The 57,671-nt window shown below is 33.3% G+C and carries 48 protein-coding genes and 1 other RNA gene (1 of these 49 cut by a window edge); 22 read left to right on the top strand and 27 right to left on the bottom strand.

Annotation, left to right across the window (positions count from 1 at the left end; genetic code table 11):
• Positions 1 to 147: 147 nt before the first annotated feature.
• The 3 genes from RC62_RS15245 to RC62_RS15235 form a co-directional block, all read right to left on the bottom strand.
• On the bottom strand, positions 148 to 2,823 hold the full coding sequence (locus tag RC62_RS15245) for a S9 family peptidase (protein ID WP_055096672.1): 2,676 nt from the start codon (positions 2,821 to 2,823) through the stop codon (positions 148 to 150).
• Between the two features lie 221 nt (positions 2,824 to 3,044).
• On the bottom strand, positions 3,045 to 4,418 hold the full coding sequence (locus tag RC62_RS15240) for a RagB/SusD family nutrient uptake outer membrane protein (RefSeq protein ID WP_055096670.1): 1,374 nt from the start codon (positions 4,416 to 4,418) through the stop codon (positions 3,045 to 3,047).
• A gap of 10 nt (positions 4,419 to 4,428) precedes the next feature.
• Positions 4,429 to 7,449, bottom strand: coding sequence for a SusC/RagA family TonB-linked outer membrane protein (locus tag RC62_RS15235; protein ID WP_055096668.1), 3,021 nt, complete (start codon positions 7,447 to 7,449; stop codon positions 4,429 to 4,431).
• Positions 7,450 to 7,973: 524 nt separating this feature from the next.
• On the opposite strand from RC62_RS15235, the gene RC62_RS15230 reads away from it, so the two are divergent.
• Complete coding sequence (locus RC62_RS15230) at positions 7,974 to 8,234, top strand: helix-turn-helix domain-containing protein (protein WP_055096666.1); 261 nt, start codon at positions 7,974 to 7,976, stop codon at positions 8,232 to 8,234.
• A 122-nt stretch (positions 8,235 to 8,356) separates the two neighbouring features.
• Here RC62_RS15230 and RC62_RS15225 read toward each other — a convergent pair whose 3' ends face one another.
• A complete protein-coding gene (locus tag RC62_RS15225) occupies positions 8,357 to 10,036 on the bottom strand; it encodes an AraC family transcriptional regulator (protein ID WP_055096664.1) in 1,680 nt (559 codons plus the stop codon).
• Between the two features lie 365 nt (positions 10,037 to 10,401).
• On the opposite strand from RC62_RS15225, the gene RC62_RS15220 reads away from it, so the two are divergent.
• The 3 genes from RC62_RS15220 (at position 10,402) to RC62_RS15210 (ending at position 13,376) form a co-directional block, all read left to right on the top strand.
• Positions 10,402 to 11,097 (top strand): hypothetical protein, encoded by a 696-nt coding sequence (locus tag RC62_RS15220; RefSeq protein WP_157472532.1) that lies wholly within the window; start codon positions 10,402 to 10,404, stop codon positions 11,095 to 11,097.
• A 169-nt stretch (positions 11,098 to 11,266) separates the two neighbouring features.
• Complete coding sequence (locus tag RC62_RS15215) at positions 11,267 to 12,142, top strand: helix-turn-helix domain-containing protein (RefSeq protein ID WP_055096660.1); 876 nt, start codon at positions 11,267 to 11,269, stop codon at positions 12,140 to 12,142.
• 163 nt (positions 12,143 to 12,305) lie between these two features.
• The gene (locus RC62_RS15210) at positions 12,306 to 13,376 is read left to right on the top strand and encodes a serine hydrolase domain-containing protein (protein WP_055096658.1); all 1,071 of its coding nucleotides are present in this window, start codon (positions 12,306 to 12,308) and stop codon (positions 13,374 to 13,376) included.
• Positions 13,377 to 13,393: 17 nt separating this feature from the next.
• On the opposite strand, the gene RC62_RS15205 is transcribed toward RC62_RS15210, so the two are convergent.
• The 4 genes from RC62_RS15205 to RC62_RS15190 all read right to left on the bottom strand — a co-directional run bounded on the left by RC62_RS15205 (position 13,394) and on the right by RC62_RS15190 (position 18,008).
• Complete coding sequence (locus RC62_RS15205; RefSeq protein WP_055096655.1) at positions 13,394 to 14,362, bottom strand: YheT family hydrolase; 969 nt, start codon at positions 14,360 to 14,362, stop codon at positions 13,394 to 13,396.
• A 229-nt stretch (positions 14,363 to 14,591) separates the two neighbouring features.
• The gene (locus RC62_RS15200) at positions 14,592 to 16,310 is read right to left on the bottom strand and encodes an FAD/NAD(P)-binding protein (protein WP_055096653.1); all 1,719 of its coding nucleotides are present in this window, start codon (positions 16,308 to 16,310) and stop codon (positions 14,592 to 14,594) included.
• Between the two features lie 307 nt (positions 16,311 to 16,617).
• Positions 16,618 to 17,307: an SIMPL domain-containing protein gene (locus RC62_RS15195; protein ID WP_055096650.1), complete on the bottom strand. Its 690-nt coding sequence runs from the start codon at positions 17,305 to 17,307 to the stop codon at positions 16,618 to 16,620.
• Positions 17,308 to 17,360: 53 nt separating this feature from the next.
• Entirely contained in the window at positions 17,361 to 18,008 is a 648-nt protein-coding gene (locus RC62_RS15190) for a rhomboid family intramembrane serine protease (protein ID WP_055096648.1), read from the bottom strand.
• Between the two features lie 112 nt (positions 18,009 to 18,120).
• Here RC62_RS15190 and RC62_RS15185 point away from each other — a divergent pair, with 112 nt between their 5' ends.
• Entirely contained in the window at positions 18,121 to 18,993 is an 873-nt protein-coding gene (locus RC62_RS15185) for a lysophospholipid acyltransferase family protein (protein ID WP_055096646.1), read from the top strand.
• A 75-nt stretch (positions 18,994 to 19,068) separates the two neighbouring features.
• Here the strand turns inward: RC62_RS15185 and glmM are convergent, their stop codons facing one another.
• Complete coding sequence (gene glmM, locus RC62_RS15180) at positions 19,069 to 20,457, bottom strand: phosphoglucosamine mutase (RefSeq protein WP_055096644.1); 1,389 nt, start codon at positions 20,455 to 20,457, stop codon at positions 19,069 to 19,071.
• A gap of 331 nt (positions 20,458 to 20,788) precedes the next feature.
• Here glmM and RC62_RS15175 point away from each other — a divergent pair, with 331 nt between their 5' ends.
• The 5 genes from RC62_RS15175 to uvrA all read left to right on the top strand — a co-directional run bounded on the left by RC62_RS15175 (position 20,789) and on the right by uvrA (position 28,915).
• Positions 20,789 to 21,373, top strand: coding sequence for an ACP phosphodiesterase (locus tag RC62_RS15175; RefSeq protein WP_055096642.1), 585 nt, complete (start codon positions 20,789 to 20,791; stop codon positions 21,371 to 21,373).
• 40 nt (positions 21,374 to 21,413) lie between these two features.
• Complete coding sequence (ggt, locus tag RC62_RS15170; protein WP_055096640.1) at positions 21,414 to 23,096, top strand: gamma-glutamyltransferase; 1,683 nt, start codon at positions 21,414 to 21,416, stop codon at positions 23,094 to 23,096.
• Between the two features lie 84 nt (positions 23,097 to 23,180).
• The gene (locus RC62_RS15165) at positions 23,181 to 24,965 is read left to right on the top strand and encodes a chloride channel protein (RefSeq protein ID WP_055096637.1); all 1,785 of its coding nucleotides are present in this window, start codon (positions 23,181 to 23,183) and stop codon (positions 24,963 to 24,965) included.
• Positions 24,966 to 25,028: 63 nt separating this feature from the next.
• Positions 25,029 to 25,982 carry a Fic family protein gene (locus RC62_RS15160; RefSeq protein ID WP_055096635.1) on the top strand — a complete coding sequence of 318 codons (954 nt, stop codon included), beginning with the start codon at positions 25,029 to 25,031 and terminating at the stop codon, positions 25,980 to 25,982.
• 101 nt (positions 25,983 to 26,083) lie between these two features.
• Positions 26,084 to 28,915, top strand: coding sequence for an excinuclease ABC subunit UvrA (uvrA, locus tag RC62_RS15155; protein ID WP_055096633.1), 2,832 nt, complete (start codon positions 26,084 to 26,086; stop codon positions 28,913 to 28,915).
• Positions 28,916 to 28,985: 70 nt separating this feature from the next.
• On the opposite strand, the gene RC62_RS15150 is transcribed toward uvrA, so the two are convergent.
• The 3 genes from RC62_RS15150 to RC62_RS15140 all read right to left on the bottom strand — a co-directional run bounded on the left by RC62_RS15150 (position 28,986) and on the right by RC62_RS15140 (position 30,630).
• Positions 28,986 to 29,648 (bottom strand): ABC transporter ATP-binding protein, encoded by a 663-nt coding sequence (locus RC62_RS15150; protein WP_055096631.1) that lies wholly within the window; start codon positions 29,646 to 29,648, stop codon positions 28,986 to 28,988.
• A 278-nt stretch (positions 29,649 to 29,926) separates the two neighbouring features.
• Complete coding sequence (locus RC62_RS15145; RefSeq protein WP_055096629.1) at positions 29,927 to 30,322, bottom strand: hypothetical protein; 396 nt, start codon at positions 30,320 to 30,322, stop codon at positions 29,927 to 29,929.
• Between the two features lie 68 nt (positions 30,323 to 30,390).
• Positions 30,391 to 30,630 carry a hypothetical protein gene (locus RC62_RS15140; protein WP_055096627.1) on the bottom strand — a complete coding sequence of 80 codons (240 nt, stop codon included), beginning with the start codon at positions 30,628 to 30,630 and terminating at the stop codon, positions 30,391 to 30,393.
• 191 nt (positions 30,631 to 30,821) lie between these two features.
• Here RC62_RS15140 and RC62_RS15135 point away from each other — a divergent pair, with 191 nt between their 5' ends.
• The 5 genes from RC62_RS15135 to RC62_RS15115 all read left to right on the top strand — a co-directional run bounded on the left by RC62_RS15135 (position 30,822) and on the right by RC62_RS15115 (position 38,378).
• Positions 30,822 to 31,157 (top strand): helix-turn-helix domain-containing protein, encoded by a 336-nt coding sequence (locus tag RC62_RS15135; protein WP_055096625.1) that lies wholly within the window; start codon positions 30,822 to 30,824, stop codon positions 31,155 to 31,157.
• A 249-nt stretch (positions 31,158 to 31,406) separates the two neighbouring features.
• Complete coding sequence (locus RC62_RS15130; RefSeq protein WP_055096622.1) at positions 31,407 to 31,766, top strand: cupin domain-containing protein; 360 nt, start codon at positions 31,407 to 31,409, stop codon at positions 31,764 to 31,766.
• A gap of 232 nt (positions 31,767 to 31,998) precedes the next feature.
• Positions 31,999 to 32,727 (top strand): TIGR00730 family Rossman fold protein, encoded by a 729-nt coding sequence (locus tag RC62_RS15125; protein WP_055096620.1) that lies wholly within the window; start codon positions 31,999 to 32,001, stop codon positions 32,725 to 32,727.
• 301 nt (positions 32,728 to 33,028) lie between these two features.
• Positions 33,029 to 35,779: a hypothetical protein gene (locus RC62_RS15120; protein ID WP_055096752.1), complete on the top strand. Its 2,751-nt coding sequence runs from the start codon at positions 33,029 to 33,031 to the stop codon at positions 35,777 to 35,779.
• A 187-nt stretch (positions 35,780 to 35,966) separates the two neighbouring features.
• The gene (locus tag RC62_RS15115; protein ID WP_055096617.1) at positions 35,967 to 38,378 is read left to right on the top strand and encodes a thiamine pyrophosphate-dependent enzyme; all 2,412 of its coding nucleotides are present in this window, start codon (positions 35,967 to 35,969) and stop codon (positions 38,376 to 38,378) included.
• 216 nt (positions 38,379 to 38,594) lie between these two features.
• On the opposite strand, the gene kdsB is transcribed toward RC62_RS15115, so the two are convergent.
• A complete protein-coding gene (gene kdsB / locus RC62_RS15110; protein WP_055096615.1) occupies positions 38,595 to 39,326 on the bottom strand; it encodes a 3-deoxy-manno-octulosonate cytidylyltransferase in 732 nt (243 codons plus the stop codon).
• Positions 39,327 to 39,622: 296 nt separating this feature from the next.
• Between kdsB and RC62_RS15105 the strand changes: the two genes are divergently transcribed.
• Positions 39,623 to 42,709, top strand: a complete 3,087-nt coding sequence (locus tag RC62_RS15105) for an amino acid adenylation domain-containing protein (protein ID WP_055096613.1) — start codon at positions 39,623 to 39,625, stop codon at positions 42,707 to 42,709.
• Positions 42,710 to 42,826: 117 nt separating this feature from the next.
• Here the strand turns inward: RC62_RS15105 and ygiD are convergent, their stop codons facing one another.
• Both ygiD and RC62_RS15095 read right to left on the bottom strand, forming a co-directional pair.
• Positions 42,827 to 43,657 carry a 4,5-DOPA dioxygenase extradiol gene (gene ygiD, locus RC62_RS15100; RefSeq protein ID WP_055096610.1) on the bottom strand — a complete coding sequence of 277 codons (831 nt, stop codon included), beginning with the start codon at positions 43,655 to 43,657 and terminating at the stop codon, positions 42,827 to 42,829.
• Between the two features lie 84 nt (positions 43,658 to 43,741).
• A complete protein-coding gene (locus RC62_RS15095) occupies positions 43,742 to 45,166 on the bottom strand; it encodes an ATP-dependent RecD-like DNA helicase (protein ID WP_055096607.1) in 1,425 nt (474 codons plus the stop codon).
• A gap of 395 nt (positions 45,167 to 45,561) precedes the next feature.
• Between RC62_RS15095 and RC62_RS15090 the strand changes: the two genes are divergently transcribed.
• The 3 genes from RC62_RS15090 (at position 45,562) to RC62_RS15080 (ending at position 47,361) form a co-directional block, all read left to right on the top strand.
• Positions 45,562 to 46,383, top strand: coding sequence for a DUF3822 family protein (locus RC62_RS15090; protein ID WP_055096605.1), 822 nt, complete (start codon positions 45,562 to 45,564; stop codon positions 46,381 to 46,383).
• Entirely contained in the window at positions 46,380 to 46,985 is a 606-nt protein-coding gene (locus RC62_RS15085; protein WP_055096603.1) for an RsmD family RNA methyltransferase, read from the top strand. Before RC62_RS15090 ends, RC62_RS15085 begins: the two co-directional genes overlap by 4 nt.
• A gap of 181 nt (positions 46,986 to 47,166) precedes the next feature.
• Positions 47,167 to 47,361 (top strand): hypothetical protein, encoded by a 195-nt coding sequence (locus RC62_RS15080; RefSeq protein WP_055096600.1) that lies wholly within the window; start codon positions 47,167 to 47,169, stop codon positions 47,359 to 47,361.
• Positions 47,362 to 47,364: 3 nt separating this feature from the next.
• Here the strand turns inward: RC62_RS15080 and RC62_RS15075 are convergent, their stop codons facing one another.
• From RC62_RS15075 to rnpB, 3 genes are all read right to left on the bottom strand, one after another.
• A complete protein-coding gene (locus RC62_RS15075) occupies positions 47,365 to 48,282 on the bottom strand; it encodes a ketopantoate reductase family protein (RefSeq protein WP_055096598.1) in 918 nt (305 codons plus the stop codon).
• A 178-nt stretch (positions 48,283 to 48,460) separates the two neighbouring features.
• Positions 48,461 to 49,711: a cation:dicarboxylate symporter family transporter gene (locus RC62_RS15070; protein ID WP_055096596.1), complete on the bottom strand. Its 1,251-nt coding sequence runs from the start codon at positions 49,709 to 49,711 to the stop codon at positions 48,461 to 48,463.
• A 31-nt stretch (positions 49,712 to 49,742) separates the two neighbouring features.
• Positions 49,743 to 50,060: RNase P RNA component class A (gene rnpB / locus RC62_RS15310), an RNA gene on the bottom strand.
• 123 nt (positions 50,061 to 50,183) lie between these two features.
• Between rnpB and RC62_RS15065 the strand changes: the two genes are divergently transcribed.
• A complete protein-coding gene (locus RC62_RS15065; protein WP_055096593.1) occupies positions 50,184 to 50,477 on the top strand; it encodes a hypothetical protein in 294 nt (97 codons plus the stop codon).
• Between the two features lie 164 nt (positions 50,478 to 50,641).
• Here RC62_RS15065 and RC62_RS15060 read toward each other — a convergent pair whose 3' ends face one another.
• From RC62_RS15060 to RC62_RS15050, 3 genes are all read right to left on the bottom strand, one after another.
• The gene (locus tag RC62_RS15060; protein ID WP_055096591.1) at positions 50,642 to 51,013 is read right to left on the bottom strand and encodes a LysM peptidoglycan-binding domain-containing protein; all 372 of its coding nucleotides are present in this window, start codon (positions 51,011 to 51,013) and stop codon (positions 50,642 to 50,644) included.
• Between the two features lie 7 nt (positions 51,014 to 51,020).
• A complete protein-coding gene (locus RC62_RS15055; protein WP_055096588.1) occupies positions 51,021 to 51,500 on the bottom strand; it encodes a BON domain-containing protein in 480 nt (159 codons plus the stop codon).
• A gap of 94 nt (positions 51,501 to 51,594) precedes the next feature.
• Positions 51,595 to 51,909: a hypothetical protein gene (locus RC62_RS15050; RefSeq protein WP_055096586.1), complete on the bottom strand. Its 315-nt coding sequence runs from the start codon at positions 51,907 to 51,909 to the stop codon at positions 51,595 to 51,597.
• Positions 51,910 to 52,169: 260 nt separating this feature from the next.
• Here RC62_RS15050 and dnaX point away from each other — a divergent pair, with 260 nt between their 5' ends.
• Positions 52,170 to 53,255: a DNA polymerase III subunit gamma/tau gene (gene dnaX, locus RC62_RS15045; protein WP_055096584.1), complete on the top strand. Its 1,086-nt coding sequence runs from the start codon at positions 52,170 to 52,172 to the stop codon at positions 53,253 to 53,255.
• Between the two features lie 52 nt (positions 53,256 to 53,307).
• Here dnaX and RC62_RS23015 read toward each other — a convergent pair whose 3' ends face one another.
• Positions 53,308 to 53,613 carry a hypothetical protein gene (locus RC62_RS23015; RefSeq protein ID WP_167343857.1) on the bottom strand — a complete coding sequence of 102 codons (306 nt, stop codon included), beginning with the start codon at positions 53,611 to 53,613 and terminating at the stop codon, positions 53,308 to 53,310.
• Here RC62_RS23015 and RC62_RS15040 point away from each other — a divergent pair.
• Entirely contained in the window at positions 53,612 to 53,899 is a 288-nt protein-coding gene (locus tag RC62_RS15040) for a DNA polymerase III (protein WP_245176834.1), read from the top strand. The two genes, RC62_RS23015 and RC62_RS15040, sit on opposite strands and share 2 nt — an antisense overlap.
• A gap of 24 nt (positions 53,900 to 53,923) precedes the next feature.
• Here RC62_RS15040 and RC62_RS15035 read toward each other — a convergent pair whose 3' ends face one another.
• From RC62_RS15035 to ppk1, 5 genes are all read right to left on the bottom strand, one after another.
• Positions 53,924 to 54,502 (bottom strand): NAD(P)H-dependent oxidoreductase, encoded by a 579-nt coding sequence (locus RC62_RS15035; protein WP_055096579.1) that lies wholly within the window; start codon positions 54,500 to 54,502, stop codon positions 53,924 to 53,926.
• Between the two features lie 56 nt (positions 54,503 to 54,558).
• Positions 54,559 to 55,119, bottom strand: coding sequence for a Crp/Fnr family transcriptional regulator (locus tag RC62_RS15030; protein ID WP_055096577.1), 561 nt, complete (start codon positions 55,117 to 55,119; stop codon positions 54,559 to 54,561).
• 58 nt (positions 55,120 to 55,177) lie between these two features.
• On the bottom strand, positions 55,178 to 55,759 hold the full coding sequence (locus RC62_RS15025) for a TMEM175 family protein (RefSeq protein ID WP_055096575.1): 582 nt from the start codon (positions 55,757 to 55,759) through the stop codon (positions 55,178 to 55,180).
• 85 nt (positions 55,760 to 55,844) lie between these two features.
• Positions 55,845 to 56,735 (bottom strand): Ppx/GppA phosphatase family protein, encoded by an 891-nt coding sequence (locus RC62_RS15020; protein ID WP_055096572.1) that lies wholly within the window; start codon positions 56,733 to 56,735, stop codon positions 55,845 to 55,847.
• 31 nt (positions 56,736 to 56,766) lie between these two features.
• Positions 56,767 to 57,671 carry the end of a polyphosphate kinase 1 gene (gene ppk1, locus RC62_RS15015; protein ID WP_055096570.1) on the bottom strand. It continues 1,177 nt past the right edge of the window, so only the last 905 of its 2,082 coding nucleotides appear in the window; its start codon lies beyond the right edge, outside the window; the stop codon is at positions 56,767 to 56,769.

Here is a 57,671-nt window from a genome sequence, read left to right as displayed (position 1 = left end):
CAAATCATGAAAATACTATACGTTTTTCGACGCTTATAATTAACTCAAGACATCTTGCATACTCATTTGTTAGAGTGTAAGTCATAAGAATGTAAAAAAAATGCCATTCTAATAGAATGGTATTTTTTTATTTGCACATTTCCGGAATTATTTAATTCCGTTGTTAATCCATTCAATGTTTTTTTCGTCTTTTAAAAAGTATCCAAACCATTCTAATACTCTCCGGGTCAAATCTTCCATATTTTTGGGTTTTGTAAGACCGTGTCCTTCCTGCGGATAAAGAAGCATTATTCCTTTTTTGCCCAGACGGCGCATTGCCAGATAATATTCAACACTTTGGTGCCAGTCAACCTGCAAATCTACTTTCCCACTCCATAGCAATAAAGGTATATTTAAGTTTGTTATGGAAGCCAGTGGAGAATTACGACTAAAATCTTCCGGATTTTCTAATGGCGTTTTTCCTTTCATTCTAAACTGTTCATTATAAAAACGCCACATATCAGGTCTGCCGGTTCCCCATCCTATAGTCAGGAAATAACTGGTGAGATCTGTTATAGCGCCGCTGGCAATCGCGGTTTTAAATAATTTTGTATGATTGATTATAAAAGCAGTTTCATATCCTCCAAATGAATGTCCCATTAATCCTATTTTATCCCGATCAATGATTCCCATTGAAATCACTTTTTCGATTCCGGCAGAAACACAGTCCAAAGAAGATGGACCTACATTCTCATCTTCGTTTAAAATATCCGGCAAAAAAACAAAATATCCCTGTAAAGTAAAAACCGCAGGATTAAAACCAGTCTCGTTATACATAGAAGGAAATATATAATCATGAAGTGTTTCTGACTGTACTTCATAAATATTAACAATCATTGGGTATTTCTTTTGTGAATCATAAACCGCAGGATAATATAATACTCCCTTTAGTTTTTGATGTTTTGAATTTTCAAAATGAATCAATTCACTTTTACCCCAATGATAATTTTGATGCTGTGGATTGCTTTGCAGGAAAACATTTTCTTTACCTCTTTCTTCTTTGAAAACAAACTGTGGGGGAAGATCAAACTTTTGTCTGCGATAAATTATTTTCTTTTTATCGGCAGTATAATGCAGCTGATCAACATAGGAATCCTCAAAAACTATTTTTTTTTCAATCCTGTTTTTATTCCATATAAAATAACCCGACTTTCCTTCATCGCTTTTTGCATTTAAAATAAGCTGTTTCTCTAAATCATACCTAAATGCTGTGAGGCCATCGTATATAAAATACAACCTATTGTCATCTGGGGTATCCCCAATTCTATATCTTATTTGATCTTCACGTCCGCGGGTTAATCTTCTTGCAGCACTGCCATCAGGTTTCACAGCCCATATGTCATATTGGTCATAAAGCAATATTTCTTTGTTATCAGCACTCCATCCCGGGTTTCCAAATGCCGAGCTGCCTACTAAAACCCTCAATTTTCCTGTAAATGAAGTATTTATCTTGTCTGTAATATTGGTATGTTTATCTTGTTCAATGTCATAAGTCCACCAATCGTTGTTTTTAAAATAGACAATATAACGCCCGTCTGGTGAAGGAATAATATAATTAAGAGAAAAGGAAGCTTTGCTAAAAATTTTCCTTTTATCCATTGTAGTGAGATTTAAAAGATAATAATCACTTGGACCTTCATAATTGAACTGCGGTTCATATTCAAGCAAATTAGATAAAAGCGCATATTGCTGGTTTCCTGAGAGTGTAATTCTGGGGAGATCCTGAGTTGTTATTTGTGAAAATCCTCCTGTAACAGGTCGCCACATTACTACTTTTTCAGGCTCTTCCTGCATACCCTCACTATTTTTTAAAGGATAAACCAATTTATCATTCGTATTCCATATTTCAGGAGAAGAAGAAGAAGAAGCTGGAGGTGAATTTATTGTATTTTTCCTGATACGAAAAAAAACACGCTGCAAATCATCCGAAATTATAATTTTATCTGATAATCTGGCAATTGCTGAATTTTCAGGAAAACCAGACTGCAAAGCGGGATTAAATTCAAAGAGTTTATCGAGATCAGCTCTATAGTAAAAAAGTGGTTCAGTGCTGTTGTTTTTTGATATCGAGAAAAAGGTAGCTGCTTTACTGTCTTTGCTCCAAACAAACCGGGTTGGTTGGTTTGCATTGGAAGATATAACCCATTTTTCAAAATTTATTTTTTTAAGATCTATGAGTAATAATCCGTATTTTCCGTTTGTAAGGACACAGCACAACAGCAGTTCTTCATTAGGACTAAGCGAATATTGCACTGCATTGTCTATTGATTTTAAAATTTTTCCTGAAGGAGATTGAATCTGAAGCGTTTTATTGTTTGGCGAAGCCCGATTAAGATATATCAGTAAATTTTGTTTGTTTGAATATTGATAATCAGCAGCACCAGAAATAGTTTGTTTTTTTCCGTTTTTTAGATTTATGCATTCAAGATCCTTCCCATTCTGACAATAAAAAAAATTATCTCGTGTAAAAATCGAGTTTCGACCAGATGGGATATAATACTTTTTACCATTAAATGTACTTCGTACAAATAAAGTATCTCCTCCACTCTCAGGTATATTTATATAACTTGCCCAGCGTCCATCAGGAGAAAATTTATCCATTCTGGTATTTCCCCATAGATGATAATCCGCTTCTGTCAGATCTTTTTTTTGCCTTACCTGTCCCCAAAGGGGACAGGCTACTAATGGCAAAATAAATAATAAAAATAAAACTAAAAATAAAAATTGGTATTTGCTTTTAAAGTTTCCACCTAAAGCAGTGGGACTTATATTTTTTTTTGACATGATTGTTTTATTTAATACCCCCTGGCCTGTGGAAGTAAGTGGAATTTGTATTGATTTCTGTAGAATTGTAAATGCTTTTTAAAATTTTATCTTTTTTTGCCTGCCTGTCCCAAAAGAGGGACAGGTTTCCAAAAAGGCAAAAAACAATTAAAATAGGTATTGATTCTAAGACTTGCATCTAAAACTATGTGACTAATAAAGTTTTTTCAGCAGGACTTTTATTAATATCCCGGATTCTGTGGTAACAGATTAGGATTTGCATTTAATTCGTTCTGTGGAATCGGAAAAATTCTGTCTTCACTATTCCATCCTGGTTTCACGGCTGACAATATATTGTCCAGTTGTCCAAAACGTTTCAGGTCGAAAAAACGGTGTCCCGGTTCACTAAAAAGTTCCCATCTTCTTTCCTGCAGGATAGCATTTAAAATTTCGGTCTGGCTTTGTGCGGTTGTCTGGCCAAGTCCGGAGCGTTCTCTTATTTTGTTGAGATCTTCTCTCGCTCCGCCAAGATTACCCAAATGGGCACGGGCTTCAGCGCGAATCAGGTATTGTTCTGCTAATCGAAACTGAACTGAATATTCTACTGAAGCAGGAGTATTACTGCGTTCTTTATATTTGAATGCATGATACCAGATTGTGCTGTCATCTGTAACAGAATTAATCCAATTTGATTTTCGAAGATCTGCTGCTGAAAATGAATTCACAAAATTTTCAGTTAGAGCCAGAACCGGAGGACCTGATACAAAAATAAATATGCTGCCTTCTACCGTATTTTCTCCAGCGTTTGCTGATTGCAATTGCCAGATTGTTTCTCTTGAATTTATTAGAAATACCTGATCAAGATCTGGTTCAAGTGAAAATAATCCTGTCTGGTTCAACACAGCAGAAGCTTCATTAGCTGCTTCGGTAAATTGGTTGTTGTACAGATATACGCGAGCCAGAAGAGCACGGGCGGTAAACTTATTAGGACGCACTCTTTGAGCAGGACTGTAAGTTTCAGGCAGCATCGAGGACGCATTTTGCAGGTCAGCAATCAGGTTATTGTATATATTTTGAGTACTTGTTCTTGGGATTTTACTGTTATTTCTGTAATCTGTTTCAATCACATACGGAATATCCCCGAAAAGATTTACCAGATAAAAATGAATAAGTGCCCGAATAAACAATGCTTCTCCCTGCAATTGCTTTTTATTTTGTTCTGAGAGATTTTTGCTGTTTTGTACTCCTTCGATAAGAGAATTGGCAGCATAGATCTGATTATAAGCCACATTCCACCAATCCTGAATTGTTGGAGAAGACGGAAGCAGCCTGTTTTGATAAAAAGCTTCAGAAGGACTGGAGGGACTCTGAAAAGAATCGGTTTCATCAGTATAACTTCCCAGCTGTACAGGTATACCATTTCCATTCAGCATTCCGTTATCTCTAATTTTAGAATAAATATCCGTTAGAGCAGCAGTAGCTGTTGCATAATCTTCAAATACGGCTTCATTGTTCAGCTGTGATTTAGGGAGATCCGTTTCTACAAAAGAATCACAGGAAATTAGCAATAGCAAAAAGCCAGCTAAATATAACAGTTTTGTTATTAGATTTTTCATTTTTATAGCTTTAAAACGTTAATTGTACTCCCGCAGTGATCACTTTAAGAGGAGGTAAAAAACCAGGAATAGATTCAGGATCCCCATCTTCGTATTTGGTAAAAGTCACCAGATTTTGCCCCTCTATTATTATTTTACAGTTTGTCTCCTTAAGTAGTAATGGAAGATTATAAGAAAAGGCTATATTTTTAAGACGGATAAAAGAACCATCAGTAACCGTTGCGCTGCTGGTTGAGTAATAATAATCAGCCAGAACAGCATCAAAGTTGTAGCCGGTAGTAAAAATTTGATAAGGTGCATTATCTCCGGGCTGCATCCACGAATCATTAATTTTTCGATACTGGTTTGACATTACTCCTGCCAGACCCAGCGGATAGGTTCTTTTTTTCTGTTTTGTAAATTGAAAAAGAAAATCAAGGCTGCATCTTTTATACGTAAGCTGATTCTGCAAACCGCCGTAGAATTTTGGATTAAGATTAGCCAGAACTTTAGCATCGTCAGCAATGGTTAGGTTTCCATCGTTATTGTAATCTTCAAATTCATAAACACCAGTCTGAGGATTAACACCTTTATATTGATAAAGAATATTGATGTTCAACGGCTGTCCAATACGATATTGCTGGCTATAAGTAGAGCCTTCTAAACCGGGAAAACGCAACAGTTTGTTTCGGGCAAAACTGATGTTAAAATTCGTGGACCACTTAAAATCTGTATTATTAAAATTGACCGTTCTAAGAGTCAGTTCGAGTCCTTTGTTTTCAACCTCAGCATCCAGATTGGACTGTATAGAAGAAAAACCTGTTGTTCCCGGCAATGGTATTCCTACAAGCTGATTAGAAGATCTGTTTTGATACCAGGAAGCTGTTGTAAAGATGCGGTCTTGTAAAAAGCCCAATTCGAGTGCAAATTCCAGTTTTTTATTGATTTCCCATCCAAAATCCGGATTAAAAAGTCTTGAAGGCTGAATTCCTACCGTTCCGCCATAGTTAACCCCCGTGGTGCTATACGTATTCAGGTATTGATAGTCCCCAATCTGATCATTACCCGTTGTACCGTAACTAGCTCGAATTTTTCCAAAACTTAGCCATTGGCTTTCTTGCAAATAACTCTCACGGGAGAAAACCCAGGCAGCCCCCACTGCCCCAAATGTCGCAAATTGATTACCAGGCCCAAAACGGCTGGATCCGTCTCGTCTGGCCGTAAGGTTCAAAATGTAACGCTGCTGCCAGTTGTAGTTTGCCCTGGCAAAAAATGCCTGATACTTGTATTGTGTTTCATCATTATTGGTGACCAGAACAGATTTTGCTGCTGACAAATTGTATATCAAACTATTAGATATAAATCCGGCCCCTAACTGATAAAGTGTGCTTGTGACCTGGTTCTGGAAAGTCCCGCCAAGGAGGACATCAAGTTTACCTTTGCCAAGTGTTCTTTCGTAATTTATTTGAGGTTCGATGATCCACGAAGATCTGTCTGTATTATTTTGATAAATTACAGAACGATCGCTTGATACATTAAAGATAGGATTGTAGATTGTCGAAGGTACAGTTCTGGTTTCAATAGTGTGCAGATCTGTAAATCCAAAACTGCCTTTTACAGTAAGATTGTCTAGAATTTCATAAGACAAAACTGTGTTTGCAATAAGATCATTGGTTTTAGACCGATATTCGGCATTGAGATTTCGCAGCGGATTTTGCCATGTGCCATTTTCCCAATTAAGGCTTCCATCAGCATTGTAGAGCGCAGGACCATTGGGAGGAATAAATCGTACAACTGAACTCAGATCAAAAGATGGCAGCTTATTGTTCTGGCTGTCATAACCTCCAGAGAAGGCAAAGCGGAACTTGTTGTCTTCAGATACGTGGTTTACATTGAGCTGTGCGCCTCCTTTTTTATATCTAAAATCTCCCGGATAAATCGTGGATTCCTGATGGTAGTTTCCTCCCAGCCTGAATTGGGTTTTCTCAGATCCTCCTGATGCACTCCCCTGTACATCATTTATTTGAGAAGTTCCCCCCAGGATTTCCCTTTGCCAGTCTGTATATCGATTTTGATCCCAGGTACCATTTATGTCGTAATCACGCAGTCCATATTGTGTGAGACCGTCATTAATGAAAGCTTGTCTGCGCATGGCAAGATAATCCTGCGTATTCATTAATTTAAGAAAAGTGGTCGCTTTTCCTACTCCTGTAGAACTTGAAATGCTAAAAGATGTTTTGCCTTTTTTTCCTTTTTTTGTAGTAATCAGCACTACTCCATTGGCTCCTCTTGATCCATATATAGAAGTTGCATCGGCATCTTTGAGTACTTCAATGCTTTCGATATTATCAGGATTAATGCCGTTAAGCGGACTTGAAAAGGAAGGATAAGGTGTTGAAGTTTGACTGGATCCTATGGGATCTGAAGAATAAGGTACTCCATCAATAACGTAGAGTGGTGAATTTGCATCGCTGCGGAGGCTGTTTTGTCCTCTTATTTTGATATCAAAGCCTCCTCCCGGAGTTCCTGTTTGTTGAGTAATATCGACTCCCGCCATTCGGCCCTGCATGGCGGCCAGAACATTTGTCACAGGCTGTATTTCGATATCTTTAGATGTAACCCTGGAAATACTCCCGGTACGTTCGCTTTCTTTTACTGTATAATATCCTGCGTTTACCCTGACTTCCTGCAGCGCCATTACATCATACTGTAATACTACGTTTATAGTTTGCCTGTTATTTACAGGAACCAGAGCGGTTTTAAAACCAATAAAAGCAAGAACAAGAGTGTCAGAATTGGCGGCGATCATACTATATTGTCCTGTATGATCAGAAATAGTTGCTGAGTTGGCTTTGCCTTTTATAGCAATGGTTACACCAGGTAACGGATTGGTACCATCTGTGATGCTACCCTGAACAAGTTTTTGAGATAAATTCGGCTGCTGTTGCCGCAGCGAATTACTAGCTAGAACAAAGGAGGAAGATAAGAAACATCCTAAAAAAAATAGGCAATAAAAAGCCTTACAACCTTTGTAAAATGAAAAATTATTCATAATATTGGTTAGTTAAGTGAAACATTAGTTTGTTAGCTATGGTCCTCTATACTAGTTTGGCGACGAATTAGAGGACCATTTTTTTATGTAGTAAATTAAATGGTTATGGTATCAACTACCATTTCTGTTGAATCATAGGCATTAATTTTTTTTTGTTATTGGATTAATATTACTGCAAGCCTAAAAACAATGAAGATTGAATGCTAACAATAAAGCTGAAGAGCTTAGCCAAAAATGGTGCTTAATTCAGCTTAAACTCTATGTGGGTAATAAGAATACCGAGGAATAATGAGTGAGTTCACGTCCCCGCAAGACGTGAGCACAATTACTTATCATCTCAAGGTTTATTAAACCCAGTTTTCGATAACAAGATCCAAAGCGAATCTTTCAATGTTCATATAAGAATAACAAAGACGCTAATTACACAATGAATTAGCACAAATATAAAAAAAAAATATTCATGGTGATATATCACCATAAATATTTTTATTAAAAGTTAAAAATTGTACCATCAAATTAAGAATATGGCTAAAGAAGAACTACTGAAGGATTATAGAAAAAGATTTGGTGAAAATTTAAAAAAAATCAGGGAGGAAAAGATAAAAACCCTAAGTGCCGTGGATAGTCTAACCCGATTTGATGCCAGCAATTATAATAAATATGAGACAGGAGAAGGCAACCCGACACTTGAAACTATTGCTAGAATTGCGACGGGTTTAGGCGTTCATCCAAAAGATTTGCTGAATTTTGATTTTGAATTAAAATTTGATGATTTACACAAATGAAAATTATTTGAATACTAATACATAATAAACATCACCAGCATTTTTAACTTATCGAATACTTATACTTTTATGATATAAACATTTACATCTTTTTTTTACTAATTTAAATTATAGAATCATTATTACAATTGCTGGCGCTCCAACTCTCTGATAAAGAAAGTAGGCGAAATTTCAACTCTTGAATAAAAGGCATTTGTAAAACGCTGCGTCGTACTAAAACCCGCTTCTTCGGCCAATGCCTTATTGGTATAATTCCGGAGCATTCTATTTGTTTTCATAAGTTCAATCAAGTAATCAATTTTAAGATCATTTATATAATCAGCAAATTTTTTACCTCTGTGAAAGTAAATTACTTTCGAGAGGTATTTGGTATTGGAATTAAAAGAGGCAGCCAATTTTACAAGTGTCCAGTCCATTTCCAGAAATTTTTTATCGCGTTCAAATTTTTCCAACTGTTTCAGCAGGATAATTACAGCATCAGGATTAACATCCAATTCTTCCATCGGAATCTTTTTTAGCTTTGCTGAGTCTTTTACCTTTTCGTTTTTACTCATTAGCTCAGCAAATTTTTTTCTGTAATTTCTTCGGTTTCTAAGATTTCTATAGACCAGATAGCAGGATGTGCAAACCAATAAATTGATAATAATTATAAAGATTAGTTCCCTGTATTTTTTTCGATTCAGGGCAATCTCTATTTTTTTCTTTTCTGTTCGCAATTTTTTGGTATCATAATCTTTGACGACCTTTCCGTATAAATATTTATAAGTAGCGTTAGAAATACTATCTGCTTTTAATAGTCTGTTAATGTAATACAGCCCTACTTCAGATTTTTTCTTTGTAATATAATAATCAATTAACAACTCGTACATTTCCTGAAGCTCGGGACGCACGTATTGTCTTTCGTCAAGCATTCTATCGGCTTTATCAAAATAATGCAATGCTTGTTGTTTTCTATTTAATGCCCAATAGCTTTTACCAATATACAAGTCTCCCAATGTTTCATTTGCAAAATCCTTATTGGCACGAATACATGATAAGGTACTTTTTATGATTTTTATAGACAGGGCATAATTTTGTTTAGAATATTGATTAATGCCTTCAGAATGCATAAAATAGCATTCCATTTCTCTGTTATTGAGCTGTCTTCCTGCTAATAATCCTATTTTATTTGTTTCACTGCAAAGACCATAATTACCCAATTTATTGTAGGTAAGTCCCAGGGAATGCAAGGAATTGAGATATGCTCTGTCATTGGTGTTTTTAAAATGATTTACGCAATCTTTAAACAACGCAAGAGATTCATCATACAAACCCAGATAATATTTTATAAGCGCCATATTGTATTTTACCTTATAAATCAGGTATTCATCTTTTGTCTTAGAAATAAAATCATTTGCTATAATGTAATTATCCAGTGCGTCGGCATATTTTTTTTGCGAATAATAAACGATTCCTTTAGAGAGATATGCGGAACCAATGAGGGCATTATTTTGAGATTTTCTAGCAGCATATACCATGCTATCCGTATAAATCAGTTTTGATTTATCATCACTTTGCAGTAAAAGGTAATTTTTGTAGCCATTTACAATTTCGAGGGAATTTTTTTCTGATTTTGCTTTTAATAAATAATAAACAACATAAGGTTCTGCTTTAGAAGGGTCTCTTTTAAAAATATCAATTCGTTCGTCGAGATATTCATAATTTTTAGATTTTAATGAGTCAGAAATAGTGTAGGTTTTTTGCTGCGAAATAACAAATTGTGTTATCGACAACAGGGATAGAATGGGGTAAGAAATAGCCATAGTATGTAGATTTGGAGGAAAGTTTCATAATATTTAACAGCTAAAATATTTTTAAAGTATTACACCTTCAAAAGTAACATAAAGTATTAACAAACAAAGGATTATTAAAAAAAAAAAACTATTATGACTTTTCACGAAATCAATACTATAATTCGTGGAATTCAATATATAATGATTTGTGAGAAATCATTTCTAATTCTAGTTTTGTTTAGAATTCACAATAGCTAAAGTTTGGTATCGTACCAAATAAAAATTCTGCTTACCTGGTAAAATGAATTGAGCCTGAAAAGCTCTTTAATTTCTAAAAACACCATGAAAACATGAAAAAAAAAACGCTAATAGGGATTATAATATTCCCGCTCTTTTTGATTTCCTGCACTTCTCAAGACAGTGCAGAAGTCCTAACCACTACTAACAAAACCAGTTTTCAAAAACCCGGTATAAATTTATCGGGTTTATCAGGCCCTGAAAATAACACGAATCCCTATGATAGTGTGGGAAGGCTTCACAATGAAGTACTTGAAATTTATCTGTCACATACCTTCGATAATGCATTATCGACTAACACATTGACAGAAGATATTATGAACGAAATTCAGTCGATTACCAGCTCCAATACCATCAATATTGTTGAAGATTGCCGTTCTCCCTTTGCCTACAACACGATTAATGCTCTTGTCACTAATCCGCAAAATAGTGCCTTTGATATTATTCAAAATTCAGTATTGACTTCTTCGGGCAAAACCAGCCTTACAACATTTATTGATTCTGTAACCGGGATCAACTCTGAGTCTTATCAGGATGTCTACGACTTTATTAAATCATATGAATCTGAAATTCTCTCCAGTACTGACCTGACTAATCAGGACAAGAGAATTATATTAACTACCTCATCGATTGTACGCTACTCTGTTTATTATGACATGGTTAAAGATAGAGATTGGGATACTTCTGTGGGGAATTTTATAGGAGGAACAGTAGGTGCACTGGATTCTTCTTTATCGCCGGTAACTATGGCCTTGGTAACCGGAATAAGATATAACAACTCGATTGCCAATTGATGCATTAACTAACTACTAACTCTGGATAAGCAATAGTTGTTTACAGCATTTTCTAAAATACTTAAACAATTATTGCTTTTCTTATGATTTTTTATTTTCCAGTAAATGCACAAAAACTGTAAATTGCATTATATTTTTTTTGATTAAATTACTAAAAGAATAATTAATCATGATTCAGTATTTTATCAGTAACAAACTTGAATCTGAAAACGAGAACAAAACAGGATTATTTGTTTCCTTTATAAAACAAATTAAAGGCTGGAATACAGATAAATCTTTTAAAACCGCCAATTTTACCATACTCCTGATTAGGTCCGGCAGTATAGAATTTGAGATGAATGATCGAATTCAGGAATTTACTGCTCAGGAATTAGTATTAGTGCCAAAGGATACCAATTACCGCGTAATCAGTATTGATGAGCAATTTCAGGCATGTATTATGGCATTTTCGTGGGAATATGTCGTAAAAGAGCATTTGATTGTACATCAGGAATTGTTTTTTCATTTTTTAAATTCGGTAAACTATTCCAGTGTCTCTCTTGATACCGCTGATTTTAAGTTGATGTTGTCGCTTTTTAAAGTAATATATCTTAAAAACAAAACCGCAGTACATCCTGTAAACAACGGCGAATCAACACACCATACTATTACTTTGTTTTTGCATGAGATTCGAATACTTTATACTAAATATCAAAAAAGTGATATCATTTTTTCCCGAACAAGAAAAGGGCTTCTGGTTTCACAATTTCTAAGTCAGATCAATATACATTGCAAAGAGCAGCATAGTGTTGAATTCTTTGCCAATGCACTTTGTGTCACTCCGGCACATTTAAACAAGATTGTCAAGAAAATTACCCATCGAAATGCCAAAGATCTTATTTCTGAAGCTTTAATTACTAAGGCTAAGGAATTGTTGGAAAACCCCGAAATAACTATTGTTGATATCGCTGACGAATTAGAATTTAGTAATGCTTCATCTTTTAGTACTTTCTTTAAAAAACGTACTGCCCTCTCCCCTTCGGAATACCGATCTAAAATCAAATAATTATCGAAATTGATTTATTAGAATATTCTCTATTAATCTGGTATTACCAAACTCTAAAACTAATTGTTTATCTTCATTCATACAATAAAAAACCTCTAATGATGTTCTTGGTAAATGCTTATTATCAGTTTTTTAACCTAACCAAATATAAAAAATACACAATATGAAAGATTTTCTTTTTGTTTATATCTTACTAGTGCTAAATATCTTCACTATAACCGGACAGGTTCATCAAACACAATATCGTTCTGCTCTGGACCAAATGACAGATTCGATATTGAGTAATCACTATCCTAAAATTCATAGCGTACTTATTGCAAAAAACAATCAATTGATATATGAACACTATTTTAATGGTTACACAAAAGATTCCCTTAATGATTCCCGCTCTTCGTTTAAATCAATCACAAGCCTTCTGGTTGGAATAGCAATCGACAAAGGATTTATTAAGGATATTAATCAGAAGGTTTATGAATTCTTTCCGGAATATCCATCTCTGAAAACAGATCCGCTTAAGAAGCTCCTCACCATAAAAAATCTTCTGGAGATGAAATCCGGTTTTGATTGTGAAGAATTTAATGACACCAAAGATTGTGAGGACAATATGAGTCAAAGCAAAAACTGGGTCGAATATTCCCTTAATCTTCCAATGAAAAATAAACCCGGTGAAGTCTGGGCTTACACCTCTGTTAATCCTATGATTTTAAGTGGAATTATAAAAAAAGCAACAAATATGTCTGTAAAGGACTTTGCAAAAAAATATTTATTTGATCCTCTTAACATTTCCTCCTATAAATGGACTGTAGATCCAAGCGGTAATGCGATGACTGCCGGTTCATTTTATATGCTGCCTATTGACATGTTAAAAATTAGTCAATTAGTAAAGGATAAGGGTGTTTACAATCACAAACAGATTATTTCAAAAAAATGGATTGCACAATCTACAGTATGCAATATTATGATTCCTGATTTTTCATTTATGAAATCCAGCAGAAGTAAAATAGGATTTCCACAGCCTGCATATTATGGCTATTATTGGTATCGCGAAACTATAAAGACAAATAATATAGAGGAAAATTTACTTTTTGCATCCGGCAATGGAGGTCAATATATCTTTATAATAGAACGTTTAAACCTGACCGTTGTTTTTACGCAAGGCAACTATGGCTCTTTTAAAGCGAAACAAGCTTTTGAAATTTTAGCCAAATACATTTTGCAGAACTCTAAAGACTAAAAAAAGTTTCTGAAATATTAAGCACGCTCTTTACATAATTCAAAAAATTCGTAAGCTCTTTTTTCTACATACGAATGCATTGAATTACGGAGCGGAAAAGCGCAATGTCCTCCATATTTTGGCATTTCCAGATAAACATATGCGCTGTCCTGGGCGATATCTCTGGGATAACATCTTTCTCCTAAAAAAGGGTCATCAAGCGAATTGATAATTAAAACCGGAGTGGTAATATTTTTAAGGCTAAATTCTGGAGAAACACGTTCATAATAATCATCCCTGCTTGCAAATCCGTGTAGTGGTGCTGTAAAATAATGATCAACTTCATCAAAAGATGAAATTTTATCAATTTGATCGCGGTTTATAAAATCAGGAAATTGTGCTGCTTTGTATTTTAGTTTTCTTTTAATATCAATTGTAAAATTCTTTAGATATACTCTGTTAAAGCCTTGTTTGAGTATCGCAGCGCTTGTTGCGATATGAGTTGGTACTGAAATAGAAACTGCCGCTTTTATCCGTTTATCGATTTTTGTCCAGCCTAAATAATTCAAAAGCTGAACACCTCCCATCGAATATCCAATCAAATAAACATCTTCGAAACCTTGTTTTAAAACAAATTGTACTACTTCGTCAAGATCATCAACTGCACCATGATGGTAAAGTCTTGGCAATCGGTTCATTTCTCCTCCGCAGGTACGATTGTTCCATGCAAAAACCGAGAAATCTTTCTGCTGAAAATAAGCCGCACAGCTATTGTTGTAAGTTCTGCGTGAATCACCTTCAAGACCATGGCATAAAATAACTGCTTTTTTAGGATCATTTATAATAAAATCGATATTGATAAAATCTCCATCACTTAATTCATGCTTTTCTCTTGTATATCCGGGAACTTCAAACTTTTTAAACAAAGCAGCATAAATGGTAGAAATATGCCTGTTCCTATGAATAATAGAAGGAAAATTATATTCTGATTGTTCAATTACAGGCATGACAATAAAAGTTTTATGGGTACGCTATACAAATCTAAGAAATCAATTAATATCTAAATTAAAACTATCTTTTTTATTTCATTTTAAAATCACTAACAAAAAAGAACTTTTTGCTTCATAACTTTATATTTATCATATGTTTCTCTATAATAAAACATTCAAAAGACACCTAAAATATATTTGATAACCATAAATTTGAAAAAAGAAATATCCAAAATGAAAAAACTTTTTACACTTCGAACATACTTTTTAAAATACGTAATGAAGCTGCCTCACAAAAATCCAATCCGGAATAATCAGGGTTATAGCCTCCAATGTAAGGTACTGCCATAATATATAATTTTTCGTTGTAAGCTCCGTAATGATCAATAATTTGAAAATTATCATTGATTGCAATTCCCGATACACCTAAAAAATAACTTCCGTTACTGTCTTTTTCAACTGGCAAATTGCCTTCCATAAATGCTAAATGTCCTTCCTCACCAGATTTAAATTTTAATTTGGCCGGACTAATTGCTTTTTGCTGAAGTAAACTCTTAAAAGGAAAATCAGAATAAGATAAATGCGGCTGACCAACACAATCAACAAAAGTTTGATAATATACGGATTGCGTCTTATTATCATCGCTTAAAAAATTATAAACAATACCTCCGTTATGTTGCGGTTCAACAGTACTGTCTGCACTAACCGGAATAATATCTAAAACTCCGGCAGCATGAAGTGCCAGTAATTCTATGCATGATTTTTGAGGAACAAAAGCAATCACAATAGATATCAAAGGCATTAATACTTTCTGAAGACGCTGCATATCTTCTGCCGAAAGATATTTTGCAGGATGATTCATCGCAAAACTAAGCACTGCCAGCATTTCTTTCCAGTAAACTGATTCTTGTCTTTTTATTGATTTCTCTGCCTGAACATATTCTGCTTTTAAAAGTTGAAATGGATCAAGCCGTTCGCGAAGTTCCATCATTTCCAAAACAAAATCCTCCAGACTAAGATCCTTAATGCGATTGTAAAAATCAACATCTTTCTTGCGTATTATTTCTTTGAAATCTTTTTGAAACACAAAATCCAAAGAAAGAAAACCATCATTATTTTTTCTGTGAAATTCAATTTCCTCCTCTGTCAATAAAGAATCATTATTAAGATGCGAATCTTCGAGATGAAATCTTACGGCAGGAAGCATACCACTTCTGGAATGCATTACTATTTTAAAATCAGGACTCTCATCATGGAGACAAAAACTTGTATTGCCATTTTCGTCTTTTTTAAAGGAACCGTTTTCTCTCGCAAGAGTTCGTATTGCATCAATAGCAGTAAGCGAAGAACCTTTTATAGCAACCGGATGATTGAGTTTTAATAATAGTTTTGATGGCGGATAAGGTGCATCATAATATCCTTTAACTTTTCCTTCATAACGCACAGGCCAGTTATGTCCTGTACAAATAACTGCATAGTCAAAATTAATTTTATCTGTTGCTGTTTCAACCCAAACCTCCTTATCTTTTTCATTATAACTAACATCGATAACATTGCTTTGGTAATGAACGCGTGTCAAAATACCGGCTTCAGCACCACTTTGCTGTAATAGCGAAAACTGGTCAGCAAGATAATAGCCAAAAAGTAATCTGGGTAAAACTTTATATTCATTAAATTTATCGGGATCAATCTGAAATCTATCCAGTATATCTTTAGGAATAGTTAGAATCCATTCTGCAATTGATGTAACGAGTCCGGGTGTTTCATTATCGGATACATTTGTAATATGCTCATCGTTTGCTCCTTCTGTACTATACGGCATACCAGAACCAAGAGTACTTTTACGTTCGAATATATCAACTTCAAAATCTACATTTCCTGATTCTATCAGTCTTTTATACATAAAAAGACCGCTTGGACCTCCTCCTAAAATTGCAATTCGCTTTTTACCGTTCTCACTTTTCATTTGCTTCAGTTTAATTATTTAAAATACTAGTGTTCTTGATCATATCTAGAATTTTAGCTCCGTAAATATAAGATTGGAAGAACCCATTTATTTTACACAAAAATTGTAAACTGTTTCAAAATTATTGTTCCCTTTTGTTCATTAAAGAAATTAGAAACAATGCCATGATAAAAACCAAAAGTGAAAGGAATCTGTAGCTCACGCAGGAAAAACAGGATTTACTTATAGAAAAAATATTTAAATTCAATTCAAAAAAAATCCCATTCGTAAAATGTACAAATGGGATTTTTTTATATAAAGGTATTTTTTAATCTAAAATAAAGCTCACGCTTACGTTTGCAGTAACTTCAATTTCTCCAACTGCTAAAGTTTCATTCTCTGCACCACCGTTGCTGTCCATAGCCATTGATTTCATAGCGGCATACATAGGTTGCGGACGGTATACTGAATTATCAGAAATAGTAATTGCTTTACCTACTTTTTGACCTAAAACTGAAACATAATCTTCTGCTTTTGATTTAGCATCTTTTATTGCTAATTTTCTGGCTTCTGTCTGAAGTTGTAGTAATTTAGAAGTTTCAAAAGAAACTCTGTCTAAACGGTTAATTCCTTGTTGAACCAAACCTTCCATTAATTCATCGTATTTAGATAAATCTTTTAATACAATTTCAATAGTTTGTGTTGCATTGTAGCTTGTTTTCTTTTTCTCGTAATCGTATTGCGGATTAAGAGCTACTTGTTTAGTTTTGAAATCTGCTGTTGGAATATTCATTTTTTTAATGAATTTTAAAACAGCGTCAATCTTCTCGTCATTTTGCTTTTTGACATCTTTAGCATTATTCCCTTTTGTTTCAACAGTTGCTGAAATACAAACCTGATCAGGTGCTACTTTTACTTTCCCTTCTCCATTTACATTGATTTGAGGAATTTGTTTGGTTTCTTGGCCGTAAGACATAGTCATAAACATGATTGTTAAAAATAATACTACTTTCTTCATTTTTGTTATATTTTAAGTTATTTGATAAGGACATTTCAAAAGTTATGCCAGCATTATAATTTTCCCAATTTTGCCATTATAAAAAGTATCAAAATAGGGATTGCTAATAAAATCACCATTAAACTATGATCTACTATTAATGAAGGTTCTTTTACCAAGGTAATCAAATAACCGCCAATTGCGCCTCCAAAATGAGCTGTATGACCAATGTTATCATTTTTAGCCCTCATACCATAAATAGAATATAATAAATATAAAATTCCAAATAGATAAGCCGGCATTGGTATGACAAAAAAGATCCCCAACATCATATCGGGTTGTAATAATATTGCAGAATATAAAATTCCCGTTACAGCTCCTGAAGCTCCAACTGCTCTATAACTGTAATCATTTTTATGGAATAACATTGTAAGGAGACTTCCAAAAATTAAGCTTCCAAAATAAATTAAAACAAAAGAAATTGTACCCAACCATTGAATTACTACAGGTGCAAAAAACCAAAGTGTTAACATATTAAAGATTAAATGCATCATATCTACATGCAAAAAACCGGATGAAAGCATTCTGATTTGTTCTCCGGAACGAATACTTCCAACATGAAATTCGTATTTTCTAAAAAAAGCAAGATCATTAAAACCTTTGTAACTAATTAAGGCATTGGCTAATATAATTCCAACCAAAACGGTATTAACGGTATTCATAAATAATATTTAATGTGAATTGTAAATATAGTCATTCTTAAACATATGTTAGCGTAGAACCAAAATATCACTGGTTATTCATTTTTGCTTTATATTTGTAAAAAAAAATTACATGCAATTTCTCGTTTATATATTAGCCTATCCTTTACTTTGGCTTATCTCTATACTCCCATTTCGATTATTTTATTGGTTATCAGATTGTGTATACTTTTTGGTATATCATATTATTGGATATCGTATAAAAGTGGTTCGCGAGAACCTGGCTCTTACTTTACCACACTTAAACAAAAAGGAACGAAAAGAAGTTGAAAAAAAATTCTATCAGCATATGTGTGATATGTTTTTAGAAATGATAAAAACAATGAGTATTTCTCCTGAAGAAATGCAAAAAAGATTTACTGTTACCAATATTGAAGTACTTCGAGAATATGAAAAAAAAGGAAAAAGCGTTGTTCTGGTAGCATCACATTATGCGAGTTGGGAATGGCTTTTGACCATTAACAAACGTATTGCTTTTAGAGGAATTGGGGTTTACAAAAAAATAGCAAATCCGTATTTTGATAAATTAATTAGAAAAATACGTTCAAAATACGATGCTGAATTAGTTGAAACCAGAAAAACAATTCCGTTGATGGCACAAAATCAACGTGACGGTATTTTAAGCCTTTACGGATTAGCAAGCGATCAATCGCCTAAACTGGATAGAATTTTTCACTCGATGAAATTCATGGGAATCGAAGTTCCTGTACACACTGGAGCTGAAATGCTGGCAAAAAAATATGACTTGAGTGTTATTTTTGTAAAGGTTAACAAAGTTGCACGTGGTTATTATGAAGCTACAATTATACCAATAGCAGAAGATCCTAAAGATTATGCCAACTTTGAAATTACAGAAAAATATTTAAGAGAAGTAGAAAAACAAATTTACGAAGCTCCTGAATATTATTTATGGACTCATAAAAGATGGAAACACAGAGTAGATTAAATTTGTGTAAAAACTAAAAAAATACCTCTTTCAAAATTCATGAAAGAGGTATTTTTGTTTTAAAAGTAGCTAAAACTAAATTCCGGCAATTGCTTTTATTTCGTCTATAATTCGAAGAGCCAGAACATCTGCTTTTTCCTGAGAAGGAGCTTCAGTATAAATTCTGATAATAGGTTCAGTATTTGATTTTCTTAAATGTACCCATTCTGTAGCAAAATCAATCTTGACACCATCAATCGTTGTGATATCTTCATTCTTATATTTTTCTGTCATAGCTGTTAAAATCGCATCAACATCAATTTGTGGTGTTAATTCAATTTTATTCTTGCTCATATAATATTCAGGATAAGAAGCTCTCAATGCCGAAACTGATATTTTTTTGTTTGCTAAATGCGTTAAAAATAAAGCAACTCCTACTAAACTGTCTCTTCCGTAATGAGATTCAGGATAAATGATTCCACCGTTACCTTCACCACCAATAATGGCATTATTTTTTTTCATCAGCTCAACCACATTTACTTCACCAACTGCACTGGCTTCATACTTTCCGCCATGGGCAACAGTTACGTCACGCAACGCACGTGATGATGACATGTTCGAAACTGTATTTCCCGGAGTTTTACTCAAAACATAATCAGCACAAGCTACTAATGTATATTCTTCTCCAAACATTTCTCCATCTTCGCAAATGAAAGCCAGACGATCTACGTCAGGATCTACGACAACTCCCAAATCGGCTTTTTCTTTCACTACTAATTCAGAAATATCCGTTAAGTGCTCTTTTAAAGGTTCAGGATTGTGTGGGAAATGTCCGTTTGGTTCACAGTATAATTTTACTACTTCGACCCCCATCAATTCCAGTAATCTTGGAATAATAATTCCTCCTGATGAATTTACTCCATCAACAACTACCTTAAATTTTGCTGCCTTTACAGCTTCAACATCTACTAAAGGTAAGTTTAAAACCTCGTCGATATGAATATCCATGTAAGCATCATTTATAGTAATTTCACCTAAACTGTCTACATCAGAGAAATCGAAAGCTTCAGCTTCGGCAATTTCAAGGATTTTTGCTCCTTCTGCCCCACTTAAAAATTCTCCTTTTTCATTCAGTAGTTTCAACGCATTCCATTGTTTTGGATTATGAGAAGCTGTCAGGATAATTCCACCATCAGCTTTTTCAAGCGGGACAGCCACTTCAACCGTTGGCGTTGTCGAAAGTCCAAGATCAATTACATTAATTCCTAAACCTACTAAAGTATTTACAACAAGGTTATGAATCATAGGACCAGAAATTCTGGCGTCACGACCAATTACAACCGTTAATTTTTCTTTTGAAGTATTATTTTTCAAGAAAGTCCCATATGCTGATGCGAACTTTACAGCATCAACAGGAGTCAGGTTATCTCCTACCTTTCCGCCAATTGTTCCTCGTATTCCTGATATCGATTTTATTAAAGTCATTTTTTTGAGTTATAGTTACCAGTTACAAATATAAAAAAGTTGCTGAGTTACTAAGGAGTTAAGTTGCTAAGAATTTAAAAAACTTACTAAGTTTTTAAGTTGCTATCCCGAAGTTTCGGAACAGAGATTTTAAATAATCTAAAATATTAAGTTTATATTCTAAAGTCTTATTATAAAAACGATCTAAAAAAGTTTTCATACTTTTACTAAAACCTTACGGTTTTAACCAACCTGGAATCTTAGTAACTCTAAAAAGCATACACTTTTATAAGTGATAACTTGGTCCCGAAGCTTCGGGATAGTTACTCAGAACCTTAGCAACTTAAAAAAAATGAATTTCCTAGCCCACATCTATTTGTCCGGAGACAATGATTTAATCAAGATTGGTAATTTTATGGCCGATGGAATTCGGGGGAAACAGTTTGAACATTTTCCTGAAGAAGTACAAAAAGGCATAATATTACATCGTTCTATCGATACATATACTGATTCGCATGATGTTTTTAGACAAAGCACCAAGCGATTGCACGAAAAATACCATCATTATGCAGGCGTAATTGTCGATATCGTTTATGATCACTTTCTAGCCAAAAACTGGACAAAATATTCTGATGAAAAACTGGAAGATTTTATAAACCGATTTTATAAGTCACTACACGAAAATTACGATATCCTGACCGAAAAAACCCAAAACTTAATGCCTTATATGATCGAAAGAAACTGGCTTTTGAGTTATCAGACTGTCGAAGGAATACATCAGATTCTGACCCAAATGGACCGAAGATCAAAAAACATATCAAAAATGCAGTTTGCCAGTGAAGAACTTGTAGAATTTTATCCGGAATTTGAACAGGAATTTACGCTCTTTTTTGAAGATATTAAGGAACACTCCAAACAAAAATTACTCACTTTATAAAATCAGTTAGATTTTATAAAATTAAATTACAATTGCTTTCATGAAAAAAATAGCACTATTACTCAGCTTTATTTCAATTTATAGTTTCGCACAACAAACTGCAAAACCAACCGGATTAGTCACAACAAAAGCAATGGTTGTTTCTGCTCGTCAGGAAGCTTCGAAGGTAGGTGCAGAAATCATACAAAAAGGCGGAAATGCTTTTGATGCTATGATTGCCACAGAACTTGCCCTTGCAGTCGCTTATCCTTATGCCGGAAATATTGGCGGCGGCGGATTTATGGTATATCGAAAAGCGAATGGAGAAATTGGCTCTTTAGATTATCGTGAAAAAGCACCATTGAAAGCAACAAAAGACATGTTTCTTGATAAAGACGGAAATGTTATTAAAGGTAAAAGTACTGAAACGGCTTTGGCAATTGGCGTTCCGGGAACTATTGCCGGAGTTTTTGCTGTACACAAAAAACTCGGTTCATTACCAATATCTGAAATCTTAAAACCCGTTATAGCTTTAGCAGAAAGAGGCGTAATTGTAACCAAAAAACAAGAAAAAAGACTTCAGGATTATCATGATGTCATTGTAAAAATAAATGGACCAAACACACTTTTAGCAGGTGATTTTAAAGAAAAAGATACCATAAAATATCCTGCGCTTGCCAATACATTAAAAAGAATTGCAAAAAATGGAAGAAACGAATTTTATAAAGGTGAAACAGGTAAAATATTGGTTGACTATATTCAGAAAAAAGGGGGAATTATTACTCTCAAAGATCTGGAAAAATATGAAGCTAAATGGCGTAAACCATTACAGTTTAATTATAAGGATCTAAAAATCACTTCGATGTCACCTCCAAGCAGCGGCGGAATTTGTCTGGCACAAATCATGAAAATGATTGCTCCTTATGATTTAGCCAAAATGGGACATAATACTGAGGAATCTATTCAGGTCATTGTAGAAGCAGAAAGAAGAGCTTATGCTGATAGAAGTCAGTTTTTAGGAGATCCTGATTTTGTAAAGATCCCTATTAACGGATTACTATCTGATTCTTATTTAAAAGAGAGAATGTCAAGTTTTGATGTAAATAAAGCCAGTTTATCATCAGAAATAAAAGAAGGAAAAGTCAATTTTAATGAAAGCACAGAAACTACTCATTATTCTATTATAGACGCACAAGGAAATGCTGTTGCTGCAACAACAACTCTTAATGACGGTTACGGATCAAAATATTATTGTGATGAATTAGGTTTCTTTTTGAATAACGAAATGGATGATTTTAGTGCTAAACCAGGATCTCCTAATATGTTTGGTCTGGTAGGAAACGAAGCCAATAGCATCGCACCTCAAAAAAGAATGCTAAGTTCGATGACCCCAACAATTGTAGAAAAAAACGGAAAATTATTTATGGTGGTAGGTTCTCCGGGCGGTTCAACCATTATTACCACTGTATTACAAGCTGTTTTAAATGTTTATGAATACAAATTAAGCATGCAGGAAGCTGTAAATGCACCGCGTTTTCACCATCAGTGGTTACCGGATTTAATCAATTTCGAACCAAATGCTTTCGACACAAACACCATAAATAAGCTAAAAGCAAAAGGATATCTAATCAATGAAAAAAATACTCCTGTGATTGGTAAACTGGATTGTATCTTGGTTTTACCAGACAATACTCTCGAAGGAGGAGCCGATTTTCGAGGTGATGATACGGCAGTTGGTTTCTAAAATTTAAAAGATTTATAGTGAAAGATTATAAAAATTCGAATGTTAGAGCTAAATTTGTAATATCCCTAACTTTTTAAAAACATAATGTTAAGAAAACTTTTTCGAAGACTTGAAAGTATTATTGCTTTGGCTCAATCAATATTGACGCCAAAGCAATTTATTTTTTTATCAAGCGTTCTCGTTGGTATTTCCTGCGCACTTGCTGTAATTGTTTTAAAAACATTTGCTCATAGTGTTTTCTCCTTTGCAACTTACATCAACGGAATTTTGAAATTGAGTTTCATCAACAGTATTTTGCCTATAATTGGTATTTTATTAACTGTTTTTGTCATTAAAAAAGTACTGAACGGAACAATTCAAAAAGGAACATCCCAAATTTTATATGCCGTTGCAAAAAAAGCAAGTATAATTCCGAAAAAGCAAATGTATGCCCAAATCGTTACCAGCTCACTTACGGTAGGATTAGGAGGTTCTGCGGGTTTAGAAAGTCCAATTGTAATTACCGGAGCTGCTTTTGGATCTAATTATGCTCAAAATTATAAATTAGCCTACAAAGACAGAACTTTACTTATTGGTTGTGGCGTTGCTGCAGGAATATCTGCTGCTTTTAATGCCCCAATTGCCGGTGTACTTTTTGCCATTGAAGTTTTATTGGTAGATGTAAGCATTTCTGCCTTTACTCCTATTATGATTTCTGCGGCTACCGGCGCTTTGGTTTCTGCTATTCTTCTGGATGAAACTATTTTATTGTCTTTCAAAAAGCAAGAAGCTTTTAATTATCATAATATTCCGTTTTATATTCTATTGGGAATATTAACCGGATTTATAGCCGTTTACTATGCCCGAAATTTTCAAAGGGTTGAGCATTATTTTTCTAATTTAAAAGTAGGCCCTTATAAAAAAGCATTAATTGGTTCTTCATTACTGGCATTACTTATCTTTATATTTCCAACACTTTTTGGAGAGGGATATGAAAGCATTAAAACACTATCTGAAAGTGATCCCGGAAAATTATTAGACAATACATTATTTGCAGATTTCAGAAATAACCAATGGGTTTTGCTGCTTTTTGTTGGATGCACAATGATGGTAAAAGTATTTGCTTCCGGATTAACGCTTGGAAGTGGTGGAAACGGAGGTAATTTTGCCCCATCCTTATTTTTAGGATCTTATCTGGGTTATTTTTTCTCTAAATTTATAAGTCTTATTGGTTTATCAAAACTACCCATCAGCAATTTTACCATGGTGGGAATGGCGGGTATTTTGAGCGGATTATTTCATGCGCCTCTAACAGCGATTTTCTTAATTGCCGAAATTACTGGTGGTTACAGCCTGATGATTCCGCTTATGATAGTTTCATCAATAAGTTTCGCAATCTCTAAACGTTTTGAGAAATATTCTCTTGATGTAAAAGGTCTGGCTAAAAAAGGTCACGCTTTTACAAGCAATAAAGATTCTAATATTTTATCTACTTTAGATATTGATACGATTATACAATGTGATTATTTAACTGTTCATCCGGATGAAAACCTGAGTAAATTAGTTGATTTAATTTCGCATTCAAACCAAGTGGTTTTTGCTGTTGTAAACAATGAAAAAGAACTAGTTGGAGTCGTGCATTTTAATGATATCAGAGAAATAATCTTTAATAATTATCGTGTCAAATACACTTTGATCAAAGATGTTATGAAAACGCCTGCCGCAACAATTTCATCTGATGACAGCATGGAAATTGTAATGAGCAAATTCGAAAAATCAAAATCAGCATTTCTTCCGGTTATACGTAATGATAAATATTTTGGCTTTATCTCAAAATCTATAGCACTTGAAGCCTATAGAACCAAATTGCGTTCCATGACAATTGAATAAGCTTAATATCGGATAAGTTAAAAAAATACAATATCCGATAATAAGAAGTACCTTTGTGGTATTATGTGGAATATAGACTTAAGATATAGAGAAGAATTTCAATCAACATTTGATCGATTGTATCAAAAAAGGCTTGATTTGCAAAACAGCAGACCATTGCCCAATATCGCCCTGCACAAAATCCGCGAAAGTTTATCGCTTGAATGGACCTACAATTCAAACAGCATTGAAGGAAATACCATGAGCCTGCGTGAAACCCAAATGGTCATTCAGGAAGGTATGACCATAAAAGGAAAATCGCTTCGGGAGCATTTTGAAACCCACAATCACGATAAAGCAATTGATTATTTATACTCGATTGTAAATGATAATTACAACCTGCGAAGTATTGACATTCTTTCGATACACGGATTGGTTTTACGTTCTATCGAAGATGATTTTGCAGGACGTTTAAGAAATGGCGGAGTTCGTATCTCAGGAGCTAATTTTATGCCTCCAAACGCTAATAAAGTTTCTGATTATCTGGATGAATTAATTGATTTTGTCAATACAAATCCGTTAGGATTAAATGACATTGAACTGGCTACAATTTATCATCATAAATTAGTCTGGATTCATCCTTTTTTTGATGGAAATGGACGTACCGTTCGTTTAAGCATGAACTTAATACTGATGCGTTGTGGTTTTCCGCCAGCTATTATCTTAAAAAATGACAGAAAAAAATATTATGAAGCTTTAAATCAAGCAAATAATGGCAATTATCAAAAATTAATACTCCTGATGTGCCAGGCACTTGAAAGAACACTTAATATTTATTTGAGCGCAATGCCGGGAAGCAGCTATGACTATCAGCCAATAATAAACATAGTGAGCGGGCCTGAAACCCCTTATGGCCAGGAATACGTGAGTTTATTAGCCAGAACCGGAAAAATTGACGCTTATAAAGAAGGCCGAAACTGGTATACAACCAAAGAAGCGATTGAAGAATATATTGCAACCAGAAAAAGAAAACGCTAGTTTAGGCTAGCGTAATTTTGTTACTAATTGTAACATAAAGTTTTGTAGTCTAGTACTAAAAGAACAAATCAAAGTGGTAACTTTGCGTTTTGCTCAAAATTATGTTAGAAAAAGACAATACTATTGAAGTTCTTGGTGCAAGAGTTCATAATCTAAAAAATATAGACATTTCTATTCCGCGTGAAAAACTGGTAGTTATTACCGGTTTATCGGGTTCGGGAAAATCCTCTTTGGCATTTGATACCATTTATGCTGAAGGACAACGTCGCTATGTAGAAACTTTTTCGGCTTATGCCAGACAGTTTCTGGGTGGCTTAGAACGTCCTGATGTGGATAAAATCGACGGGCTTTCGCCAGTAATTGCGATCGAACAAAAAACAACCAGCAAAAGTCCGCGTTCTACTGTTGGAACAATTACAGAAATATACGATTTCCTGAGACTTCTTTATGCGCGTGGTGCTGATGCTTACAGCTACAACACAGGCGAAAAAATGGTTTCATATTCTGATGAACAAATTAAAGATTTGATTATCGAGGATTTTAAAGGAAAGCGCATCAATATTCTGGCTCCAATTATCAGAGCGAGAAAAGGTCATTATGCTGAGTTATTCCAGCAAATTACCAAACAAGGTTTCCTTAAAGTTCGTGTAAATGGTGAAGTGCAGGATTTAGTTACAGGAATGAAACTGGACCGTTACAAAACCCATGATATCGAAATTGTAGTCGACAGAATGTTGATTGAAGATACTGAAGAAAATCAAAAACGATTATCAGAAAGTATCAATACTGCCATGCATCATGGCGAAAATGTTCTCATGATTTTAGATCAGGATACCAATGAAGTCCGTTTTTTCAGTAGAAACTTAATGTGCCCTTCAACCGGAATATCATATCAGAACCCTGAACCTAATTTATTTTCGTTTAACTCTCCAAAAGGAGCTTGTCCGCATTGTAACGGATTGGGAACTGTACACGAAATAAATGTGAAAAAAATTATTCCAAATCCTAAATTATCAATTAAAGGTGGTGGTTTTGCTCCGCTTGGTGAATATAAATCATCATGGATTTTTAAACAATTAGAAGTTATTGGAGAAAAATTCAACTTTAAGATAACAGATCCAATCGAGAAGATTCCTGAAGAAGCGATGAACATGATTTTACATGGTGGAAAAGATAAATTCACTGTAAACTCAAAAGATTTAGGCGTAACACGAGATTATAAAATAGATTTTGAAGGAATTTCACATTTCATAAAAAATCAATATGATGAAAGTGCCTCAACAACTATAAAACGTTGGGCAAAAGACTTCATGGATGAAGTAAATTGTCCGGTTTGTGATGGTTCACGCTTAAAGAAAGAAGCTTTATTCTTCAAAATCAACAGCAAAAATATTGTTGAATTGTGTGATATGGATATCTCTGATTTAACAATCTGGTTTCAGGACTTAAATAAACATTTATCAGACAAACAGCTTTTGATTGCTTCAGAAGTAGTTAAGGAAATCAAAGACCGTTTGAACTTTTTGATGAATGTTGGTTTAAATTATTTGGCTTTAAGCCGAAGTTCAAAATCACTTTCAGGTGGTGAAGCACAGCGTATCCGTCTAGCCACACAAATTGGTTCACAACTGGTTGGTGTTTTATATATTCTGGATGAACCAAGTATTGGTTTACACCAACGAGACAACGAAAAACTGATTCATTCCTTAGAGCAATTACGTGACATCGGGAACTCTGTTATTGTGGTAGAACACGATAAAGATATGATTGAACGTGCAGATTATGTAATTGATATTGGACCAAAAGCTGGAAAATACGGAGGAGAAATCATTAGTATTGGAACTCCGGCAGAAACTTTAAAATCAGACACTATTACTGCTCAGTATCTTAATGGTAAAATGAAATTAGAGATTCCGAAAGAACGTCGTAAAGGAAACGGAAAGTTCTTAAAACTAACCGGAGCTACAGGAAACAACCTTAAAAATGTTTCTATCGAATTGCCTTTAGGTCAATTGATTTGCGTTACCGGAGTTTCAGGAAGTGGAAAATCGACTTTGATCAATGAGACACTCTACCCTATTTTGAATGCGTATTATTTTAATGGTGTAAAAAAACCACAACCTTATAAAAAAATTGAAGGTCTTGAACATATCGATAAAGTAATTGACATTGACCAAAGTCCGATTGGGAGAACACCACGTTCGAATCCAGCGACTTATACAGAGGTTTTTACCGAAATCAGAAACCTGTTTACCATGACTTCAGAAAGTATGATTCGTGGTTATAAAGCAGGACGTTTTAGCTTTAATGTAAAAGGAGGGCGTTGCGAAACCTGTGAAGGTTCAGGAGTCAGAACTATTGAAATGAACTTTCTTCCAGACGTTTATGTAGAATGTGAAACCTGTCAGGGAAAACGTTTCAACAGAGAAACATTAGAGATTCGATACAAAGGAAAATCTATTTCAGACGTATTGAATATGACAGTTGATGAAGCTGTTCCGTTTTTTGAAAATATCCCGAAAATCTATAGAAAAGTAAAAACAATTCAGGATGTTGGTTTAGGTTACATTACACTTGGTCAACAAAGTACAACTCTATCTGGTGGTGAAGCGCAACGTATAAAACTTGCCGGAGAATTATCTAAAAAAGATACCGGAAATACTTTTTACATTCTTGACGAACCTACAACGGGATTGCATTTTGAAGATATTCGTGTTCTAATGGATGTAATAAATAAATTGGTCGATAAAGGAAATACAATCCTGGTTATTGAACACAATATGGATGTTATAAAACTTGCCGATTATATTATAGATATTGGTCCTGAAGGCGGAAAAGGCGGCGGGCAATTGATTGCCAAAGGAACTCCTGAAGAAGTGGCAAAAAATAAAAAAAGCTATACAGCTAAGTTTTTGAAAAAAGAATTGGAATAGAAAGCCATTGGTACTAATACCTTTGTCACAGTTTTAAACTTTGGCAAAGGTATTTCTATCTCAATCTTTTCTAATGTGTCAAATAACCATATTTAATCAGATCAGTTTTAGAATTGATCTGGATTTTATTACCATTCACTATCAAAAATATCTTATCCGCAATCTGCATTACATCTTCATAATAATGATCGGTTAAAATAATTCCCTTAGTTTGTTTCAAAGTATTTAAAAAGTCTTTTATTATTTCAACAAAAAGTGGCTCAACCATTGAGAATGGTTCATCTAATAGCAAAAATTTATGATTTAAATTACCTAGTAGAATAATCTCAAAATATCTTCTCTCCCCCATGGATAATTGTCCAATTTTACGATTCTGTATATTATTAATCCTAGGAGCATAAAATATTTTATCTTGTTTTTCCCCATTATTAAAATACATTGATATTATTTCTGAAACTTTAAATTGTTTAGGTAAGAAATTTTCTTGTGGTAAATAACCAATTCGATTATCTAAGACAACATTGTTTTCTTTTAGTAATTCTCCATTTATCATTAATTCTAAAGTATCTGGTTTTAATGATCCGTATATTAGTTTTAAAAGAGTTGATTTACCACTACCATTTCTTCCAAAGATTACAGTGGTTTCTCCAGTGCAGAATTGAAATGATAAATTTTTTAAAACTTGTTTATTCTTGAAAGATTTATTCAAATTTTTAATTTCTAAAATATTCATTTTAATAGATTATAAATTATGAGAACAATAATCGATATAAAAACATTTAAAAAGAAAACTGTCAAGTTCAATTTCTTTTTAGTAAAGCCTAAATTGTGATAAAAGTAATATTCATTATTATAAAAATATTTAAAACTAAAAATACCTAAAATCGTTCCTATGCTTGAAAAAATGATTGGTATATAAAAGAAATTAAAAAATAACAAACCTAAAACGAGAGAATAAATTAGGTTAAAAAAATTGACGTCACAATAATATTTAAGCACAATTCGTATCATCTATTTTACACGATTTAATATATACACTTGACTCATTGATGATTCTTGTGATGAGAATTTATCAGGATGACCTTTATAAATATGATTAAACATTTCAATTTTTATCTTATCTGAATCTATAAATTCTAATAATCCAAATATTTCAACTTGCACTCCATCTTTTTCACCTAACATATCAATCCATATAGGGTTCTTACCATTATCTAAAGTAAAATTAAAAAAAGGAGAAGTGTTTTCTCCCTGAAATAAAATTGCAATATTATCAGATTTAAATTCTATAGCACTTATATTTGCTTCTCTTTCAACATTATTCCATCTGCCAAAAATGTCTTGATTTTGCGAATAAACATTATATTGACTTAGAATAATGAACAATAAATAAATTACTTTTTTCATTTATATTTATAAATCTTAGTTATAATTAAAAATACAGCTACAAATAAATTGTAGCTGTATAACTTATACTATTTTGTTTCAACTGGTTGACAATGACCTCCCATTAACCAGCAGACAAATCCTGCAAAATCTGTATAAAATATTTCAACATCAGCTTCTTTAGTAATAGTATTTTCAACACTACTTTCTTCTAATGACATTTCAACATTCTGAATTGATTTTAAAATAGATTTCTTTTCTTTTGTACCTGCAAATGAAACACTTACAAATGCCATAACTAATATGACTGAATAAATTTTTTTTTTCATTTTAATAAATTTTAAATTAATTAATTGTTCAAAAAAATCGCGAATTTTTATAGTACAAATATTACAATTATTAACCTTAAAATAAATGTGAATATAAGAAAAATTATGTGAATTATCTTAAAAATCGAAGTAACAACCTACAAATATTAAATATTTTTATAATTTAGTCATGAACTATACAATTATAAAATATGTTAAAATATAAATTGAAAGCAAAAAGAAAGGAAAAGAAAATATCTCAGGTACAATTTGCTGAACTTTTATTTATGGATCAATCACAATATAATAGACGAGAGCAGGGCCATATAAAAATTTCTGATGCAGAATGGATAAAAATGGCCAAATTATTACAAGTATCTGTAGACGAAATTTATGAAAGTGATATAGAAAATTATCAGACAGATAATAAAAATGAAGAAAATAAATTTAAAAATACAATTGAGATTATAATTAAAATTTCGATTAAAGAGGCACAAGAATTATCTAATAAATTAATATACTTATTAAAAAATAACACTACTAAATGAATGATCTTAATATAAAAGCCAAGTTGTAATCTATAAAAGATCATTAATAATGATTATAAATTTTATGAAAAAAAAATCAATAAAATTTATAATCAACTGATAGCGAAACATTAAATAAACAAAATAATTATAAATATTACATTTAAATTAATAAATCCCCATTTCTGTAACAAATCTCAAAAAAAGAACTAATTTAGTACGCCCTTTTTGCCAAAGTTTTGATTTTGACAAATAGCAGGATAAAAATCTATGAATCTAAAAGATAAATTCGATAGCGTAGACCAATATTTTTCACCTAAAATAATTGATGAAGTAAATGATCAATACATTAAAGTGGCTAAAATAAAAGGTCAGGAAGTGCCGTGGCATAATCATGAGAATGAAGATGAGTTATTTTACATTGTCGACGGTGAACTTTTAATGGAAATTGAAAACAAACCATCATTCACCATGAAAAAGGGTGATTTATTTGTTGTCAAAAAAGGTATAAATCACAGGGTTTCATCGGTTGAAGAATGTTCAATAATGCTGATTGAATCTAAAACTACAGAACATACCGGAAAAGTTAAAAGCAACATTACGAAATCAATTGAAGAACAAACGTATTAAATAAAGAATTCTTCCTTTTATAAACTAATGCTTCAATTGAAAACTGCTGCCCTAGCCCTGATGGGAGCGGCATCTCCCGATTAGAAAAACAAGGCTTTTTAGCTGTAGTTTTTGTTTATCGGGAATATAACGGACAGCAGGATTAAGCTCCTACCTCCGAGTACACACAGGATGAGAATAACAAAAACGACACAGCTAGAAATAAAAAATATAAATAATTAAAATACCTAAAATGAGATTAGAAGATTTTGATAATGATGAGGATAAAGTAATTCAGGATCGTTTGAAACAAAAAACGTGGAATGAAATTAGAACAAACGATAGCTGGGCGATTTTTAAAATCATGGCCGAATTTGTAAACGGTTATGAAAGCATGGGACGTATTGGTCCGTGTGTATCTATTTTTGGATCGGCGAGAACAAAACCAGATGATAAATACTATTTATTGGCAGAAAAAATTGCTTACAAAATCAGTAAAGCTGGTTACGGTGTGATCACAGGAGGTGGTCCCGGAATCATGGAAGCTGGTAATAAAGGTGCACATTTAGGCGGTGGAATTTCTGTTGGTTTAAACATCGAATTGCCTTTTGAACAACACTTTAATCCTTATATCGATCACGATAAAAACCTGAATTTCGATTATTTCTTTGTGAGAAAAGTAATGTTCGTAAAATATTCACAAGGTTTTGTGGTGATGCCGGGAGGTTTTGGAACTTTAGACGAAATGTTTGAGGCGATTACATTGATTCAGACTAAAAAAATTGGAAAATTCCCTATTATATTGGTGGGTGTTGAATTCTGGTCTGGCCTAATCGAATGGGTAAAAACAGTTTTGGTTGAAAAAATGCAAACAGTAAGTCCGGAAGATTTAAACTTATTTAAAATCGTAGATACTGAAGATGAAGTTGTTGATGTATTAGATAAATTCTACAAGAAATATGATTTAAGTCCAAATTTCTAAAAATACATAAAACCAGAAAAGCGATAAGCAAATTTAAATTGGAGTTAAGTATACTTTAAAATAATATAACCTTCTATCTATTTCATGGTTAAATACGTTAAGTATTACAAAAAATTAAAGCTGTTTTTTAAAACAGCTTTTTTTATGCTATTTTTACAGCAAACCAAAACAACTTTAGATTCGTACCTTACATTATACCGTTAATTATCCAAAGCAATCATTGAAAATACTTTATAAAATTATATTCTTCGTTTTTGTCTTAATGAGTTCATTAAAACAATATGCGCAACATCAGTCTAAGATGGAAGTGGCGGTCAATCTTGAACTCAAAACACTGAATGTCAAACAGGATATAACCTATTACAATACTTCTAACGATTCTTTGGTTTGGATTGTTTTAAATGATTGGAATAATGCATTCTCTGACAAAAATACGCCGTTAGCGAAAAGATTTTCTGATGAGTTTTATAGAGGTTTTCACTTAGCGAAAGCTGCAGAAAGAGGAAATACAACGATATTGAATCTGACTGATTCAGATTATAGCGCACTTGAATGGGAAAGAACCACAAAAAACCCTGATCTTGTTGTGGTAAAACTGAACAGAAAATTAGCTCCGGGCGAAAAAATTAATTTGCATTTAACTTATATTTCTAAAATTCCAAGTGATAAATTTACGCGTTATGGTTTTGATCAGAATGGCGGAATGAACCTTAAAAATTGGTTTTTGAGTCCTGCACGTTTTGAGAATGATCATTTTACACAATCTAACAACTTTAATTTAGATGATATTGCGAATGCAAGTACTGATTATGAAGTGAGTATCAGCATTCCTACTGTATATTCGATTACTACTGATTTGAATTTAGTTTCGAAGCAAGAAACTGACCCTTCTTTTATTACCTATTCTTTTACAGGTAACAACAGAACCGATTTCAATTTTTTCATCGAAAAGCAAAATAGTTTTAGAAGTTATGAAAATGGTTCTTTAGAAGTACTTACAAATCTTAAAAATAAAAAGATAAGCGAAATTCAAAAAGCAATTATCATTAATCATGTGGTGAGTTTTGCGAGTGCTTTTATTGGTAAATATCCGCATAAAAAAATCACGGTTTCTCAAACTGATTATGATAGGAATCCGTTTTATGGATTGAATCAATTGCCTTCTTTTATCAGTCCGTTTTCTGATGATTTTATCTTCGAAATCACTTTTTTAAAAACGTATCTGAATAATTATTTGAAAAATAGTTTGCGATTAGATCCCAGAAAAGATAATTGGGTTTATGACGGAATCCAGATTTATGCCATGATGAAATACATGGAGGAAAACCATCAGGATCAAAAAATGCTTGGAAGACTTTCAAACATGAAAATCTTTAAAAGTTACAACATAACCAATCTTACTTTTAATGAGCAATACAGCTATTATTATATGCTGATGGCCAGAAAAAACCTTGATCAGCCACTAGGAGATTCAAAAAATACTTTAATAAAATTCAACGAACAAATTGCCAGTAAATATCGTGCAGGTTTAAGTCTGAGTTATTTAGACGATTATCTGGATCATAATATTGTTCCTGAAAGTGTACAGGAATTTTATACCCTGAATAAAACTGAACAGACAAATCGTTATAATTTTGAAAAAATATTAACGAAAAACAGTTCAAAAAATATCGATTGGTTTTTTAATACCATTATAGATTCCAGAGAAATAATTGATTATAAATTTTCGAATGTTTCGAGAACAAAAGACAGCGTTCAATTTTCAGTAAAAAGCAAAACGAATGTCTACGCTCCTATTCCGGTTTATGGTCTTAAGAAAAAAGAAATTGTTTTTAAAAAGTGGATTGAGCCTAAAAACACGGATTCAATTTATGAATTCGACCGAAAAAGCGCGGATAAAATTGTTTTGAACTACGATAATGAAGTTCCTGAATATAACTTGAGAAACAACTGGAAATCATTAAAAAGTCTGGCAATAACCAATCGTCCTGTTAAGTTTAATTTTGCAAAAGATCTTGAGGATCCGTATTACAACCAGATTTTATACATTCCTACTTTAACTTATAATTATTATGATGGTTTTACGCCGGGAGTACGTTTTCACAATAAAACTATTCTTGACAAACCATTTACGTTCGACATTAATCCTGCCTATTCTCTAAAAGCAGGAACAATTTCTGGTTCATCTGCTTTTGTATGGAATGAATATTATAGAAACAGTACGCTTTATAATGTGCGATATTCTATTAGTCAAAATTATTTTCACTACGCCCCGGATGCTACTTATTTAAGATTAAACCCAATGGTTCAGTTTAAAATTAGGGAAGAAAATTTCAGGGACAATCGAAAACAATTTTTTATGTTTCGCCAGGTAATTGTAAATCGTGAAGCAAGTGAATATATAACGGATAACTCAAAACCAAATTATTCTGTGTTTAATGCACGATATTCGAATACTAAAACAGAATTAATTGATCACTTTAATTTCATGACTGATCTTCAGTTTGGTGGAAATTTTGGGAAAATTGCCGGAGAAATTGAATATCGCAGATTATTTGAAAACAATCATAAACTAAATGCAAGATTATATGCAGGAAGCTTTTTGTATAACACAACAAATTCAGATTATTTTAGTTTTGGTTTAGACCGTCCAACGGATTATATGTTTGATTATAATTTTTACGGACGATCAGAAAGCACCGGTTTTTTTAGTCAGCAATATATCATGGCTGAAGGCGGCTTTAAATCAAAACTGGAACCAGCATATGCCAATCAATGGATGACAACATTAAATGCCAGTTATTCGATCTGGAACTGGATTGAGGTTTATGGCGATATTGGTTTTTTGAAAAACAAACATCAAGCAGAGAACTTTGTATATGATAGCGGTATCAGATTAAATCTGGTTCCCGATTATTTCGAACTTTACTTCCCGGTCTATTCTAATAATGGATGGGAAATTTCTCAAAATAAGTACAACGAAAAAATACGATTTGTGATCACTTTATCACCAAAAACATTACTCAATCTTTTTACTAGAAAATGGTTTTAATTGAATAAATTTTAAAGAAAAACATACATTATTATCAGTTAATTACATTTTTACATAAAAATAACTCAAAAAATATACGTAGTTTTTTGATTTTAAATACATATAATTAAATTATATTTATTTTAAAGAATTATGATTATTGATTGTTTTTAAGTAATTTTGCAGTCTAACATGACCACTAAAGATTATGATAAAAGAAAAAAGCAATACTACATTAACATTTGAAGATTTCAAAACTGAGGTATTGAATGACTACAAAATTGCAGTAACTAGCCGTGAATGTAGCCTTTTAGGTCGTAAAGAAGTGTTAACAGGAAAAGCCAAATTTGGAATATTTGGTGACGGAAAAGAGGTGCCGCAGCTTGCTATGGCAAAGGCTTTTAAAAACGGGGATTTCCGTTCCGGATACTATCGCGATCAGACTTTTATGATGGCGATTGGTGAACTTACTCCTAAACAATTTTTCGCAGGTTTATACGGTCATACTGATTTAGAATACGATCCAATGTCTGCCGGAAGACAAATGGGCGGACATTTTGTAACGCACAGTTTAAACGAAGACGGATCCTGGAAAGACTTAACAAAACAAAAAAATTCAAGCGCAGATATATCGCCTACAGCAGGACAAATGCCAAGATTATTGGGATTAGCCCAGGCTTCTAAAATTTACAGAAATGTTGACGGAATTACCATTAAAGATAAGTTTTCTGTAAACGGAAATGAAGTTGCATGGGGAACTATAGGAAACGCAAGCACATCTGAAGGTTTATTTTTTGAAACCATAAATGCTGCCGGAGTTCTGCAAGTACCAATGGTAATGAGTGTTTGGGATGATGAATACGGAATATCTGTTCACGCCAGACATCAAACCACTAAAGAAAATATTTCTGAAATCCTAAAAGGATACCAACGTGATGAAGATGCAAACGGGTATGAAATTTTCAGAGTAAGAGGCTGGGATTATGCAGAGTTGGTTTCAACTTACGAAAGAGCCGCAGCAGTTGCCCGCGAGCAGCACGTTCCGGTTTTAATTCACGTAAACGAATTGACACAACCACAAGGTCACTCGACTTCAGGTTCTCATGAGCGTTACAAAAATGGAGAAAGACTGGCTTGGGAAAGAGATTTTGATTGTATTCGTCAGATGCGTTTATGGATGATCGCCATCAATATAGCATCGCCTGAAGAATTGGCTGAAATTGATGCCGAATTGAAAAAAGAAGTTCTTGAAGCCAAAAAAGAAGCCTGGAACTCTTTTATCAACCCAATTATAGAAGATCAAAAAAATCTTTTGGTTTTATTAGAGCAAATTTCAAGTGCGAGTATCAACCATAAAGATAAAATTCAAAAATATATTTCTGAATTAAGCGCTATAAAATCTCCTCTAAAAAAGGAAATGCTGGTAATCGCCAGAAAAATATTGCGTTTTATCGAAGTCCCAAACAGCAAAGTTTTATTATCTAATTGGATTACCAATTATATCGAAATTACGCAGCCAAGATTCAGCAGTAACTTACATTCAGATTCAGATCTAAATGTTTTTTCAGTAGAAAAAGTACTTCCTGAATATGCTGATAATGCAAAAGCTGATTTAGATGGCCGAATGATTTTGCGTGATAACTTTGACGCTTTATTTACCAAATATCCTGAAACACTAATTTTTGGTGAAGATGTTGGTAATATTGGTGATGTAAACCAAGGTCTTGAAGGCATGCAGGAAAAATACGGTGAACTTCGTGTTGCCGATGTTGGGATTCGTGAAGCTACTATTATTGGTCAGGGAATTGGAATGGCTTTAAGAGGTTTACGTCCAATTGCTGAGATTCAGTATTTAGATTATTTACTATATGCGATTCAAATCATGAGCGATGATTTGGCAACATTGCAATACAGAACTGTTGGGAAACAAAAAGCACCGTTAATCATCAGAACCCGCGGACATCGTCTTGAAGGTATCTGGCATTCAGGTTCTCCAATGGGAATGATTATTAATGCCGTTCGTGGTATTCACGTTCTCGTACCAAGAAACATGACACAAGCAGCAGGTTTTTATAATGCTCTTTTAGAGACTGACGAACCGGCTTTAGTAATCGAATGTTTAAATGGTTACCGTTTAAAAGAAAAAACACCTTTGAATTTTGGTGAATTCAAAACACCAATTGGTGTGGTTGAAACCCTGAAAGAAGGTTCAGATATTACATTGGTTTCTTACGGATCAACTTTAAGATTAGTTGAACAAGCTGCAAATGAATTACTTGAATTAGGAATTGATTGTGAAGTAATCGATATTCAGTCTTTGCTTCCTTTTGATGTTAATAAGGATATTGTAAAAAGTATCGCTAAAACAAATCGTCTTTTAGTAATCGACGAAGATGTTCCTGGTGGAGCTTCGGCTTTTATTTTGCAACAAATCCTGGAGGAACAAAATGCTTACATCCATTTAGACAGTAAACCGCAAACTCTTGCTGCAAAAGCACACAGACCAGCTTACGGAACTGATGGTGATTATTTCTCTAAACCTTCTGCCGAAGATATCTTTGAGAAAGTTTACAGTATGATGAATGAAGTAAATCCTTCTAAATTTCCTGGTTTGTACTAAAAATTTAGATTGATTTTAGAACATAAAAAAGCTTGTAAACAATTGTTTACAAGCTTTTTATTTTTACGCAAATTACGTTATTGAGAAGAACGAAGCAACCACACTATCAAAATATGACGTGATAAAGCAAGTGAGATTGCTTCGTTAGTCGAAATGACAAAAATCCGCGCTTTAGCGATAGTGAATCTATTTCATCCGCGTGCCATTATACGCAAACTAAGCTTTCAAAATAGCTCTCGCTTTTTCTAAATCTTCTGCAGTATCAATCCCAATACCTACATGTGTAGTTTCGACCATTTTGATGCGTTTTCCGAATTCTAAATAACGAAGCTGTTCTAATTTTTCAGAAGCTTCTAAAGATTTCATCGGAAGGCTATAAAAATCTAATAAAGCCTGTTTTCTAAAAGCATAAATTCCAATGTGCTGAAAATAACGCACACCAACATCTTTATCTCTTGGATACGGTATCACAGAACGGGAAAAATACAAAGCAAACTGTGATTGATCGACAACCACTTTTACATTATTTGGGTTATTAATTTCGTCTTCATCTGTAATCTCGCGCATTAGTGAAGCCAAATCAATCTTGCGATCTTCATCATTCTTAAAAACTGATAAAACCTGCTCTAAAGGTCCTGCTTCAGTAAAAGGTTCATCACCTTGTACATTTACTACAATATCAACATCTAGGCCCATAACAGCTTCGGCAATACGATCGCTGCCTGATTCGTGTTCTTTTATACTCATAATGGCTTTTCCGCCATTAGAAACAATTTCATCGAATATCAAATCTGAATCTGTTACTACAAACACATCCTCAAACAAATTAGTAGAAACTGCCGCTTCATAAGTTCTTAGAATTACTGTTTTCCCTCCTAAATCCTGCATCAGTTTTGCAGGAAAACGTGTAGAAGCATATCGTGCCGGAATTACCGCTATTATTTTCATTTTAACTCTGTTTTTAAGTAAAACAAATGTAACTATTCAAAATTAAGTTTGAAAGAATTTACATTACCAATGGGTTTTGGCTCTTTTTAATACACCAATTTCATTTTTCTCTTTTTTTAATGACCTTTTTATAAACATCTGTTAAATTACAATTTGATGTTTCTAATTTATCAATTTAATTACAAATTGTAAGATTTTTTTTAAGTAATTTTATCTGAATTTTAATACAATATACTCGTAACAAATTGTAATTAAGATTATTACAAACACCCCACTCTAACTTAAATTTAAATACCATGAAACACAAAATTAAAATCACTGACCATGACAAAAATGATTCGTTTATAAATGGATCATACAATCAGGAAACAAATGTTGTACAGCTTATTGAACAAATCGCAGCACTTTATCCTGAAAATAATGCGATAATTGATGGTTCACAAAAGATTACTTATCAAAATCTTAATGAAAAAGCAAATCAGCTAGCGCGTTATTTAAAGGATAATAATATCAAATCAAAGAGCAATGTAGGCGTTTGTATTCCGCAATCCTTAAACAGAATTATTGCATTTTTAGCTATTTTAAAAACCGGTGCTTCTTATTTACCCATTGATGGTGATTTACCACAAGCCAGAATAAATATGATGATTTCTGATTCGGAAATTGACCTAATGCTTACAATAGATACTTTATTGGATAAAATCAAAAGTGATCATACTATTTTCACTGCGATAGATTTATTGATCGAAACTGACTCATTTAAAGCATTATCAGATAAAAACATTCTAACTCCCATTTTGCCTGATAATCCGGCATACATAATTTATACTTCCGGGAGCACAGGAATACCAAAAGGAGTCATTATTGGACATCAGTCGTTTTCTAACTTTGTACAATTTCAAGCTTCTTTTTTGAATTTATCTACTGAAAACAAAACCCTTCAATTTGCATCTCCTAGTTTTGATGCCGCAATAATAGACATCTGGGCACCATTAATCAAGGGTGCTACGATTTATTTATATCCAAATAATAAAATTGTTGGAGAACCTCTTTTAGACTTTATCATAGATAATAATATTGATACTGTTCCTTTACTGCCTCCTATGGTTTTGGCCTCACTTCCTCATAACAGAACAATTGGAAATCTTAAAACAATAGCAATTGGCGGTGAAGCATGTAGTGAAAACACTGTAAAAAACTGGTATAAAAAAATTCGATTAATTAACAGTTACGGACCAACAGAAGCAACTGTTGCGGTTACTAATTATGAGTTTAAAACCGAAGTAAACCCAAGAATTATTGGAACAGCAATACCTTTTGCCAATTTATTAGTTTTAGATGAAAATTTAAATCCCTCAGACAAAGGTGTTATTGGAGAACTTTATATTGGCGGCGATCAATTGGCACTTGGCTATCTAAATCGTCCGGCAGATACTAAAAATGTATTTATACAAACTCCTAAATGGCTTTTAGAATTAGTAAATCATAAAAATACACTCTATAAAACGGGAGATATGGTTTTAATACGAGAAGATGGGAATCTGGAATTTTACGGACGAAAAGATGATCAGGTCAAAATAAGAGGTTACAGAATCGAACTGGCAGAAATTGAGCATCATATTTCAAAACTTCCTCAAATTTCGCAAGCAGCATTAAAAGTTCAGAAAAAAGAAAATGGTCTGCCTGTTTTAGTTGCTTTCATTCAATTGCATACGGCAAAAGATGATGAAGCAAAATCTTTACAAAATATAAGGGCAAAGCTGCAGCAAATAATGCCTGCGTATATGTTACCCGATAAATATATCGTAATAGACAAAATGCCATTGACACATGCCGGAAAAATCGATAAGTCTATATTGGAAGTTCCCGAAAATCAAACCAAAAACAATTCAGTTCCTAAATGGAAAGATGATAATCTGAAAGAAATCGTAAAACACATCTGGAAAGATTTATTATCCCTAAATGTCATACAAGATAATGCTGATTTTTTTGAACTTGGCGGTCATTCGTTATTACTCGCCCAACTTCATATCAATCTTCCGGAGCCAATTCGAAACCGCATCAGCCTGCCGGAACTTTATATTTTTACAACCGTTTCGTCATTTGTAAAAGAGGTTGAAAAACGGATGCTCGAAACAGAAGTTTCTCAAAAAAAGAAAGCCGAGGAAATGGCTAATGAATTAATAAATGATGCTGAACTGCATATTGATTTTACAGTGAATGAAGTTCCTGATCCGGTAATTTTAAAAAATCCTAATTCCATTTTTTTGACTGGTGTAACAGGTTTTGTAGGATCACATTTATTAGAAGAACTTTTACTTCATACCAATGCAAAAATTTATTGCTTAGTACGTGCTGAATCTCAGGAAGATGGATTAGAGCGAATTAAAGAAACTTTTTCTAAATTTAAACTTCCATGGCTCTCTGATAATCATGATCGTGTGATTGCTATGATTGGCGATTTGTCATTGCCTCTTTTTGGGATGACTACAGAAAATTACTTATTTATCACAGAAAACATTGAAGTTATTTACCATTCCGGAAGCTCCGTAAGTTATGTACAGCCATATCCTTTAATAAAAAAATCTAATATTGATGGTTTGCACAATGTTATTGATCTTGCTGTTACCAAAAAAATAAAATATCTGGTTTTGCTGTCATCAATGGGAGTTTTTAGTTGGGGAAGACCTTTTACAAAAAAAACATGGATGTATGAAGATGATTCCATAGATCAAAATATGGATGCCGTATCGCGTGATTTAGGATACATAAAAACCAAATGGGTAATGGAAAGCATTGCTGAAAAAGCAAAAAATAAAGGTCTGCCTATTATAAATTTCAGATTAGGATTTGCCGTTTGTCACAGCACTTCTGGCGCTACAGTTATGAATCAATGGTGGGGAGCATTAATAAGAAGTTGTGTACAGCTTAAATCATTTCCGCTTGTTATGGGGCTAAAAGATGAATTAACAACAGTAGATTATATGTGTAAAGCGATTACGCATATCAGTAAAAAAAAGGAAGCCGTGGGACTCAATTTCCATCTTTCTCCTTTGGCTGAAAATGATGTTTCCCTGACTGATTTTTGCTCAAAAATGAATGAATATTATAATGTAGATTTAGAAGGGATGGAATATCATCAATGGCTTAATCAATGGAAGTATGATACCAATTTACCTATTTATCCATTACTCAGCTTGTTTACCGAAGATGTACATGAAGGCAAATCACTGGTAGAAGCTTATGAAAATACCTATTATTACGATCGAAGCAATACAAAACGTTTTTTAGCCGATTCTAATTTGATTCCGCCTGTATTTGATAAAAACCTGATGACGCCTTACTTAGAATTTATGGGCGTTTTTGAAGAGGTGAAACAGTAAAAAATAAGGGATAATATCAAAAATATTATCCCTTATTTTTTATAATTATTAGCTGAAACTTGAGTAAATCTTTATAAAAAAATTGTCACGCAAAGATTCTCAAAAGTTAAGTTATTATTACATAATTTTTACAGAAGTCATACTCAAAGAACCGGCCAATAGTTTGTCATTGAATATGCTAAGCTCTTCTGATTTTTCTTTTAATCCTAAAGTATACAACAAAGGCAAATAATGATCCGGTGTTGGAATTGCCAATTGAATCGCTTTATTCATTTTTTCGAAATCAATTAAAGGCTGGAAATTTCCGTCTAACAAATAATTATTAACGGTTTCACGGGCTTCAATTGCCCAATCAAAACCATAATTATCTTTGTCAAAATTTCTAAAATCAACTAAACGTAAATTATGAACAATGTTTCCGCTTCCTATAATCAGAACGCCTTTATGACGCAAAGACTGAAGTTTCTGTGCCAATTCAAAATGATATTGACCTGATTTTGTATAATCGATACTCAGCTGAATTACCGGAACATTCGCTTCCGGATACAAATGTTTGATTACACTCCAGGCACCATGATCCAATCCCCAATGTTCGTCTAAATCTACAGCAACTGGTTCTAATATTTTTTTAGTTTCTAAAGCTAATTCCGGGCTTCCTTTTGCAGGATACTGCACATCAAAAAGGGCTTGCGGAAAACCTCCAAAATCGTGGATTGTCCTTGGCATTTGCATCGAAGTCACTTTGGTTCCGTTTGTAAACCAATGTGCTGATACACACAAAATCGCATTGGGTTGCGGCAATGTTTTAGCCAGATTTCGAAAACCAGCCACAAACTGATTTTCTTCAATGGCATTCATAGGGCTGCCGTGTCCTAAAAACAAAACCGGCATTTTATCTGTATTCGAAAACGTAGACGAAATCGAATGTAAATCGTTTAGTGTTGTCATTGTTGTTGTTTTTTCGCCACGAATTTCACGAATTACACTAATTTTCTGAACTCAAAAATAATTCGTGAAATTCGTGGCAACTAATCATTCTTCAAAACTCTCGTCTTTAAATCCTATCAAATATAACTTATTTTTGGCACGTGTCATCGCTGTGTAAAGCCATCTGATATAATCTCGATCGATTCCGTTTGGTAAATACGGCTGTTCGATAAAAACAGTATTCCACTGCCCTCCCTGCGATTTATGACAGGTAATTGCATAAGAGAATTTCACTTGTAAACCGTTAAAATATTCATTCTCTTTTACTTTCTGGAACTTTTTGTATTTCGTTGTTTCATTTTCATAATCTTTCATCACTTCTTCATACAAACGATTTGATTCTTCATAAGTCAAAGATGGAGATTCACTTTTGATGGTATCTAAAAGCAAGACGGTTTCAAAAGGTTTCTGGTCCGGATAATCGACCATTCTGATTTTTACTTTTGCAAAATTAAAACCATATAATTCTTTGATCCCAAAAAGTTCTAAAACCTCGATAATATCTCCGTTGGCAATAAATCCTGCTTCATCCGTTTCTTTAAGCCAGAAATAATTATTCTTTACCACCATCAGGAAATCCCCAACAGAAAGTTCACTTTCCTTAAACAAAATCCTCGTCCTGATTTGTTCATTGTATTGATTTGCTCTTTTATTCGAACGAACAATAAAAGCAGTATCTTCAATACTATAATTGCTGTATGCGGAGTTTATGGCATCCTGAATATCATATCCATCTGTAAGGCGAACAATATCCTTGAACTTTTTTACATTAAATTTAAACTCTGTTATAAAAGAATCCTTAAGTAATTCACGCAATTCTGTTGCATTGTACAAAATCCCTGAACTTTCTTCCTGACGCATTACTTCATCAAGTTCGATATGCTCTATTTCTTTATCATAATGAACGCCAAGAGTCTGAATATCCAAAGCCGGACTTATATCTAAATTTACGGGCGGCAACTGGGCTGTATCTCCTAAAAGTATCATTTTGCAATTAGTTCCTGAATATACATACGAAATCAAATCGTCTAAAAGAGATCCGTTATCATACAGTTTAGAATCAGAATTACTGTCTGAAATCATCGAAGCTTCATCGACGATGAAAATAGTATTTTTATGCTTATTTAGTTGTCTGGTAAATGCTACGCCCCCGCCAGCCGATTTTTTGGGGAAATATATTTTTTTATGAATGGTAAAAGCAGGTGTATTCGAATAATTAGCAATCACTTTTGCGGCACGACCTGTTGGTGCCAGCAAAACAAACTTTTTATTTATATCTCCCAAATTGTTTACAATTGTAGAGATTACGGTTGTTTTTCCGGTTCCTGCATATCCTTTCAGCACAAATATGGTATCGTTATGTGTATCTGTTAAGAAAATAGCGATTTTTTGAAAAAAAATATCTTGTTTATATGTTGGAGCAAAAGGAAATCGTTTTTGTAAAACGCCGTAAAACAATGATGAATTCATAAGATAAATTTGAGTTGCAAAGTTCGGCTTTTTTAATGGCAATTTCAATTAATCTTTTCGACCATATAAGTGATATTAGTTCGTATTATTCTGGAAACAATACAAAAGATTTGAAGTAACAATCAAATAGACTAAGGTTTATTTTAAATGTCAAATTCAATTATAACTTCTTTCACCATATAAGTAATGTAAGCAGTTTTATATTTATTGCACTCAATTAACAGGAACTTATATTACTTACATTTTTCAGAAAAATAATACAAATGTAACATGTTGCTAACTTTAGTTTGAAATTGTTTTTCGAAATTGCATTTGTAATTGTTCCTTTTTAATTTGTAAGTTTGTAATCGCCTTAAATTCTTTCTTGTAAAACAGGTAACGAATTGTAAATCAATATGTCATTGCAAAATATTAACATCACCTCCAAAAATTACAAAAAGCTTTCTATTCAGGTTTCATTGAATGGATTTTCATTTTGTTGTTTTGATACTCTAAATAATACGATTACAGCATTTAATGAAGTCAACTTTGATACTACACAAAAAACATCAAAGATTGAAGATTTATATAGCGCTGCTTTTAAAAATCATCCGGAATTAAAAGATACTTACGACGAAATATTAGTTATTCATAATAATAATCTTTCGACTTTTGTACCTACAGCTTTATTCGACGAAAATTTCTTAGGAAGCTATTTACAATATACCACAAAAGTTTTTGAAACTGATTTTTTTACTTTCGATCAGATTTCAAATTATGAAATGCATTCGGTTTATATTCCGTATATCAATATCAACAATTTTTTAATTGACAATGTTGGATCATTTGATTACAAACATGTCAACAGTATTTTGGTCGAAAAACTTCTTGAAAGTTCAAAAAATAACGACCAGAAAAAAATGGTAGTAAATTTCAATCCGGATCATTTTGAAATTATTGTGGTACAAAATCAAAAGTTGTTATTATTCAATTCATTTGAATATCAAACTCCTGAAGATTTTCTTTATTACATACTTTTTACCGCCGAGCAACTGAGTTTAAATCCGGAAAGCTTTCCACTGGAACTTTTAGGGACTATACATCAAAACGATGCATTTTATGCCATTGCATATAAATACATTCGTCATATATCCTTTTTGGATGTAAGCACATTACAACAAAAAAACAGCTTTTCAACTGCACAGAATCAAAAACATTATATCTTATTTCAATCATGAGAATCATTTCAGGAAAACACAAAGGACGCCGCATTTCTCCGCCAAAAAACCTCCCTGTAAGACCTACGACCGACATGAGTAAAGAAGCATTATTTAATGTTTTGAACAATCATTTTAGTTTTGACGGCTTAAAGGTTTTAGATTTATTTGCAGGAACAGGGAATATCAGTTTTGAATTCGCTTCACGCGGAAGCGCTCCAATAACATCTGTTGATGGAGATTTTGGATGCGTAAAATTCATTAAACAAGTTTCATCAGAATACGATTTTGAAATTGCAGCAACTAAAAGTGATGTTTATAAATTTTTAGAAAACTGCAAAACTTCCTACGATATTATTTTTGCTGATCCTCCTTACGGATTAGATCAGACTGCATTTGAAAAAATTGTTCTCACGGTTTTCGAAAGAGAATTGCTTCACGAAGACGGAATGATGATTATCGAACACTCAAAATATACTAAAATGGAGCATTTGAGTAATTTCTCTTTTCAGAAAAGTTATGGAGGTTCCTTTTTTAGTTTCTTCGAATTAAACTCTACTGATGACGACGAAGAACTTACAATTGATTTATCCGGCAAAGCTACAGAAGAAGACGAAGGATAATCTTTGATTTTAAAAACATAAAAATCCCCTTGAAATTCAAGGGGATTTTTTGTTTATAACCATTCCTAAATGATTTCAAGTTAAAATTACTGCAAATGATATAAGTTTTAAAATCAATTGTATAACGTTTTACTTAAAATGCATAATACATTTGTAATGAAACATTTAAAAACCAAACATCATGAACCTAAAAAGATTTTTCGGAGGATTATTAACCATCCTCGGAATAGTTGGTTTGATTTACACAGCAGTTATATTTGCAGGTACTTCAGGCGAAACGAGAGACATTAAATCATTAATTATTTACGGTATACTGGGTATTGTATTTTTTATGTCCGGCATAAGTTTAGTTCGCGCTACAAAAGACGAAGCCTAAATTTTAAGACAATAATACGTTACTTATTTTTTCGTACAGAGGAGTTTTTACGCCATACTTAAAACCTTCTTCAACAACAAATTTTGTTAGCGAAGAAGCCTCTATTTTATTACCTGCCAAATAATCTCTGTGCATAGATGAAGTCGCTTCTTTAGGCGATTTTTCTAGTTTTATGATTGTCTGATTTACAATATCTTCCGGTAGTTGTAACCCTTTTGCTTTGGCTACCAATTCGATTTCATGAAGCAATTCTACATAAATTGCTTTAGAATTCTTATTGCTTAATATAGTGCCAATATTCTCATTCAAATAAGAGGTCGCAGAAGCTAAGGCTGATATAAAAATAAATTTTTCCCAAACAGTTTCTTCAATATTATCTGCCAAATAACTTTCGATTTTAGCTTCTTTAAAAATATTTTGTAAATCGTTTAGTTTAGAAACCGATACAGTTTTAGATCCGAAAAATAATTTTTCGTAAAAACCAATTTTACGAATTGTTCCGGGCGAAAAAATCATCGAAATAATATAGATACAACCTTGTAAAACTTCATTTTTTGGAAATATTTTCTGAATACGTTCCGGTGCGTCAACACCATTATATAAAGGAAGAATAACGGTTTCGGGAACAATACACTTTTTTAATGAAAGTAAACTTTCCTCAATATCATAGGTTTTAGTTGCGCAAATTAGATAATCTAATTGTCCAATTTCATCCGGATTATTCGAAACCAATTTTGGATGAACAATAAATTCAGTTTCATCAGTAACGATTTTTAATCCTTCCTGAGCAATTATCCTTTGAGTTTCACCACGTGCGATAAAAATTACTTCGACATCATCCGCTTTATAATACGCTTTTGCCAAAAGTCCACCAAAATAACCACCTACTCCACCGAGTCCTAAAATTCCGATTCTTTTCATAAATTCCAAATTTAAAAATTCCAAATTCCAATAAATATAGTAAGCTAAACATGTAGTTTGTCATTTCGAGAAATGACAAAAAATGAGAATAAATACACAATCCAATAAAAAAAACCTGCCTTAATCCGCGCCTTCGCAATAGCGAATCAGTATAATCCGCGTGCTTTTAAACGCAAAATCATTCCTCTAAAACAGGATCTAAATTAAGTTCCGTAAAATCATGCTCACTTTTCGAGATTATAATCGTTGCCACTGTATTTCCAATTAAATTTGTTATCGCTCTTGCTTCACTCATAAATTTATCAACTCCCAGTAAAAAAGCCAAACCTTCAACCGGAATTTTATGCAAAGCTGTCAAAGTCGAAGCCAGGACAATAAATCCGCTTCCGGTAACGCCTGCAGCTCCTTTTGATGTAATCATCAAAATCCCGATAACGCTCAGGATTTCGAAAAAACTCAAATGTACATCATACAATTGGGCAAGAAATATTACTGACATGGATAAATAAATTGAAGTTCCGTCAAGATTAAAGGAATATCCCGTGGGAATCACCAATCCTACAACCGATTTGCTACACCCCATTTGTTCCAGTTTTACCATAATACTAGGCAAAGCGGCTTCAGATGAAGACGTTCCCAAAACCAGTAAAAGTTCTTCTTTAATGTATTTTAAAATCGAAAGAATACTGATTTTATAATATTTCAGAATAGTGCCTAAAACAAGAAATACAAATAAAGCCATTGTGAGATAAACGCACAGCATTAATTTACCAAGCGGAATCAAGGTTTGTAACCCAAACTTACCAATTGTATACGCCATTCCGCCAAATGCACCAATTGGCGCAAGATACATGACATATTTCAAGCCCAGAAAAACCACTTTTGAAAAGCGATCTAAAACCAAAATCGTTTGTTCTCTTTTTTTATAAAAATTCAAAGCTATTCCGCAAATAATTGCTGCGAGTAAAACTTGTAAGGTAAAATTTGAAAAGAAAAATTCCAGCCAGGAAAAATCTTTTGCTACACCATTTGTATATTGACTGGCATCACCAAGTGTCAAACCTGATTTATCAATTTTTCCGGGTTTAAAAAAATAAGCTACAGCTACACCAATCGCGAGTGCAATTGTCGAAACTACTTCAAAATATCCCAGTGCCTTAACACCAATTCGTCCTACTTTTTTCAGGTTTCCCATACCGGAAATACCCAAAACAATCGTCAGAAAGATTATCGGACCAATAAAAATTTTGATAAGTGCAATAAATTTAGCTCCCAGAATTTCCATTTTCACGCCATTTGCAGGCGAAAAATGTCCGAGTAAAATCCCGGCAATTATAGCAATCAAAACCCAAAAAGTAAGATTGGTGATTATAGTATAAAAAATACCTTTTTTAGATTTAGCTGTAGGTTTTTGAGAGGTTATATTCATGAAATTAGATTAGAGAGTTTCACAAATATATAAAAAATGCAGACCTGTAAGCCGGATTCTGTCTTTGATAAATCAAAGCCTTATCATTTATCTAGATCCCGCATTACTACGGGACTCAAGCTACCTACCCTTCAACAACGGACGAGAAGCCCTTAAATGCTGATATACTTGGTATTTCACCGCATAGAGTTTACCTGGTTTCACTACAGCATTACCTGTACATACTTTCTGTTGCACTTGTCCTTGCGTTATTTCTAACACCGACGGGTGTTACCCGCTATGCTTCTCTGTGGTGTCCGGACTTTCCTCCCTCCCAATAAATCAGGACGACGATAAGGCGGTCTGCGGCGCAAAAGTAGCGATTTATATACTAAGAATAATGATTTTAAATTTCAGATTTTAGCATAGCATTCATAACAATTTAATTTTAAATTAGTTATCTTTAAAATCCATAATTTTAAATTCAATTATCATGACTAGAATGTATCATTACGCAACTGTTTCAAAAGCTCTGGATCAATTACATGAAAAAGGATTTACTTATGATTTTAATCTAAACTCAGATATGATTAAAAAAAATCCTGAAAAATTTGAAATTGTACATGTGTATCGATACGAAGGGGATTCAGATCCCGGCGATGAGGCGGTTGTGTACGGAATTAAATCAAATAACGGAAAAAAAGGCGTGTATGTATCAGGCTTCTCAGCTGATTCTGATCAGGAAACTGCCAAATTTTTATCCGATTTGAGTATTAAAGGAAGATGATAGTAAGTCGCTGGGTAAAATTTTACTCAGCGACATAAAATGTTTAAGACATTATTTTACTTTGCTTTTAAACTTTCAAAATGTTTTGACTTCTTAGCTATAGGATTGTAGCTAAAAAAAAGCCCATCATAAAGACGGACTTTTCATCACAATTCATAAATAAATTATGCTGTTGGTATTTTTAACTTCCAACCTGGTTGAATCAGGTCAGGATTTTTAATAATATCTCTATTCGCTTCAAAAATTGCTTCCCATGAAACGCCGTGAGCTTTACCAATTTTTGATAAAGAATCCCCACTTTGTACGGTATAATCTGTAGTTGTGCCTTGGGTAACAGCGATATTCATAACCACATCAGCTGATCTGAATTCAGGATCTATTTTTCCGTAAGCATCCCAAAGTCTTTCTTTATCTTCTGCTGATTTTGCCGTACCATCAACATACAATACATTATCTTGTTCTCTAACCTGCAAATTAGCTATACCTAAATTAGCCGCTAAATCTGTTAATTCTTTGTATTTATCTTGTAAACTCATAGCGACATTATTTAATAGTTAATTTGTTTTCAACCTTTTTAGGCTTTAATTCCTGTACACTTTTTATCAAATTAGGCAATTGGTCTTTTTTGATATCACCCGTAAGTGTTACCACACCATCCTTAACTGTAGCTGTCACACCATTATAAGTTTTGACTACTTCATTTACTGAAGTATTTAAAACACTATCAGCGTTAATTTCAACCGGAGCTTCTGTTACAACAGGTTCCGGAGCTGGAATTTCGCAGTTATTTACTAGAGTTTTGACCCCTTTAACCCCTTTTACAATACTTTCGGCATTTTGTTTTACTGCTTCATCGTTACAAGTTCCTGAAATAGTAGCTACTCCTTTTACAACAGTTACTTCTACTCCCGGAAGGCTGCTGATTTTTGCAGAAATCTCTTTTTCAATATCTGCATCTTTAGGGCCACAGGCCACTAATGTAACAGCAAGCATCATCCCAAATAAACTAGATTTAATTTTCATCATGATATTTTTTAGTATTAAACATATAAAATTAAACGAATAAAAATACTAAATATTACAAAATAATCCTACAATTTTTACAGTATTGCCATATTTAAAACTCAAATTCATTATTTCTATACTTCAATCTGGTAGTATTATTTTTATTATTGACGTTCCAACCTAACTGAATGGCATTTTGAATTATTATTTTGATAAAACCCGGAGTTACAATTTTTGGTTCAAAATCTGCGGGACGTTCTTCCGGATGATTGACAAATTCCCAATAATCAAAATATCCAAAATCAATTTCAAGTTTGTTCGATTGATTCTGATCAGGTCTAATTTCTATAACGCCGTTTAATCTCCAACAGTAAATAGTAGTGTCTATTGTTATTTTTCGAAACCCATTTCTTTTCTTCGGAATCATGATTTAATTTATTCTTTAACCTTTAAATTTTACAAATGTGCAAGACTGGAAAAAATTTTCTCACAAATAAAGTAAAATTAAAATAATGTTTCGTTCACTTTATTAAACTGGAATTACTGTTTCTGATTTCACTTAAAACTAAAAACAAAAACCTTACTTACTCACATTCAAAACAATCAAAATTCACTCTAATATTTATGAATTTCAGATTTGTGATTTGGTAAATTTCAGCCTATATTTGCTATCGAATAAAAAAGAATATGGAACAATTTGTAGTATCGGCTCGTAAGTATCGCCCACAAACCTTTAAGGATGTTGTAGGCCAGAAAGCCATTACCAACACTTTGCTGAATGCTATCGACAGCAATCACCTTGCTTCTGCCCTTTTATTCACAGGACCACGTGGAGTTGGAAAAACAACTTGTGCCCGTATTTTGGCCCGTAAAATTAATCAGCCCGGATATGATGATCCCAATGAGGATTTTGCTTTTAACGTTTTTGAGTTAGATGCGGCTTCAAACAACTCTGTTGATGATATTCGAAGCCTTATCGATCAGGTTCGAATCCCACCACAAACAGGACAATACAAAGTCTATATTATTGACGAGGTCCATATGTTGTCTTCGGCAGCTTTTAATGCTTTTTTGAAAACATTGGAAGAGCCGCCAAAACATGCTATTTTTATTTTGGCGACAACAGAAAAACATAAAATTATTCCAACGATTTTATCTCGTTGTCAGATATTTGATTTCAAAAGAATTACCGTAAAAGATGCCAAAGAACATTTAGCAGAAGTTGCAGCAAGTCAGGGAATCAATTTTGAAGACGACGCCTTGCACATTATCGCTCAAAAAGCTGATGGTGCAATGCGTGATGCTTTATCTATATTTGACCGTGTAGTTTCGTATTGCGGAACGAATTTAACACGTCAGGCAGTAACCGAAAACCTAAACGTTTTAGATTACGAAACTTACATTAGTATTACTGATTTACTTTTAGAAAATAAGATTCCGGATCTTTTACTGGCTTACAATGATATTCTTTCAAAAGGTTTTGACGGACATCATTTTATTGCCGGACTGGCTTCGCATTTCAGGGATTTATTAGTAAGCAAAACTCCTGCAACAATCTCTTTGCTTGAAGTGGGTGAACAGGCGCAGCAAATGTATGGCGTACAAGCGCAAAAATGTTCTCAGGAATTTTTACTAAAAGGAATTGATATTGCAAACGACTGCGATTTAAAATATAAATTAAGTCAGAACCAACGTCTTTTGGTAGAATTATGTTTGATGCAATTGGCCTCTATCAACTTTGATGGAGAAAAAAAAAAGTTGAGCAATTCATAATTCCCCCAGTTTATTATAAAAACAGCGGATATTCTATAGTCGAAGTTGAAAGTCAAAAGCCTAAAACTGAAGCTGAAAAACCAACTTCGGAAATCGCAAACACAAACGCTTCTACTGTAGTTGAAACTCCAAAAAAAGAAGAAACACCTGTATCTCCAAAAGCTGAAGTTAGTACTGAACCTAAAATTTCTGCTTTTTCATTATCCAGTATCCGCAAGAAAAAAGAGCTGGAAGCCAGCACTAAATCGTATGTAAAACCATCTTCAGTATTACCAACCGAAGAATTTACCGAAACGGAAATGTTAGTGCAATGGAATAAATATGCGCAGCGTTTGGGCGATAAAGGATTTAAGATCATGGAATCGTTATTATTAATCAACGACCCAACTTTAGACGGAACTACAATTACGCTTGAATTACCAAATGAAGGATCTAAATTAGATTTTGAAAGCCAGATGCTTGGTCTTTTAGGACATTTAAAAGGACATTTACACAATCACAATATTACGATTCAGATTAATGTAAATGAAGCTATAGAAAACAAACGAAGTCTTAACGATCAGGACCGATACAATCGCTTATTGGAAATCAACCCAAATATTGAACTTTTACGTTCTACATTTGGATTGGATTTAAATGCCTGATATTTTCCAGCAGGCAAGTTTTTTTTATTTATTTCGGAGTCCAAAGTCAAAGACTTTTTCGAGCCATTTTTCCCTTTGTTTTTCATCAGCAGTTTTTATGATTCCGATATAACTGACTTTTACAGGTTTTACACCGCAGAATTCTAAAACAGTCTTTTTTAACTGATTGACACTTGGTCTTGCATAAAACAATCGGTAATACCAGCTTGGCTGATCTAATGTTGTAATTATATGTGCAGTTTTTCCTTTTAGCAATTTATCCCACCAAACTGAATTTTCGCGATGCTGAAATGCCATTCCGGGTAAAAATAAACGATCTATAAAACCTTTTGTAATTGCAGGCAAACCGCCCCACCAAATTGGATGAATCCAAACCAAATGATCTGCTCTTTTAATTTTTTCCCATGATTCTAATAAATCCGGTTCTAACTCAATTCGTTTTGTATAACCAAATTTCAGATTTGGATTGAATTGTAATTCAGCTATTGTTATGGTTTCTACCTGTGCTTTAGATTCAATTGCTCCTTTTAGATAAGATTGGGCAATTGCAAAATTAAAACTTGACGGATTTGGATGTCCGTTTATAATCAGTATTTTTTTCATGTTTTGCTTTTTTACAAAAATACTATTCTGATAAAAATGATTACAGGACAAATGTCCTATAAAACAGCTTTACGAATCCGGCTTAAATGCCTTGGGGTTACGCCTAAATACGACGCTAAATATTGAAGCGGAATCAGCTGAAGGTATTTTTGATGATTTTTATAAAGTTCCTGATAACGTTGGGTTCCGGACAATTTTTGAAATGAAATCATTCGCTTTTGAAGCGTTACATATTCCATTTCGGTTAGTTTGCGTCCTATTTGCTGCCAATGAATTCCTAATCGATAAAGCTTCTCTAAACTTTCACGACTTATGATTTGTAATTCTGTATCTGCGAGCGCCTGAATATTTTCTTCGGCAACATTTTGTGTTATAAAGCTTGAAAACGAAGCCATAAATTCATTTTCAAAAGCAAAACAATTTGTGATTTCATCGCCTTGATGATTGAAGAAATATGAACGTAGAATGCCACTTTTAATAAAGACGATTTCATTACAAACCTGATTTTCTTTCAATAAAAGCTCTCCTTTTTTAAGTTTTCGAAATGTAATCAAATCCTCTAAAAGATCTAATTCATTTTGAGGCAGAACCTGAATTGATTGAAAAACTGATTTCATTATAACGAACAATTTTTATGCTTTTCTATAGAAAAACATCTTTTTGTATAAGAAAAAATTAATTTTTAGCGGCAAAGGCTTTTTCTATTCTTTTGTCTGGAATTAGCCATAACATAGCAACGATAAAGTATGCGGCTCCGGCAATCCATTCGTTATAAAATGAAGAAATTATACCTACTAAATATAATATGGAAGATGCTTTTCCTTTCATATCCCTGCCAATCGCTTTGGCCAATATCGAATTTTGACCTTCGTTACTAATTACAATTTTCTGTAAAATAAAATAGGCTACTGAAGATAAAAACAACACAACTCCGTATAAGGCCATTGAAGCTTTTGCAAAATTATGTTCTCCCATCCAGCCTGTAGAAACCGGTATTAGGGATAGCCAAAAAAGTAAATGCAGATTACTCCACAAAACTTTTCCGTTTACTTTTGTTAATCCGTGAAATAAATAATGATGATTATTCCAGTAGATACCCACATAAATAAAACTCAAAATATAACTTAGAAACTTAGGAATTAGAGGTTTCAGATCAGAGAATTCATGTCCTTCAGGGACTTTAATTTCTAAAATCATAATGGTTATAATAATGGCCAATACACCATCACTAAAAGCTTCGAGTCTTGTTTTATTCATTTATGCTCTTCTTGTATTTATTTGCCACAGATTAAAAGGATTTTAAAAGATTTTCTAATTCGTTTAATCTGTGGGTGATTTTTCTCTAAATTTTACCGTAATACATTGCTTTTACGATTCCGTCAGAAAGTCCAATTTTTGGAACATAAATTTGGCGCGCTCCACTCCACTTCATCGCATTTAGATAAATTCTGGTCGCATGAATAATTACGTCGGCACGATCTGAATTTAATCCTAATTCGGCAATTCTTTGTTCGTAAGTCAAAGAGTTTAAAAACGCATATTGTGAATTAATATAAATATAGGAAAGTGGTTTTTCTTGTTGTTTTCCGGACATTTTAAATAACTTATTAATGTTTCCGCCGGAACCAATCAAGGTTACTTCTTCATAACCTGCTGTGTTTGTTTTAATCCATTTTTCGATTTCATCCCAAACTACATCGTGAACCATATTATTTAATAAACGAACTGTTCCAGCTTTAAAAGATCTGGAATTAACCAGTTTTCCGTCAGAAAAGAGCGTAAACTCTGTACTTCCGCCACCAACATCAACGAAAAGGTAGGTTTCATCAGTCTTTAATAAATGATGTAAATCAGTAGATGCAATAATCGCTGCTTCTTTTTTGCCATCGATAATTTCGATTTTTATATCGGCTTCTTTTTCAATTATTTCGACAACTTCTTTAGCGTTATAAGCTTCACGCATTGCCGAGGTTGCAAACGCCATATAACGCTCTACTTTATGTACTTTCATCAAAAGGTTGAATGCTTTCATCGCATCGACCATTCGATCTATATTTTCTTCTGAAATTTCTCCAACAGTAAAGGCATCTTGTCCCAAACGAATTGGCACACGAACAAGCGAACTTTTATTAAATTGGGGTTCTTTGCCATCTTGTTCTACAACATTTGATATTAGAAGCCTCATGGCATTTGATCCAATATCTATTGCTGCAAGTTTCTTTATATTAATCATGCTCACTTATGATTTGAATTTTATTTTTTTATTAATTTATTTTTTGTGGAACCTGCTCTAAAACTAAAATCTTATTTTGATAATATTTATAGGTTTCAAGCTGGGCCCTAAAAGGGGCATGATGATTTCGCGGCTTGTATTTATTATCCAGTTTATAGGAATGGTATCTCACTTTAACATTCCCTTTCCATGCAATATTAAAATTATCTATTAGTTCTTTCTTTATTTCGAGGTCATAAATTGGACAGGTAACTTCAACTCTTCCATCAAGGTTTCTGGTCATAAAGTCTGCCGATGAGATATAAACTTCGGTTAAACCTGCATTTCCAAAAATATAAACCCTTGAATGTTCCAGGTAATTATCGACGATACTTATGGCTTCAATGTTTTCGCTCATTCCCGGTATTCCCGGAATCAATGAGCAAATTCCTCTTACCTGAAGCTGAATTTTTACGCCTGCATTACTGGCTTCATATAATTTATCGATCATTTTAAAATCAGATAAACTATTCATTTTTAACTTAATATGGGTTTTTCTACCTGCTAAAGCATGCAGGATTTCACGATCAATAAGTTTAATAAATTTTGTTCGTGTATAGTGTGGCGATACAATTAAGTGTTTGTATCTGTGTACTCTGTAATTGATATCGAAAAATTCGAATATTTTAGAGATGTCTTTCAAAATTCCCTGATGACAGGTTAAAAGTGTCACATCTGTATAAATTTTTGCTGTAGATTCGTTGAAATTTCCTGTAGAAATAAATCCGTATCGACGTGTTTTACCTTCTTCAACTCTTTCTATAACACATATTTTACTATGTACTTTGAGTCCTTTTATACCAAAAATAAGATTAATACCTTCTGTTTGCATTTGTTCTGCATACGAGATATTTGTCGCTTCATCAAAACGTGCCTGAAGTTCGATTTGAACAGTAA

Origin of the sequence: Flavobacterium aquidurense (assembly GCF_001404985.1) — a bacterium.
GTDB classification, from domain to species: Bacteria; Bacteroidota; Bacteroidia; order Flavobacteriales; family Flavobacteriaceae; genus Flavobacterium; species Flavobacterium aquidurense_B.
This window is presented reverse-complemented; position numbering and strand designations above follow the sequence as displayed.

Excerpts from the sequence above, each read along its gene's own strand:
- RC62_RS15055 (WP_055096588.1), bottom strand. The coding sequence starts at position 51,500 with ATGAAAATTAAATCTAGTTTATTTGGGATGATGCTTGCTGTTACATTA.
- glmM (WP_055096644.1), bottom strand. The coding sequence starts at position 20,457 with ATGACTTTAATAAAATCGATATCAGGAATACGAGGAACAATTGGCGGA.
- RC62_RS15240 (WP_055096670.1), bottom strand. The coding sequence starts at position 4,418 with ATGAAAAATCTAATAACAAAACTGTTATATTTAGCTGGCTTTTTGCTA.
- ygiD (WP_055096610.1), bottom strand. The coding sequence starts at position 43,657 with ATGACAACACTAAACGATTTACATTCGATTTCGTCTACGTTTTCGAAT.
- RC62_RS15245 (WP_055096672.1), bottom strand. The coding sequence starts at position 2,823 with ATGTCAAAAAAAAATATAAGTCCCACTGCTTTAGGTGGAAACTTTAAA.
- ggt (WP_055096640.1), top strand. The coding sequence starts at position 21,414 with ATGAAAAAAATAGCACTATTACTCAGCTTTATTTCAATTTATAGTTTC.
- RC62_RS15080 (WP_055096600.1), top strand. The coding sequence starts at position 47,167 with ATGAACCTAAAAAGATTTTTCGGAGGATTATTAACCATCCTCGGAATA.
- RC62_RS15130 (WP_055096622.1), top strand. The coding sequence starts at position 31,407 with ATGAATCTAAAAGATAAATTCGATAGCGTAGACCAATATTTTTCACCT.
- RC62_RS15090 (WP_055096605.1), top strand. The coding sequence starts at position 45,562 with ATGTCATTGCAAAATATTAACATCACCTCCAAAAATTACAAAAAGCTT.
- RC62_RS15215 (WP_055096660.1), top strand. The coding sequence starts at position 11,267 with ATGATTCAGTATTTTATCAGTAACAAACTTGAATCTGAAAACGAGAAC.
- RC62_RS15120 (WP_055096752.1), top strand. The coding sequence starts at position 33,029 with ATGGAAGTGGCGGTCAATCTTGAACTCAAAACACTGAATGTCAAACAG.
- RC62_RS15230 (WP_055096666.1), top strand. The coding sequence starts at position 7,974 with ATGGCTAAAGAAGAACTACTGAAGGATTATAGAAAAAGATTTGGTGAA.
- RC62_RS15140 (WP_055096627.1), bottom strand. The coding sequence starts at position 30,630 with ATGAAAAAAAAAATTTATTCAGTCATATTAGTTATGGCATTTGTAAGT.
- RC62_RS15150 (WP_055096631.1), bottom strand. The coding sequence starts at position 29,648 with ATGAATATTTTAGAAATTAAAAATTTGAATAAATCTTTCAAGAATAAA.
- RC62_RS15075 (WP_055096598.1), bottom strand. The coding sequence starts at position 48,282 with ATGAAAAGAATCGGAATTTTAGGACTCGGTGGAGTAGGTGGTTATTTT.
- RC62_RS15165 (WP_055096637.1), top strand. The coding sequence starts at position 23,181 with ATGTTAAGAAAACTTTTTCGAAGACTTGAAAGTATTATTGCTTTGGCT.
- RC62_RS15175 (WP_055096642.1), top strand. The coding sequence starts at position 20,789 with ATGAATTTCCTAGCCCACATCTATTTGTCCGGAGACAATGATTTAATC.
- RC62_RS15030 (WP_055096577.1), bottom strand. The coding sequence starts at position 55,119 with ATGAAATCAGTTTTTCAATCAATTCAGGTTCTGCCTCAAAATGAATTA.
- RC62_RS15135 (WP_055096625.1), top strand. The coding sequence starts at position 30,822 with ATGTTAAAATATAAATTGAAAGCAAAAAGAAAGGAAAAGAAAATATCT.
- RC62_RS15185 (WP_055096646.1), top strand. The coding sequence starts at position 18,121 with ATGCAATTTCTCGTTTATATATTAGCCTATCCTTTACTTTGGCTTATC.
- RC62_RS15060 (WP_055096591.1), bottom strand. The coding sequence starts at position 51,013 with ATGAGTTTACAAGATAAATACAAAGAATTAACAGATTTAGCGGCTAAT.
- RC62_RS15095 (WP_055096607.1), bottom strand. The coding sequence starts at position 45,166 with ATGAATTCATCATTGTTTTACGGCGTTTTACAAAAACGATTTCCTTTT.
- RC62_RS15190 (WP_055096648.1), bottom strand. The coding sequence starts at position 18,008 with ATGAATACCGTTAATACCGTTTTGGTTGGAATTATATTAGCCAATGCC.
- RC62_RS15200 (WP_055096653.1), bottom strand. The coding sequence starts at position 16,310 with ATGAAAAGTGAGAACGGTAAAAAGCGAATTGCAATTTTAGGAGGAGGT.
- RC62_RS15225 (WP_055096664.1), bottom strand. The coding sequence starts at position 10,036 with ATGGCTATTTCTTACCCCATTCTATCCCTGTTGTCGATAACACAATTT.
- RC62_RS15195 (WP_055096650.1), bottom strand. The coding sequence starts at position 17,307 with ATGAAGAAAGTAGTATTATTTTTAACAATCATGTTTATGACTATGTCT.
- RC62_RS15210 (WP_055096658.1), top strand. The coding sequence starts at position 12,306 with ATGAAAGATTTTCTTTTTGTTTATATCTTACTAGTGCTAAATATCTTC.
- RC62_RS15105 (WP_055096613.1), top strand. The coding sequence starts at position 39,623 with ATGAAACACAAAATTAAAATCACTGACCATGACAAAAATGATTCGTTT.
- RC62_RS15050 (WP_055096586.1), bottom strand. The coding sequence starts at position 51,909 with ATGATTCCGAAGAAAAGAAATGGGTTTCGAAAAATAACAATAGACACT.
- RC62_RS15035 (WP_055096579.1), bottom strand. The coding sequence starts at position 54,502 with ATGAAAAAAATACTGATTATAAACGGACATCCAAATCCGTCAAGTTTT.
- RC62_RS15065 (WP_055096593.1), top strand. The coding sequence starts at position 50,184 with ATGACTAGAATGTATCATTACGCAACTGTTTCAAAAGCTCTGGATCAA.
- RC62_RS15160 (WP_055096635.1), top strand. The coding sequence starts at position 25,029 with ATGTGGAATATAGACTTAAGATATAGAGAAGAATTTCAATCAACATTT.
- RC62_RS15125 (WP_055096620.1), top strand. The coding sequence starts at position 31,999 with ATGAGATTAGAAGATTTTGATAATGATGAGGATAAAGTAATTCAGGAT.
- RC62_RS23015 (WP_167343857.1), bottom strand. The coding sequence starts at position 53,613 with ATGATCTTAAATCCTTTATCGCCCAAACGCTGCGCATATTTATTCCAT.
- RC62_RS15025 (WP_055096575.1), bottom strand. The coding sequence starts at position 55,759 with ATGAATAAAACAAGACTCGAAGCTTTTAGTGATGGTGTATTGGCCATT.
- RC62_RS15115 (WP_055096617.1), top strand. The coding sequence starts at position 35,967 with ATGATAAAAGAAAAAAGCAATACTACATTAACATTTGAAGATTTCAAA.
- RC62_RS15020 (WP_055096572.1), bottom strand. The coding sequence starts at position 56,735 with ATGATTAATATAAAGAAACTTGCAGCAATAGATATTGGATCAAATGCC.
- RC62_RS15040 (WP_245176834.1), top strand. The coding sequence starts at position 53,612 with ATGGAATCGTTATTATTAATCAACGACCCAACTTTAGACGGAACTACA.
- kdsB (WP_055096615.1), bottom strand. The coding sequence starts at position 39,326 with ATGAAAATAATAGCGGTAATTCCGGCACGATATGCTTCTACACGTTTT.
- RC62_RS15205 (WP_055096655.1), bottom strand. The coding sequence starts at position 14,362 with ATGCCTGTAATTGAACAATCAGAATATAATTTTCCTTCTATTATTCAT.
- RC62_RS15145 (WP_055096629.1), bottom strand. The coding sequence starts at position 30,322 with ATGAAAAAAGTAATTTATTTATTGTTCATTATTCTAAGTCAATATAAT.
- RC62_RS15235 (WP_055096668.1), bottom strand. The coding sequence starts at position 7,449 with ATGAATAATTTTTCATTTTACAAAGGTTGTAAGGCTTTTTATTGCCTA.
- RC62_RS15070 (WP_055096596.1), bottom strand. The coding sequence starts at position 49,711 with ATGAATATAACCTCTCAAAAACCTACAGCTAAATCTAAAAAAGGTATT.
- uvrA (WP_055096633.1), top strand. The coding sequence starts at position 26,084 with ATGTTAGAAAAAGACAATACTATTGAAGTTCTTGGTGCAAGAGTTCAT.
- RC62_RS15085 (WP_055096603.1), top strand. The coding sequence starts at position 46,380 with ATGAGAATCATTTCAGGAAAACACAAAGGACGCCGCATTTCTCCGCCA.
- dnaX (WP_055096584.1), top strand. The coding sequence starts at position 52,170 with ATGGAACAATTTGTAGTATCGGCTCGTAAGTATCGCCCACAAACCTTT.